The 46,725-nt window shown below is 71.2% G+C and carries 38 protein-coding genes, 1 tRNA gene and 1 pseudogene; 21 read left to right on the top strand and 19 right to left on the bottom strand.

All coding sequences use genetic code 11. From position 1 onward, the window contains the following. On the top strand, positions 1 to 358 hold a 358-nt coding region (locus tag QM611_RS05690), incomplete at its 5' end, for a histidine kinase (RefSeq protein ID WP_415078936.1). Here QM611_RS05690 and bcp read toward each other — a convergent pair. The 3 genes from bcp to aroA are packed head-to-tail and all read right to left on the bottom strand — an operon-like array spanning position 355 to position 3,254. Continuing rightward, entirely contained in the window at positions 355 to 819 is a 465-nt protein-coding gene (bcp, locus tag QM611_RS05685; protein ID WP_415078935.1) for a thioredoxin-dependent thiol peroxidase, read from the bottom strand. The genes QM611_RS05690 and bcp overlap by 4 nt on opposite strands. A gap of 39 nt (positions 820 to 858) precedes the next feature. After that, positions 859 to 1,896: a ribosome small subunit-dependent GTPase A gene (gene rsgA, locus QM611_RS05680; RefSeq protein ID WP_415078934.1), complete on the bottom strand. Its 1,038-nt coding sequence runs from the start codon at positions 1,894 to 1,896 to the stop codon at positions 859 to 861. Positions 1,897 to 1,925: 29 nt separating this feature from the next. Further along, complete coding sequence (aroA, locus tag QM611_RS05675) at positions 1,926 to 3,254, bottom strand: 3-phosphoshikimate 1-carboxyvinyltransferase (RefSeq protein WP_415078933.1); 1,329 nt, start codon at positions 3,252 to 3,254, stop codon at positions 1,926 to 1,928. 117 nt (positions 3,255 to 3,371) lie between these two features. Here aroA and QM611_RS05670 point away from each other — a divergent pair, with 117 nt between their 5' ends. Further along, positions 3,372 to 3,995: a sigma-70 family RNA polymerase sigma factor gene (locus QM611_RS05670; RefSeq protein WP_415078932.1), complete on the top strand. Its 624-nt coding sequence runs from the start codon at positions 3,372 to 3,374 to the stop codon at positions 3,993 to 3,995. Further along, entirely contained in the window at positions 3,992 to 4,237 is a 246-nt protein-coding gene (locus QM611_RS05665) for a zf-HC2 domain-containing protein (RefSeq protein WP_415078931.1), read from the top strand. The genes QM611_RS05670 and QM611_RS05665 overlap by 4 nt, the downstream gene beginning before the upstream one ends. Positions 4,238 to 4,340: 103 nt before the next feature. Here the strand turns inward: QM611_RS05665 and QM611_RS05660 are convergent, their stop codons facing one another. From QM611_RS05660 to QM611_RS05640, 5 genes are all read right to left on the bottom strand, one after another. Next, complete coding sequence (locus tag QM611_RS05660; RefSeq protein ID WP_415078930.1) at positions 4,341 to 5,363, bottom strand: 1-aminocyclopropane-1-carboxylate deaminase; 1,023 nt, start codon at positions 5,361 to 5,363, stop codon at positions 4,341 to 4,343. 81 nt (positions 5,364 to 5,444) lie between these two features. Then, positions 5,445 to 6,734, bottom strand: a complete 1,290-nt coding sequence (locus tag QM611_RS05655) for a DUF4921 family protein (RefSeq protein WP_415078929.1) — start codon at positions 6,732 to 6,734, stop codon at positions 5,445 to 5,447. A 21-nt stretch (positions 6,735 to 6,755) separates the two neighbouring features. Further along, positions 6,756 to 7,757 (bottom strand): Gfo/Idh/MocA family protein, encoded by a 1,002-nt coding sequence (locus QM611_RS05650; protein WP_415078928.1) that lies wholly within the window; start codon positions 7,755 to 7,757, stop codon positions 6,756 to 6,758. A gap of 65 nt (positions 7,758 to 7,822) precedes the next feature. Beyond that, positions 7,823 to 8,764 (bottom strand): quinone oxidoreductase family protein, encoded by a 942-nt coding sequence (locus tag QM611_RS05645; protein WP_415078927.1) that lies wholly within the window; start codon positions 8,762 to 8,764, stop codon positions 7,823 to 7,825. A gap of 193 nt (positions 8,765 to 8,957) precedes the next feature. Beyond that, entirely contained in the window at positions 8,958 to 13,232 is a 4,275-nt protein-coding gene (locus QM611_RS05640; protein WP_415078926.1) for a DUF3418 domain-containing protein, read from the bottom strand. Between the two features lie 130 nt (positions 13,233 to 13,362). Between QM611_RS05640 and QM611_RS05635 the strand changes: the two genes are divergently transcribed. Further along, positions 13,363 to 14,199 (top strand): aldo/keto reductase, encoded by an 837-nt coding sequence (locus QM611_RS05635; protein ID WP_415078925.1) that lies wholly within the window; start codon positions 13,363 to 13,365, stop codon positions 14,197 to 14,199. Positions 14,200 to 14,216: 17 nt separating this feature from the next. Here QM611_RS05635 and QM611_RS05630 read toward each other — a convergent pair whose 3' ends face one another. Then, positions 14,217 to 14,777 carry an ATP-binding protein gene (locus tag QM611_RS05630; protein ID WP_415078924.1) on the bottom strand — a complete coding sequence of 187 codons (561 nt, stop codon included), beginning with the start codon at positions 14,775 to 14,777 and terminating at the stop codon, positions 14,217 to 14,219. Positions 14,778 to 15,080: 303 nt separating this feature from the next. Between QM611_RS05630 and QM611_RS05625 the strand changes: the two genes are divergently transcribed. Next, positions 15,081 to 16,946, top strand: coding sequence for a thioredoxin domain-containing protein (locus QM611_RS05625; protein WP_415078923.1), 1,866 nt, complete (start codon positions 15,081 to 15,083; stop codon positions 16,944 to 16,946). 148 nt (positions 16,947 to 17,094) lie between these two features. On the opposite strand, the gene QM611_RS05620 is transcribed toward QM611_RS05625, so the two are convergent. From QM611_RS05620 to QM611_RS05610, 3 genes are read right to left on the bottom strand one after another with little or no spacing between them, the layout of a single operon-like run. Continuing rightward, a complete protein-coding gene (locus QM611_RS05620; RefSeq protein ID WP_415078922.1) occupies positions 17,095 to 18,288 on the bottom strand; it encodes a cation:proton antiporter in 1,194 nt (397 codons plus the stop codon). 14 nt (positions 18,289 to 18,302) lie between these two features. After that, positions 18,303 to 18,797, bottom strand: a complete 495-nt coding sequence (locus QM611_RS05615) for a cation:proton antiporter regulatory subunit (protein ID WP_415078921.1) — start codon at positions 18,795 to 18,797, stop codon at positions 18,303 to 18,305. A 40-nt stretch (positions 18,798 to 18,837) separates the two neighbouring features. After that, entirely contained in the window at positions 18,838 to 20,424 is a 1,587-nt protein-coding gene (locus QM611_RS05610; protein WP_415078920.1) for a dolichyl-phosphate-mannose--protein mannosyltransferase, read from the bottom strand. Positions 20,425 to 20,447: 23 nt separating this feature from the next. On the opposite strand from QM611_RS05610, the gene rsmI reads away from it, so the two are divergent. The 3 genes from rsmI to QM611_RS05595 all read left to right on the top strand — a co-directional run bounded on the left by rsmI (position 20,448) and on the right by QM611_RS05595 (position 23,864). Further along, complete coding sequence (gene rsmI / locus QM611_RS05605; protein ID WP_415078919.1) at positions 20,448 to 21,266, top strand: 16S rRNA (cytidine(1402)-2'-O)-methyltransferase; 819 nt, start codon at positions 20,448 to 20,450, stop codon at positions 21,264 to 21,266. Positions 21,267 to 21,387: 121 nt separating this feature from the next. Then, positions 21,388 to 22,980, top strand: coding sequence for a methionine--tRNA ligase (gene metG, locus QM611_RS05600; protein ID WP_415078918.1), 1,593 nt, complete (start codon positions 21,388 to 21,390; stop codon positions 22,978 to 22,980). Beyond that, positions 22,977 to 23,864: a TatD family hydrolase gene (locus QM611_RS05595; protein WP_415078917.1), complete on the top strand. Its 888-nt coding sequence runs from the start codon at positions 22,977 to 22,979 to the stop codon at positions 23,862 to 23,864. The genes metG and QM611_RS05595 overlap by 4 nt, the downstream gene beginning before the upstream one ends. On the opposite strand, the pseudogene QM611_RS05590 reads toward QM611_RS05595, so the two are convergent. After that, positions 23,849 to 25,004, bottom strand: a pseudogene (locus QM611_RS05590) (MFS transporter). The gene QM611_RS05595 and the pseudogene QM611_RS05590 overlap by 16 nt on opposite strands. Before the next feature lie 314 nt (positions 25,005 to 25,318). Here QM611_RS05590 and rsmA point away from each other — a divergent pair. Next, positions 25,319 to 26,176 carry a 16S rRNA (adenine(1518)-N(6)/adenine(1519)-N(6))-dimethyltransferase RsmA gene (gene rsmA / locus QM611_RS05585; protein WP_415078916.1) on the top strand — a complete coding sequence of 286 codons (858 nt, stop codon included), beginning with the start codon at positions 25,319 to 25,321 and terminating at the stop codon, positions 26,174 to 26,176. On the opposite strand, the gene QM611_RS05580 is transcribed toward rsmA, so the two are convergent. Further along, the gene (locus tag QM611_RS05580) at positions 26,169 to 27,386 is read right to left on the bottom strand and encodes a carboxypeptidase-like regulatory domain-containing protein (RefSeq protein ID WP_415078915.1); all 1,218 of its coding nucleotides are present in this window, start codon (positions 27,384 to 27,386) and stop codon (positions 26,169 to 26,171) included. The two genes, rsmA and QM611_RS05580, sit on opposite strands and share 8 nt — an antisense overlap. An 83-nt stretch (positions 27,387 to 27,469) precedes the next feature. Here QM611_RS05580 and QM611_RS05575 point away from each other — a divergent pair, with 83 nt between their 5' ends. Genes QM611_RS05575 through QM611_RS05560 form a run of 4 tightly spaced genes read left to right on the top strand, consistent with a single transcriptional unit; the run spans position 27,470 to position 32,701 of the window. Further along, positions 27,470 to 28,540 carry an aldo/keto reductase gene (locus QM611_RS05575; protein ID WP_415078914.1) on the top strand — a complete coding sequence of 357 codons (1,071 nt, stop codon included), beginning with the start codon at positions 27,470 to 27,472 and terminating at the stop codon, positions 28,538 to 28,540. A gap of 32 nt (positions 28,541 to 28,572) precedes the next feature. Continuing rightward, on the top strand, positions 28,573 to 29,505 hold the full coding sequence (locus QM611_RS05570) for a 4-(cytidine 5'-diphospho)-2-C-methyl-D-erythritol kinase (protein WP_415078913.1): 933 nt from the start codon (positions 28,573 to 28,575) through the stop codon (positions 29,503 to 29,505). A 15-nt stretch (positions 29,506 to 29,520) separates the two neighbouring features. Beyond that, positions 29,521 to 30,822, top strand: coding sequence for a GNAT family N-acetyltransferase (locus tag QM611_RS05565; protein ID WP_415078912.1), 1,302 nt, complete (start codon positions 29,521 to 29,523; stop codon positions 30,820 to 30,822). A gap of 34 nt (positions 30,823 to 30,856) precedes the next feature. Next, the gene (locus tag QM611_RS05560; RefSeq protein WP_415078911.1) at positions 30,857 to 32,701 is read left to right on the top strand and encodes an ABC-F family ATP-binding cassette domain-containing protein; all 1,845 of its coding nucleotides are present in this window, start codon (positions 30,857 to 30,859) and stop codon (positions 32,699 to 32,701) included. Here QM611_RS05560 and QM611_RS05555 read toward each other — a convergent pair. Further along, positions 32,698 to 34,311: a helix-turn-helix domain-containing protein gene (locus QM611_RS05555; RefSeq protein ID WP_415078910.1), complete on the bottom strand. Its 1,614-nt coding sequence runs from the start codon at positions 34,309 to 34,311 to the stop codon at positions 32,698 to 32,700. The two genes, QM611_RS05560 and QM611_RS05555, sit on opposite strands and share 4 nt — an antisense overlap. Before the next feature lie 132 nt (positions 34,312 to 34,443). Between QM611_RS05555 and QM611_RS05550 the strand changes: the two genes are divergently transcribed. Together QM611_RS05550 and QM611_RS05545 are read left to right on the top strand one after the other, a co-directional pair. Continuing rightward, complete coding sequence (locus QM611_RS05550) at positions 34,444 to 35,532, top strand: ABC transporter substrate-binding protein (RefSeq protein WP_415078909.1); 1,089 nt, start codon at positions 34,444 to 34,446, stop codon at positions 35,530 to 35,532. 182 nt (positions 35,533 to 35,714) lie between these two features. Continuing rightward, positions 35,715 to 36,518: a hypothetical protein gene (locus tag QM611_RS05545; RefSeq protein WP_415078908.1), complete on the top strand. Its 804-nt coding sequence runs from the start codon at positions 35,715 to 35,717 to the stop codon at positions 36,516 to 36,518. 227 nt (positions 36,519 to 36,745) lie between these two features. Here the strand turns inward: QM611_RS05545 and QM611_RS05540 are convergent, their stop codons facing one another. Next, complete coding sequence (locus tag QM611_RS05540) at positions 36,746 to 37,246, bottom strand: MarR family winged helix-turn-helix transcriptional regulator (RefSeq protein ID WP_415078907.1); 501 nt, start codon at positions 37,244 to 37,246, stop codon at positions 36,746 to 36,748. Between the two features lie 91 nt (positions 37,247 to 37,337). On the opposite strand from QM611_RS05540, the gene QM611_RS05535 reads away from it, so the two are divergent. From QM611_RS05535 to QM611_RS05510, 6 genes are all read left to right on the top strand, one after another. Next, positions 37,338 to 37,409: transfer RNA gene (locus QM611_RS05535), tRNA-Gln, on the top strand. A 1-nt stretch (position 37,410) separates the two neighbouring features. Next, on the top strand, positions 37,411 to 38,877 hold the full coding sequence (gene glmU / locus QM611_RS05530; protein ID WP_415078906.1) for a bifunctional UDP-N-acetylglucosamine diphosphorylase/glucosamine-1-phosphate N-acetyltransferase GlmU: 1,467 nt from the start codon (positions 37,411 to 37,413) through the stop codon (positions 38,875 to 38,877). Further along, a complete protein-coding gene (locus tag QM611_RS05525; RefSeq protein WP_415078905.1) occupies positions 38,849 to 39,886 on the top strand; it encodes a ribose-phosphate diphosphokinase in 1,038 nt (345 codons plus the stop codon). Before glmU ends, QM611_RS05525 begins: the two co-directional genes overlap by 29 nt. Positions 39,887 to 39,996: 110 nt before the next feature. After that, entirely contained in the window at positions 39,997 to 40,443 is a 447-nt protein-coding gene (locus QM611_RS05520) for a hypothetical protein (RefSeq protein ID WP_415078904.1), read from the top strand. A 9-nt stretch (positions 40,444 to 40,452) separates the two neighbouring features. Then, entirely contained in the window at positions 40,453 to 41,460 is a 1,008-nt protein-coding gene (locus QM611_RS05515) for an FAD:protein FMN transferase (RefSeq protein WP_415078903.1), read from the top strand. Continuing rightward, complete coding sequence (locus QM611_RS05510; RefSeq protein WP_415078902.1) at positions 41,457 to 43,103, top strand: FAD-dependent oxidoreductase; 1,647 nt, start codon at positions 41,457 to 41,459, stop codon at positions 43,101 to 43,103. Before QM611_RS05515 ends, QM611_RS05510 begins: the two co-directional genes overlap by 4 nt. A 271-nt stretch (positions 43,104 to 43,374) precedes the next feature. On the opposite strand, the gene QM611_RS05505 is transcribed toward QM611_RS05510, so the two are convergent. The 3 genes from QM611_RS05505 to gndA form a co-directional block, all read right to left on the bottom strand. Continuing rightward, positions 43,375 to 44,898 carry a sensor histidine kinase gene (locus tag QM611_RS05505; RefSeq protein WP_415078901.1) on the bottom strand — a complete coding sequence of 508 codons (1,524 nt, stop codon included), beginning with the start codon at positions 44,896 to 44,898 and terminating at the stop codon, positions 43,375 to 43,377. Next, entirely contained in the window at positions 44,895 to 45,623 is a 729-nt protein-coding gene (locus QM611_RS05500; protein WP_415078900.1) for a response regulator transcription factor, read from the bottom strand. Before QM611_RS05500 ends, QM611_RS05505 begins: the two co-directional genes overlap by 4 nt. Positions 45,624 to 45,709: 86 nt before the next feature. Further along, on the bottom strand, positions 45,710 to 46,725 hold a 1,016-nt coding region (gene gndA / locus QM611_RS05495; protein ID WP_415078899.1), incomplete at its 5' end, for an NADP-dependent phosphogluconate dehydrogenase.

Below are 46,725 nucleotides of genomic sequence, written 5' to 3'. Positions count from 1 at the left end.
CGCGGCGGCGCTCGTCGCGATCGAGGGCGCGGCGCTGGCGGTGCTGGCCGGATGGCAGGCGGTCGCCCTCGCCGGAGGCGACGCCGAGTCGGCGGCCAGCTCGACCGCGCTCATCGTGCTGACGGCGCTCGGCGCGATCGTGGTGCTCGCGTTCGCCGTCGGAATCGCGCGCGGCCGCTCGTGGGGGCGCTCGGGCGGAATCGTTGCCCAGCTCCTCGTGCTGGCGGTCGCGCTCGGCGCGGCGACGGGCCAGTACGCCCATCCCGGCGTCGGCGCGGCGCTCGCCGTGCCAGCGGCTGTGTGCCTCGCGCTGCTGTTCGGCGCCTCGCGTCGCGCCGCGCGCGAGGGCGAGCCTTAGATCCCCAGCAGCGCGCGCAGCCGCGCGACGTGGCCGGTGGCCTTGACGTTGTACAGCGCGTGCGTGACCACGCCGTTCTCGTCGATCACGACCGTCGAGCGCAGCACGCCCTGGATCGTCTTGCCGTAGTTGACCTTCTCGCCCCACGCGCCGTACGCGTCGTGCACGCCGTGGTCGGGATCGCTCACGAGCGTGAAGGCCAGCCCGTCGCGCTCGGCGAACTCCTTGAGCTTGGCCGGCTCGTCGCGGGAGATGCCGATGACCGTGTAGCCCGAGCCCTGCAGCGACGCGAGGCTGTCGCGGAAGTCGCACGCCTGCGTGGTGCAGCCGGGCGTCATGGCGGCCGGGTAGAAGTACAGGATCGCTTTGCGGCCGCGCAGGTCGCGCAGCGAGACGGGGGAGCCGTCCTGGTCGTCGAGAGTGAAGTCGGGGGCGGTGTCGCCGGCCTGGAGCTGAGTCACCGTCCCAGCCTACGCCCGCCGCTCGCGGCGACGCGGCCCTCAACCGGCGAAGGTCGTGAGCAGGCGCTGCAGCGAGTCCAGCCGCGCGGCCCCGGTGTCGCCGAGGCGCCCTTCGGCCACCGCCTCGACGAGCGCGCAGTCGGGGGCGTCGGGGAGGTGCGTGCAGCCGCGCGGGCACTCCTCGGCGATCTCGGCGAGGTCGGTGAAGGCACGCAGGATGTTGGCCGGGTCGATGTGCCCGAGCCCGAACGAGCGCACGCCCGGGGTGTCGATGACCCACCCGCGGCCGGCGGCCGACGCGTACCGCAGCGACACGGTCGAGCTCGAGGTGTGCCGGCCGCGGCCGGTGACGACGTTGACGTGGCCGGTGGCGCGGTCGGCGCCGGGCACGAGCGCGTTCACGAGCGTCGACTTGCCGACGCCGGAGTGCCCGACGAACACGGTCGAGTGCCCCACGAGCGCCGCCCCGATGCGCTCCAGCGGCATCTCGCCGCGCGCGCTCGTGAACACCTCCAGGCCCAGCCCGTCGAAGTGGCTGAGGAAGTCGGCCGGGTCGGCGAGGTCGGTCTTGGTCACCACGAGCAGGGGACGGATGCCGGCATCCAGCGCCGCGACCAGGTACCGGTCGACCAGCCGCTCGCGCGGCTCGGGGTCGGCGGCGGCGACGACGACGAGCATCTGGTCGGCGTTGGCGACGACGACGCGCTCCACCTGGTCGGTGTCGTCGGCGCTGCGCCGCAGCAGCGACGTGCGCTCCTGGATGCCGACGATGCGGGCGAGCGTGCCCTCGGCGCCCGAGGCATCGCCCACCACGCGCGCGCGGTCGCCCGTGACGATCGGCGTCTTGCGCAGCTCGCGGGCGCGGACCGCGAGTGCCTCGTGCTCGTTCGCGCCGTCCTCGTCGACGAGCACGGTGTAGCGGCCGCGGTCGACGCCGAGCACGCGCGCGACGACGGCGTCGCCGTGCGCGGGGCGGCGCTTGGTGCGGGGGCGGTTCGCCTTCGGGTTGGGGCGGACGCGCACGTCGGCCTCGTCGAACTCTGGCTCGTCGTCGTCGGTGTCGTCGAGCCAGCTCACGGGTGCACCACGCTCACCGCGCCGCCCGGTTAGGCCGCGGCATCCGACGCGCCGTCGAGCATGCGCTCCCACAGCTCCACGAACTGCGGCAGGGTCTTCGCCGTCGTGCCGATGTCGTCGACCTCGACGCCGGGCACGGCCAGCCCCAGCAGCGCGCCGGTGGTCGCCATGCGGTGGTCGTGGTGCGCTCGCCACAGACCCCCGTGCAGAGGGCGGGGCACGATGCGGATGCCGTCGGGCAGCTCTTGCGCCTCGCCGCCGAGGCGCTGCAGCTCGGTCGCCAGCGCCGCGAGCCGGTCGGTCTCGTGCCCGCGGATGTGCTCGATGCCGTGGAACGCCGATGGCGAGTCGGCGAGCGCGGCCAGGCCGACGAGCGTGGGGGTGAGCTCGCCCGCAGCCGACAGGTCGAGGTCGACGCCGGTGATCCCCTGGCCGCCGGCGACGGTGAGCGCGCCGCCGCGGCGGCTGACTCGGCCGCCCATGAGCGAGAGGATGTCGCCGAGCAGTCCGCCGGGCTGTGTCGAGTGCACCGGCCAGTCGGTGACGGTGACCGAGCCGCCCGCGATCATCGCCGCCGCCAGGAACGGCGCCGCGTTGGAGAGGTCGGGCTCGACCGCGACATCCTTCGCCCTGATCGGGCCGGCGGCGACGACCCACTCGTTGTGCGCGGGCCGCTCCACGTGCACGCCGCGGCGGCTGAGCGCCTCGATGGTCATGTCGATGTGCGGCATGCTCGGCAGGCGGTCGCCAGTGTGCACGAGGTGCAGGCCGACGTCGAACCGGGGCGCTGCCAGCAGCAGGCCGGAGACGAACTGGCTTGACGCGGACGCGTCGATGTGCGCCTCGCCGCCGCGGATGTGGCCGTGCCCGCGGACGGTGAACGGCAGCGACCAGTGGCCTCCGTCGTCGATGTCGACGCCGAGGTCGCGCAGGGCCCTGATCATCTCGCCCATCGGCCGGTGCAGTGCGCTTTCGTGCGCCGTGAGCACGACCTCGCCGGTGGAAAGGCCCGCCAGCGGGGCGATGAACCGCATCACGGTGCCCGCCTGGCCGCAGTCGACCACGGCCTCGCCGGCGAAGCGCGCGGGGGGCGTGACGACGAGGTCGTCGCCGAACGCGCCGGACCCCGGCTCTGATTCGATGACCACCCCGAGCGACCGCAGTGCGGCCGACATCCGGTCGGAGTCGTTCGAGTACAGCGGGGACCGCAGGCGGCCCGGCCCGTCGGCGAGCGCGGCGAGCACGAGCTCGCGGCCGGTGAGCGACTTCGAGCCGGGCACGGTCAACGTCGCTTGGAGCGGCCCCTCGGCTGTCGGCGCCGGCCAAACGGAGGCGGGGGAATACCCGTCGGCAGTCATCGGTTTCTAGCCTACTGAACCGCGCCTCGTGCGCCGCGAACATCGGAGGGACGGATGCCTGTGCTGCTGGAGACGCCGTCGCGTGCCTCCGTCGGCCCGGACATAGACTGGGTCGCGATGACTGACGAGGCGCCCGGCCTCCCGCAGGGCAACAACGGCGAGAACGCTCGCGCGCGAGCGGAGTTCGAGCAGCAAGCGCTCCCGTTCATGGACCAGCTGTACGGCGCGGCCATGCGTATGACGCGCAATCCCGCCGACGCGGCCGACCTCGTGCAGGAGACGTTCGTCAAAGCGTTCGCCTCCTGGGCCACGTTCACCCAGGGCACGAACCTGAAGGCGTGGCTGTACCGCATCCTGACGAACACGTACATCAACGCGTATCGCAAGAAGCAGCGCGAGCCCTACCAGAGCGCCATCGACGACCTCGAGGACTGGCAGCTGGGCGGCGCGGAGTCGACGACGGCGACGAGCACCCGCTCCGCCGAGGCGGAGGCGATCGACCACATGCCGGCGTCGGTCGTGAAAGACGCGCTGCAGGCCATCCCGGAGGACTTCCGGCTGGCGGTGTACCTCGCCGATGTCGAGGGCTTCGCCTACCAGGAGATCGCCGACATCATGAAGACACCGATCGGCACGGTCATGAGCCGTCTGCACCGCGGCAGGCGGATGCTTCGCGAGCTGCTTGCGGAGTACGCGCAGGAGCGCGGGATCGTGCCTGCCGCACCGAGGGGCAAGAAATGAGCGATTGCGGCTGCGACCAGGCCAGGAAAGACCTGGAGGAGTACCTCCGGCGAGAGATGTGCAGCACCGAGCACACCGACATCCGCGAGCATCTCGAGAACTGCGCCGCCTGCCGTGAGGAGGCGCTGGTGGCCACGACACTCACCGAGGTCGTCGCCCGCGCCTGCCGCGAGTCGGCCCCCGCCGAGCTGCGCGAGCAGGTGCTCACCCGGCTGCGGGCCGCGCAGGCGACCCACCATTGACCGCGAGCGCGCGTCGGCCGGTCGTCGCGCGCTGAGTTGCCGCGTTTGACCGCGCCGGGGCGCAGTTCGCGGCAACCGAATGGGTTCGGGGCCGTCGTGAGGGTCAGTGGTAGCGGCCGCTGTACGCGTTGATCGCGGGCTGGCCGCCCAGGTGGGCGTACAGCACGTTCGAGTCGCGCGGGATGCCGCCTGACGACACCAGGTCGATGAGCCCGGCCATCGACTTGCCCTCGTAGACCGGGTCGAGGATGACGCCCTCGAGCCGCCCGGTGAGGCGCATCGCCTCGTCGGTGGACTCGACCGGGATGCCGTACTCGTCGCCGGCCCAGCCTTCGAGCACCGTGATCTCGTCGTCGCGCAGGTCGCGTCCGACGCCGATCAGCTCCGCCGTGCGGCGCGCGATGCGGGCGACCTGGTCGCGCGTCTCGTCGATCGTGGCCGACGCGTCGATGCCGAGCACGCGCCGGGGGCGGTCGCCGAAGTTCTCGAGCAGGTCGGCGAAGCCGGCGATCATGCCGGCGTGGGTCGACCCGGTCACGGTGCAGACGACGATCGTGTCGAAGAACACGCCGAGCTGCGCCTCCTGAGCCCGCACCTCGTGGGCCCAGTTCGCGAAGCCGAGCCCGCCCAGCGGGTGGTCGCTCGCGCCGGCGGGGATGGCGTACGGCGTGCCGCCGGCCAGCTCGACCTCGGCGATTGCCTCGCGCCACGAATCCTTGAAGCCGATGCCGAAGCCCGCGGGGGACAGGCGCACGTCGGCGCCCATGAGCCGCGACAAGAGGATGTTGCCGACGCGGTCGTTCACGGCATCCGGCCAGTTCACCCAGTGCTCCTGCACGAGCACGGCCTTCATCCCGAGGTGGGCGGCGACCGCTGCGACTTGGCGGGTGTGGTTGGACTGCACGCCGCCGATCGACACGAGCGTGTCGGCGCCCTGCGCGAGCGCGTCGGGAACGAGGTACTCGAGCTTTCGCACCTTGTTGCCGCCGAAGGCCAGGCCGCTGGAGACGTCTTCGCGCTTGGCCCACACGCGGGCGCCGCCGAGGTGGGCGCTCAGCCGGTCGAGTGGGTGGATCGGGCTCGGCCCGAACGTCAGCGAGTGGCGGGGGAAGTCGGCGATGGCCATGGATGCTCCTGTCTCGGGCGTGCTTGTCTAGCGTGGCATGCCGGCGACCTCGTGGCTGGCCGCCGCTGACCTGACCCGTGCTCAGTCGGCGTAGTGCAGGCGGGTGTCGGCTGGCGGGCACTCGTCGCCGAGACGGATGCCGTCGCCGATGCGGCCGGCCTCGCGCAGGTCGCGCAGCGCCGTCACGGCGCGCTCGCGCAGCATCCACGGGTCGATCGTGTTGACGAAGATCTTGGTGCCGCCCTCGAAGCCGGCCGGGGTCGACACACGCCACTTGAGCACGATGCGCCACGGCATCGGCGCGATGACGCCCGCCGGGCGGTAGTGCCACTCCTCGTTGGTGGGCACGCGCGCCCCGGTCGCGGCGTGCAGCGCGTGCAGCAGGTCGGAGACGCCGCGCCGCTCCTCGGGCGCGTGCGCCTGGGGGAGGTGCGCGCGCGAGCGCGAGTACACCTCGAACGACGGGAAGCGGTGGCCCACGCCGGCGACCGCGACGGCGTGGTCGTTCGCGGCCACGACGAGGCCCTCGCGGCGGGCGGCATCGATGATCTCGCGCTGGTACAGGGCGCGGTCGCTGGCCAGCATCCCGATCTCGCGCGACACCTGCGGGCCGAACTCGTCGATCGCGACGAGCTGCTTGTGCAGGTGCTCGAACGTCGCGCCGGCGGGCCGCAGCCAGTTCTGGAACACCGAGGTGTACTTCGCGTGCGGCTGTGCGGCGGCGATCTGGGTGAGCGCGTCGATGGTGAACGACACGTAGGCAGCGTGCTCGTCGGGCGTCAGCTCGCCCGACGAGACCAGCTCGTCGTCCCACTCGGCGTCGTCGCGCACGTGCCGCCGGGCCACGACGACGTCGTGCGAGCCGCCGACGAGGTCGAGCGCGCCCGCCTCGACGTCTGTGGGGATGCCGGATGCCGCGTCCCGCGTCGCGAGAAGCCGCTCCACCTGCGCGCGGCCCGTCGGCGCGGAGAGGTACTCGTCGGCCCAGCGGACGACATCCGACGGCTGGCGGAACCCGTAGTTCTCGCGCCAATACTCGGCAGAGACGATCTCGAAGAGGTTGCCGAAGCGGCGGAACTCCGCGACGGTGTCGAAGAGCGCGTCAGGCGGCACGCGCCGCAGCAACTCGAGCCCGCCGTCGTCGCCGCGCACCAGCCGCGCCTTCTCGGGCGTGGTCTCGCGGTAGCGGTCGGCGCAGAACGCGCACAGGCGCGTGCGCTCGTCGGGAGCGATGCGCGTGCGCTCGTCGCGCGGCGCCTCGATCGGGCGGTGCGCGCGACCGGGCACCGTCCACACCTCGGTGCCCGTCAGCGGGGCGCGCTGTTTGACGGTGCCGTCCGGCAGGCGGACGAGAGGCGACAACGATGGCACGCTGCCCAGCCTAGGCGGGAGTCACAGCGGCGGCTCGCCGGGGTAGCGCAGCCCGATCTGGCGGCGCACCTCGTCGAGGGTCGCCATGATCGCGACGGTCTCGTCGATGGGCAGGATGTCTCCGGCGAGATTGCCGGTGGCGACCAGCCGTTCCGCCGCCAGCGCCTCGAACTGCATGCCGCGGCCCGGGGTGTCGGCGCGGAACTCCTCGAGCACCGTGCCGTCGGTGGCGACGAGCCGGAACGTCGTCGGCGCGTACCAGACCTGGTCGATGTCGATGCGCCCGGCCGTGCCGATGACGTGCGCCGTGTTCGGCCCGGCGCTGCGCATGCTCGACAGCGTCGTCGACACGGCGCCCGAGGCGTGCGTGAAGAGCGTCGCCACCTCGGTGTCGGCCCCCGTCTCGCCAAACCGCGCCTTCGCGGCGACCGAGGTGGGCGGGCCGAGCACGTCGAACACGAACGACACCGGGTAGACCGCGAGGTCGAGCAGCGCGCCGCCGCCGAGCTCGAGCGCGTTCACGCGGTGCGCGGGGTCGAGGGGGAGGGACTGGGTGTGGTCGGCGAACACCGCGCGCACCTCGCCGACCGCGCCGTCGGCGAGCAGCTGGCGGATGCGCTGCATGTGCGGCAGGTAGCGCGTCCACATCGCCTCGGTCGCCAACAGCCCGCGCGCGGCGGCGGTGTCGCGCACGAGCGCCGCCTCGGCCGCGTTGACGGTGAACGCCTTCTCCACGAGCACGTGCTTGCCGGCCTCCAGCGCCCGCACGGCGTCGGCGGCGTGCAGGGGGTGCGGCGTCGCGATGTAGAGGATGTCGACATCCGGGTCGTCGACGAGCGCCTCGTACGACGCGTGCGCGTGCGGGACGTCGAACTCGGCCGCGAAGCGCTCGGCGCTGTCCGCCGACCGCGAGCCGACCGCGACGATGTCGCGCCCGATCGTGCGCAGGTCGCTCGCGAACGCCTGCGCGATGTAGCCGGTGGCGAGGATGCCCCATCGCAGGGCGGGGTGCTGGTCGGTCACAGCCGGAGCCTACCGGCTGCGCGGCCGCTGCGCCCCGCGAGCGAAGCGAGACGAGACGCGGTTCGTCACGGCTCCAGGACGAGCTTGCCCGGCGCGCCGTCTTGGCTCGCGCGCTGGGCGTCCGCGGCATCCTCCAGCCGATAGCTGCCGCCGAACTCGACGCTGAACCGGCCCACCGCCATGAGGGCCAGGGCGACCGGCACTGCCTCGACCCGCCACGCCACCTGCTGCGGCGTCAAAGCGGACGCGCCGCCGCCCGAGAACGCGCGGATGCCCCAGCCGGGCGCGTCCTTGCCGCGCACGATCGTCGCGATGCGCGAACGGTCGGGGAGGAGGTCGAGGGATGCCTCGATCGCCTCGTCGGCGCCGGCGGCATCCAGGATCACGCTCACGCCGTCGGGGGCGGCCGCGCGCACGCGGCCGACCAACCCGGGCCCGTACTCGATCGGCTCGGCGCCGAGCTCGCGCACGCGGCCGGCGCGCCCCGCGCTCGTGGTCGCGAGCACGCGGGCGCCCCACAGCGCGGCGAACTGGATCGCGGCCTGCCCGACCGAGCCCGAGCCGCCGTGCACGAGGAGGGTGTCGCCGCCGCGAACGCCGAGGGAGCGGAGGGACTGGTACGCGGTGCCGGCCGGGATGCCGAGGGCCGCTCCTTGCGCTGCCGTCACCCCCGAGAGGCGGACGAACACGTTCGATGCCGCGACGGCGACGGCCGTCGCGTACGAGCCGGCCGCGTCGCGAAACGCCACGGGGTCGCCGGGGCGGAGGCCGTCGACCCCGTCGCCGACGGAGACGACGACGCCCGCGCCGTCGAACCCGACGCGCCGCGGCCTGTCGAGCGGGGCGGACGCGCGGATGCCGGAGCGCAGCTTCCAGTCGATCGGGTTGACGCCCGCGGCCTCGACGCGGATCGCGACCTCGCCTTCGCCGGGGACCGGATCGGGGATCTCAGCCAGGGTCAGGACTTCGGGTCCGCCGAACTCGGTGTGGACGATCGCGTGTGCCATGTCGATGGCAACCTCGGCGCGGTCGGCCGCTATTCCCGCACGCTCGTTGAGCTTGTTGAAGGCGCTCCCGGTCCCTGAGCTTGTCGAAGGGCGTCTCTGGTCCCTGAGCTTGTCGAAGGGCCGGGTGGCTTGCGAGGGTCGGGGGCCCTTCGACAAGCTCAGGGGCCGGCGACGACCGGGCCCTTCGACAAGCTCAGGAGCCGGGGGAGAGGGCCTTCGCGATGCGCTGCGGCGACACGGGCTCTGCCGTGCCGAGGCGTTGCGCGAAGAGGCTGATCCGGTACTCCTCGAGCAGCCACCGCGCGCGCACGACGGCGTCGGAGGCATCCACCTCGGGCGGCACGGCGCCGCCCGCCTCGGCGTACAGCGCCGCGGCCCGCTCGAACTCGGTCAGCCACGCCCGGTCGCGCCCCGGGTTGTCGGTGAGGCCCTGCAAGCGCACCAGCATCCCCTCGAGATACCGCGGGAAGTGCGCGAGCCGCGCGACTCCCGCGCGGGAGACGAAGCCGGCGAACACGAGCCCGGCCAACTGGCTGCGGATGTCGCCGAGCGGGCCGAGCAGCGCCATGCTGGTCTGCTGCTTGAGGGCCCTCTCGACATCCCGCGCGCGCGTGAGGATTCTCGCCACGAGCGACACGCACGCGAACAGTTCGTCCACCGAGGCCGCGGCGAACGCGTCGCGCACCGCCTCGTATTCGGCCCTCGTGCGCACCATGCCGGACGGCGCGCAGCGGCGGATGACGGCGTCGGCCACCGCGACGCGGCAGTCTTCGACAAGCGCCTTCGCGTTCTGGTAGGGCGAGGTCGCGAGCGCGAGCTTCTCCGCCGACGTGAGGTGGTCGAGCACGTACGCCGCCGGCGACGGGGTGGACAGCAGGACGAGCCGGCGGACTCCGCCGACGGTGGTGGATGCCGCCGCCTCCGGCGTCGCCTCGATGCGCAGGCGCACCGACGCCCCGTCGTCGACGATGGCGGGGTAGCCGCGCACGACGCCACCCGCCACGCGCGTGTCGACGACGTCGGGGAGCACGTCGAAGTCCCACTCGGCAAGGCCGGCGCGCTCGGCGAACTGTGTCCCCGGTCGCCCCGCGAGCGAAGCATCCCCCGGTCGCCCCGCAAGCGAAGCGCCCCCCGGTCGCCCGGCGAGCGAAGCGCCCCCCGGTCGTTGAGCGTGCGAAGCGAGACGAAACGCGCCGTCGCCGTCGTGTCGCGGTTGGTCGCCGCGTTTCGTCTCGGTCGCTTCGCTCACTCGCGGGGCGACCGGGGAGCCGCTCAGCGAACGGCTCACGGCATCCCGCGCGCGCCCGGCAAGCCGGGCCTGCAAGGCGGCGAGGTCGTGGTCCGACCCCGCGACGCGGCCTCGGCCGTCGACCGCGCGGAACGACACGCGCAAGTGCGCGGGCACCCGCTCCAGGTCGAAGTCGGCCGCCGACACCGGCTGGTTCGCGACGCGCTGGATGCGCGAGGCGAGCGCGTCGCGCAGCCCGACGGGCGGCAACCCGTCGTGCGACTCGGGGCCCTGCCCGTCGAGCTCTGCCGCGAGCTTCGCCGCCCAGTCGGCTGCGGGCACCACGTGCCGCCGGATCGCCTTCGGCAGCGAGCGGATCAAGCCCGCGATCAGCTCGTCGCGCAGCCCCGGCACTTGCCAGTCGAACCCGTCGGGGCGCACTTGCGCCAGCAGCGCCAGCGGCACGACCACCGTGACGCCGTCGTCGGGCGCTCCGGGCTCGAAGCGGTACGCCAGAGACAGCACCTGGTCGCCCTGCTGCCAGCGCATCGGGAAGTCGCGCTCCGCCGCCCGCGTCGCGTCGTCGACGAGGTCTGCTTCGGCCAGGTCGAGAAGCCGCGGTGTGCGCTGCGAGGCGTCCCGCCACCACGCCTCGAAAGACCGCACGTCGAACACGTCCGGAGGAATGCGCGCGTCGTAGAACGCGAAGACCGCCTCGTCGCCGGCGAGGATGTCGCGGCGGCGCTCGCGCTCCTCGATGCGCTCCAGCGCGCGTCGCAGCTCGACGTTTCGGCGCGCGAACGCGGTCAGCCGCTTGTCGAGGTGCTGCGCGTTCCACTCGCCGTCCACGAGCGCGTGGCGCACGAACAGCTCGCGCGCCAGCGGGCGGTCGGTGCGGGCCAACTGCACACGCCGGCGCGGAACGATCTCGACGCCGAACAAGGTGACCTTCTCCGCGGCGACGGCGGCACCGGCATCCTTCGACCAGTGCGGGTCGCTCACCTGGCGCTTCGCGAGGTCTCCCGCGAGCGGCTCGGCCCACGCCGGGTCGATCGCGGCGACGGTGCGCGCGAAGAGGCGGGATGTCTCGACGAGCTCGGCGGCCATCACGGCCTGCGGCCGCTTCTTGCGCAGCCCCGAGCCGGGGAAGATCGCGAAGCGCGCGCCCCGCGCCCCGAGGTAGTCGGGGGAGCGCTTCGCGTCCGGTCCCTGAGCTTGTCGAAGGGCCAGCACCCCGATGTGCGACAGCAGTCCCGCGAGGATCGCTTTGTGCACGGCGTCCGGATCGGTCGTTCCTTCCGGTCGCCCCGCGAGCGAGCGAAGCGAGCGAGACGAAACGCGGTGATCGGACTCGTCGCCTGTCGCTTCGGTCGCCGCGTTTCGTCTCGCCTGCGGCTCGCGGGGCGGCCGGTTCCCGAGAAGCGACTGCAGCTGTCGGTGCACGTCGAACCATTCCCGCACGCGCACATAGTTCACGAACTCGCTGCGGCACATCCGCCGGAAGGCGCTCGAGCCCAGCTCGCGCTGCTGCTCGCGGAGGTGGTTCCACAGGTTCAGGATGCTGAGGAAATCGCTGGTCGGGTCGCGGAATCGCGCGTGCGACCGGTCGGCCGCCTCGCGCTGCTCTTCCGGCCGCTCGCGCACGTCCTGGATCGACAGGCCGGCGACGATCGCGGTGACGTCACGCAGCACGCCCGTGCGGCGTGCCTCGACGAGCATGCGGGCGAAGCGCGGGTCGATCGGCAGTCGGGCAAGCTCGCGGCCCAGCGCAGTCAGCGTCCAGCCGGCCCCGCTTCCGGCCCCGGAGCTTGTCGAAGGGCCGCGGCCCTGAGCCTGTCGAAGGGAAGGGCGCACCGCCCCCAACTCGATGAGCAGGTCGAACGCCGCGCGCACACCGCGCGAGTCGGGGGGAGTGAGGAACGGGAACGACAGGATGTCGCCGAAGCCCAGCGACAGCATCTGCAGAATGACCGACGCGAGGCTCGTGCGCAGGATCTCGGGCTCGGTGTACTCGGGTCGCCGCTCGAAGTCGTCCTCCGCGTAGAGCCGGATCGCGATCCCGGGCGAGGTGCGCCCGGCGCGGCCCGAGCGCTGCTGCGCCGACGCTTGCGAGATGGCCTCGATGGGCAGGCGCTGCACTTTGCTGCGGTTGCTGTACCGCGAGATGCGCGCGGTGCCGACGTCGACGACGTAGCGGATGCCGGGGACGGTCAGGCTGGTCTCGGCGACGTTCGTCGCGAGGATCACGCGTCGCCGCACCCCCGCGAGCCTGCCTTTCCCGGCCCTTGTCTCGGTCCCTGAGCTTGTCGTCTCGGTCCCTGAGCTTGTCGTCTTGGTCCCTGAGCTTGTCGAAGGGCGCTCGAACACCCGGTGCTGCTCGGCGGCCGACAGCCGCCCGTAGAGCGGCAGCACCTCGGTCGGCCGAACGTCCTTCGCATACATGCCGCGAACGGCATCCATCGCGTCTCTGATCTCCGCCTCGCCGGGGAGGAACACCAGCACGTCGCCATCCGGTTCGGTGTCGAGCTCGCGCAGCGCGGCGAGAATGCCATCCACCTCGTCGGCGTCTGCAGAACTCCTCCGACTCGTCGCGATGCGGTCTGCAGCGCGGGCACCGCGCGACGAATCGTCGCGATTCGAAGGAGTTTCGCGAACCGGAGGCCGGTAGCGGATCTCGACGGGGTAGGTGCGGCCAGAAACTTCGACGATCGGCGCGTCGTCGAAGTGCCGCGAGAACGACTCCGGGTCGATCGTCGCGCTCGTGATGACCACCTTGAGGTCGGGGCGCTTCGGCAGCAGCCGCTTGAGGTAGCCGAGGAGGAAGTCGACGTTCAACGACCGCTCGTGCGCCTCGTCGACGATGACGGTGTCGTAGCGGCGCAGCATCCGGTCCCGGTGGATCTCGTTGAGCAGGATGCCATCGGTCATCAGCGCGACGCGCGTGTCGGGCGACACCTTGTCGGTGAAGCGCACCTTGTACCCGACGGTCGTGCCGAGCGGCACGCGCAGCTCTTCGGCGATGCGCTCGGCGATCGTGCGCGCGGCGATGCGGCGCGGCTGGGTGTGCGCGATGCGCTCGCGGCCGAGTTCGAGGCAGATCTTCGGCAGCTGCGTCGTCTTTCCCGAGCCGGTCGCGCCGGCCACGATCACGACCTGGTTCTCGCCGATCGCGCGCGCGATCTCGTCCCGCGCGGCGCTGACGGGCAGCTCCGGCGGGTAGGAGATCACGGGCTCGGACACAGCCCTCCATCGTAGGCCGCGCCCCGCCGCGCGCGAACGTCGGAGAATCGCGCGAATGTCGGAGCATTTCGCGCCGATCCTCCGACACCCGGCCGATCCTCCGACATCCGAGTGCTCGTAGGCTGGGGGAATGACGGTCTCGCAGATCACGCTCAACGACGGCAACACCATCCCCCAGCTCGGCTACGGCGTGTTCAAGGTGCCGCCGGCCGACACCGAGCGCGCCGTGTCGGAGGCGCTCGAGGTCGGCTACCGGCACATCGACACCGCCGCGATCTACGGCAACGAGGAGGGCGTGGGCGCGGCGATCGCCGCCAGCGGCATCCCGCGCGACGAGCTGTTCGTCACGACCAAGCTGTGGAACGACCGGCACGACGGCGACGAGCCTGACGCGGCGATCGACGAGAGCCTGTCGAAGCTCGGCCTCGACCGGGTCGACCTGTACCTCGTGCACTGGCCGACCCCGATGCGCGACAACTACGTGCACGCGTGGGAGAAGCTCATCGGCATCCGCGAGCGGGGGCGTGCGACGAGCATCGGCGTGTCGAACTTCCTCGTGCCGCACCTGGAGCGCATCGTCGCGGCCACCGGCGTCGTGCCCGTCGTCGACCAGATCGAGCTGCACCCGGCTTACCAGCAGCGCGAGGTGGCGGACTGGGCGGCGGCGCACGACGTGCGCGTCGAGGCGTGGGGCCCGCTCGGCCAGGGCAAGTACGACCTGTTCGGCGCGGAGCCGGTCGCCTCCGCGGCGGCGGCGCACGCCGTCACCCCCGCCCAGGCGGTGCTGCGCTGGCACATCCAGCACGGTTTCATCGTGTTCCCGAAGTCGGTGCGCCGCGCGCGGCTCGAGGAGAACATCGACGTGTTCGGCTTCGAGCTGACCGATGCCGAGATGCGCGGCATCGACGCGCTCGACCCCGGCGACGGCTCGGGCCGCGTCTCGGCGCACCCCGACGACGTGGACTGAGTCGCGCGCGGGCGGTCTTACGGCCCGAGAAGCGCGGCAGGGATGACAGCGATACCGTCCGCGCGGCGGTACGCCTCGGTGCCAGTAGTGACAATGACCGCGTCGAGGAGTTGGTCTCCGACACGCTCCCGCAACCACGTGAGGTGTCTCGTGTCATCGGGATGCACCGCAGTCGAGAGCTTGACCTCGACTGCGACGATGCCGCCGTCCGGGCCGATCACGATGAAGTCGACTTCGCGTTCGCCGCGTTGTGTGCGCAGGTGATGCACATCGGCTTCGGCGGCCTGTGCGTAAACACGCAGGTTCAACGCGATGAGGCTCTCGAACAGCGCGCCGAGGAAGGTGCCGTCGCGGGGGATGGCTGGCTCGGGCTGCTCGCCGCCGAGCAACTTTCGCGAGGTGATCTGGAGGAGCCGTGCTGCCAGGGCCGGGTCGACGAGATGGTGCTTATCGGACGACGCGAGCTCCTTGAACTTGTTGTTGGAGGGCAGCCATGCGGGCACTGGGTCGAGAATCCAGAGCCGGGTGAGCAGATCACGCCAAGGCAGCGTCGTCGTCAGAGAGGGCTTGTTTCCCACGCCCGGCGGAGCAGCATTGCGGATGGCATGCGGATGGGGACGATCCGCCCCGCCCCGGAATGGGTATCGACTCCGGCCGGTGATGCGGAACCTGTGAGCAGGAAGCGTCCCGGTGACGGATTGGCATCGACGGCTCGCCGGATGACATCCCAGCTCACGACAGAATCGGGAGTGATCGGCACCTGGCGACTGGCTGCTCTCGGTGCCCTCGTAGGCTGACGGTCAGGTCCCTCGGCAGAATCAGGGACCGAGGGCCACCAGGCCCCAGAACGATACACATGCCACTCGTCAGGAGTCAGCGAAATGGCTAACCGTCTCGCCACCGCGACGAGTCCCTACCTGCTTCAGCACGCGGACAACCCGGTGGACTGGTTCCCGTGGGGGGACGAGGCGTTCGCCCAGGCGCGGCAGCGCGACGTGCCGGTGATGGTCTCGATCGGCTACTCGACGTGCCACTGGTGCCATGTCATGGCGCGGGAGTCGTTCGCCGACCCCGAGACGGCCGCGGAGCTCAACGCCGGCTTCGTGAGCGTCAAGGTCGACCGTGAGGAGCACCCGGAAGTGGATGCCGCGTACCTCGCCGCGGCGGGGGCGTTCACCAAGAACCTGGGCTGGCCGCTCACGGTGTTCACGACCCCGGACGGACACCCCTTCTTCGCCGGCACGTACTGGCCGCTCCGGCCGCAGTCGGGCATGCCCGCGTTCCGGCAGGTGCTCGCGGCCGTGCGGGATGCCTGGACCACCCGCCGCGAGGGAGTCGAGCAGACCGGCGCGGCGCTCGTCGGCGCGCTCGCCTCCGCGGCGTCCCCCTCCCCTGAGCCTGTCGCGTCCCCTGAGCCTGTCGCGTCCCCTGAGCCTGTCGCGTCCCCTGAGCCCGTCGAAGGGCTGCCCACCCGCGACGACCTCGTGGCCGCCGCGGCACGGCTCGTCGCGCTCGAAGACCCCGTGCACGGCGGCTTCGGCCGCTCGGGCCCCAAGTTCCCCACGGTTCCCGCGCTGCGGTTCTTGCAGTCGCTGCACGGCGACGCGCCCGACGCCGCCGCGGTCGCGGCGCGGGCGTTTCGCGCGATGGCGGCGTCCGAGCTGCGCGACCCGGTCGACGGCGGGTTCTTCCGCTACGCGACGCGGCCCGACTGGACGGTCCCGCACTTCGAGCGCATGCTGACCGACAACGCCGGCCTCCTCGACGTCGCGCTCGACGAGGGCGACGACGAGACCGCTCGCGGCGTCGTCGGCTTCCTGCGCGATGTGCTGCAGCGCCCGGGCGGCGGGTTCGGCGCCGCGCAAGACTGCGAGTCGGTCATCGACGGCGCCAGAGACGAGGGCGGCTACTACGCGCGGGATGCCGCGGCGCGCGCGGAGCTCGTGCCCCCCGCCGTCGACGGCAAGGTCGTCACCGGCTGGAACGGCCTCGCGATCGGAGCGCTCGCTCGGGCTGCCCTCCGGCTGCCCGACGCGACGCACGCCCTCGACTCCGCCCGCCGGGCCGCCGACGCGGTGCTCGACACCCACGTCACGCGCGACGGCGGGCTCGTGCGCGCCGCGCTCGACGGCATCCCGTCCCGCGCGCCGGCCGCGCTCGACGACTACGCACTGCTGGCCGACGGGCTGCTCGCGTTGGCGGCGGCAACGGGCGAGGCGGCGTACGCGGTGCGCGCGCGGGCGCTCGTCGACCGCGCGCTGGCGGGCATCGAGCCCGACGCGACGCTGGCCGCGCAGGGCGTTCGTGCTCCGGCAGACGGAGACGACGGCACGCTGCCGTCGGGCCCGTCGGCGCTCGCCGCCGCGTGCCGTGCGCTGTGGACGCTCGGCGTCGGGGAGCGGTATCGGGATGCCGCGGCCGAGCGCGTGTGCGCGGCATGCGCTCGCGCCCTTGCCGAGCCGATCGGGTTCGGCGCGCTGCTGCGCACGGCCCACGACCTCCTCCGCGCCCCGCGCCAGCTCGTCGTGGTGGCAGACGACCCGGATGCCGCGCTGGCGCGCGCCGCGCGCGGCATCCCCGCCGACGTCGTCGCCGTCGTCACGCCCGCGCAGGCGGACGCGTTCGCGCGCGCCGGCTTCACGCTGTTCGAGGGCAAGGCGCTCGCCGGCGGCGTGCCGACCGCGTACGACTGCCGTGGCTTCGCGTGTCGGCTCCCGGTCACGGATCCAAACGAACTCGGCCCCTGAGCGAGCCGGTTCCGGTTTCGCCAGATCAGGCTATTTCGCGCAGTCAGGACGCTTGGCCACCAGATCGTCCTGACGACGCGAGATCAGGAGATTTGGAGAAGGCAGAAACGACCGGATGGCCCACGCTTCGCAGCGGTGCGCGTGCTGCTCAGCGGCCGCGGGCGTCCACTGCCTTGGCCTTCGCCGCCGCGGCGCGCATGAGGCCCTTGAACCGGCGGCTGTCGGGCACGCGCGCCAGCAGCGTTCCGCCGATGATCGTCGCCAGCACGTAGACGGCGGCCAGCGGCGCCAGGTGCGGCGCGGTGCCGGCCGCGATGCCGGCGATGACGATGGAGAACTCGCCGCGCACCGTGAGGGTGATCCCGGCGCGCCAGCGGCCCGGAAGGCCGATTCCGGAGCGCTTCGCGGCGAAGTAGCCGGTGGCGATCTTGGTCGTCATCGTGATCGCGGCGAGGATCAGCCCGGGCACGAGCATCTCGAGCAGCTGAGACGCGTCGGTGGCGAGCCCGAAGAACACGAAGAACACCGCCGCGAACAGGTCGCGCAGGGGGCTCAGCACCTCTTGCGCGCTGTGCGCGACCCGGCCCGACAGCGCGATGCCGACGAGGAACGCGCCGACCGCCGCCGACACGTTCACTTCGGCGGCGAGCCCCGCGATGAGCATCGTGAGCCCGAGCACGCCGAGCACGAGCGGCTCGGGGTGGTCGGGGGTGAACAGCCGGGAGACGATGTGCCCGAACCGCAGCGCGATGAACAGGATGAGCACGACCACTCCGACGGCGATGGCCACCGTGACGGCGCCGCGCAGCAGGCTCACGCCGATGACGAGCGCCGACAGGACCGGCAGGTAGAACGCCATCGCCAGATCCTCGATGACGAGGATGGACAAGATGACGGGGGTCTCGCGGTTGCCGACGCGCCCGAGGTCGCGCAGCAGCTTGGCCGTCACGCCTGACGAGGTGACCCAGCAGATGCCGGCGACCGCGAACGCCGCCACGGGCCCCCAGCCCATGATGAGGGCGAACGCCGCGCCCGGGAGCGCGTTCAGGAGCGCGTCGAGAATGCCCGCCACTTTCGAGCGGGTGAGTCCGCGCAGCAGCTCGTCGGCGGAGTACTCGAGGCCGAGGAGGACAAGCAGCAGGATGACGCCGATCTCCGACCCGATCTCGAAGAACTCGGTGCTCGCGTCGAGGGGAAGGACGCCGCCGCGGCCGAACACGAGTCCGGCGACGAGGTAGAACGGGATGGGCGAGATGCCGAACCGCATGGCGAGCCGGCCGAGCAGGCTCATGCCGAGCAGCAGAGCGCCGACCTCGATGACGATGAGAGTGGTGTCGTGCATCGGCGCGGGCCCGGTTACGCGGGTCCGTGATCGATGAGCCGCATCGCCGCGTCGAGGCCGTTGCGCGTGCCCACTGCGACAATGATGTCGCCGGCCACGAGGGGCTCCGCGGGCGTCGGCGACGGGATCACCTTCCGGTCGCGCAGCAGGGCGACGATCGACACGTGCGTGCGGGTGCGCATCTTGGTGTCGCCGAGGGTCTTGCCCGCGAACGGGGAGTCGCCGCCGAGCTTGATCTTCTCGGTGTAGAGGCCGTCGGTCTCGTCGCTGAGCTTGGTGAGGCGGGTGATCGCCACCGACGCGCCGAACATGTCGGCGAGCGCCTCGGCCTCGTCCTCGGTGATCGGAATCGAGTAGCGGCACGCGTCGGGGTCGTCCGCGTCGTAGATCGCGAGCACGCGCTCGCCGTCGCGGAACGAGACGACGCCCAAGCGGTTGCCGCTCTCGGTCACCAGGTCGTTGCGCACGCCGATGCCGGGCAGGTCGACCTTCTCGATTCGTATCGTCACGAGTGTCGAGATTACGCCAGTTTCGCCGTTCCGGCGCGACTCACACCCAACTCGGCATCCAGTTGTGCAGCCGGTAGAACTCGTACGGCACTTCCCAGCCCGCCCAGACCGGGTAGAAGAACGCCGAAAGGAGGGTGGCGACGGTGAGGAAGACCAGCGCGACCCAGCGTCCCGACTGCTTTCGCTCGGGCGGCGAGCCGGGTGCTCCCGCGATCTCGCGCAGTGCGAGAGCCAGCGCCAGCAGCATGAACGGCAGGACGACCACTGTGTAGAACTGGAAGATCGTCCGCTCCGGGTACAGCAGCCACGGCACGTACGTCGCGGCGATTCCGGTGAGCACGAAGCCGTGCCGCCAGTCGCGGGTCACCGCGAAGCGGTACGCGATCCACAGCACGGCGGCGACCGCCGAGTACCACAGGATCGGATTCGGCACCGAGCTGATCGACTCGGGGCATCCGCCGGGGCTCGCGCACCCCGCGACGCCCTCATCGGTGAGATGCCAGTACATCCAGGTCGGCCGGGTCAGCAGCGGCCACGCCCACGCCGGCGTCGCGTACGCGTGCTCGCTGGTCAGCCCGATATGGAAGTCGTACATCGCGACGTGGTACTTCCACAGCGCGACCAGCGGATTCGGGTCGGCGTCGCGCGAGTAGCCGCCCGAGGTCACGAGCCATCCCGTCCACGACGCGAGGTAGACGGCGACGGCGACGGGAACCAGCAGCAAGAACGACACCGGCGCCTGCCGCAGCGCGGCATCCGCCGGCCAGAACGAGACCCCCGCCTGCCGCCGGGCGAGCGCGTCGCTGACGACGAGGTAGACGCCGAGCCCCGCCAGCACGTACACGCCCGACCACTTCACCGCGCACGCGGCGCCCGCGGCGGCGCCGGCGGCGAGCACCCACGGGCGGTTCCACAGCACGGGGCCCCACGCGACGGGCTCCTCCGCCCCGCGCGCCGCCACCGCGTCGAGGATTCGCTCCCGCATTCGCCTGCGGTCCAGCAGCACGAACCAGAACGCGAGCAGCACGAACAGCATGAGCGTGTTGTCGAGCAGCGCGACGCGGCTCATGACGATGCCGAGCCCGTCGATCGCGAGGAAGAACGCGGCGACCACGCCCACGGTGGTCGACCCGGTCAACCGCTTGCCGATCGCGAACAGCAGCGCCACGGCGGCGACTCCGGCAAGCGCCGTGGTCAAGCGCCATCCCCACCCCGATCCGGGGCCGAGCAGCATCATGCCGAGCGCGATGATCCACTTGCCCAGCGGCGGGTGCACGACGAAGCTCGGGTCCGTCGAGTAGATGTCCACGTCGCCCTCGAGGAAGCGCGCGTCCGCCCCTTCGGGCCACGAAGACTCGTAGCCGAGATTCATGAGCGTCCACGCGTCTTTGACGTAGTAGGTCTCGTCGAAGACCAGCGCGTGCGGGTGCGCGAGATCGCCCAGCCGCAGCACGGCTGCCAGCAGGACCACCAGCGCCGGAGCGAGCCAGTCGTACACGCGCCGCGCGCGCGGGTCGTGCAGCCACAGCAGCCGCAGCTCCCACCAGCGCGGCGGCGCGGGCGGCAGCAGCGGCTCGGGCCTGTCGGCCACGAGCGGCCCGGTGCTCGGCTCAGCCTCGGCGGTCACGGGCTCAAGCCTAAGCTGGGCGGGTGATCATCCTCGCGGCAACGCCGATCGGCAACCTCGGCGACGCGTCGCGGCGGCTCGTGGAGGCTCTCGAGACGACGAAGGCGGTCGCCGCGGAAGACACGCGCACAGCGCAGCGGCTGCTGTCCGCGCTGGGCGTCGCCAACCGGCCGAGGCTGATCGCGCTGCACGACCACAACGAGAAGCAGCGCGCGGCCGAGCTCGTCGAGCTGGCGCGCGACGACGACCTGCTCGTGCTGTCGGATGCCGGGATGCCCACCGTGTCCGACCCCGGCTACGGGCTGGTCGCGGCCGCTGTCGCCGCCGGCGTCGCCGTGACGGCGCTGCCCGGGCCGAGCGCGGTGCCGACGGCGCTCGCGGTGTCGGGGCTTCCCACCGATCGCTTCACGTTCGAGGGGTTCGTGCCCCGCAAGCCGGGCGAGCGCCGCGCCGCGCTGCGGGCGCTTGGCCGCGAGCCGCGCACGATGGTGTTCTTCGAGGCGCCCACCCGGGTCGCTGCGACCCTCGCCGACATGGCCGACGCGTTCGGCGCTGACCGGCGCGCCTCGGTCAGCCGCGAGCTGACCAAGCTGCACGAGGAGACGGCGCGCGGCACGCTGGCGGAGCTGGCGGCGTGGGCGGATGCCGGAGTGCGCGGCGAGGTCGTGGTGGTCGTCGCCGGCGCGCCGTCGGTCGAGGTCGCGGTGGACGACGCCGTCGGGCAGGTGCTCGAGCTCGTGCGGTCGGGCGGGCGTCTGAAGGACGCCGCCGCCGAGGTGTCGGCGCTCACCGGCCACTCCACGCGCGAGCTGTACCAGGCTGCCCTCGCCGTCAAGCGCTGAGGACCCCGCGCCGCGTTTCGCCTCGGGCGCGCTGCGCGCGTCCTCGCTCAACGACCGGGGGTCGGCGGGGGTCGGGCGTCACACGGCGAGCGGCGGCATCCCGTCGAAATAGAATCGTCGGGTGACATCCGGCCGCAGCTTCTACATCACGACGCCGATCTACTACCCGAGCGACGTGCCCCACATCGGCCACGGCTACACGACGGTCGCCGCCGACACGCTGGCCCGCTGGCATCGCCAGGCCGGCGACGACACCTGGATGCTCACCGGCACCGACGAGCACGGCCAGAAGATGCTGCGGGCCGCCGCGGCGAACGGCGTCACGCCGCAAGAGTGGGTCGACAAGCTCGTCACCGAGTCGTGGTTCCCGCTGTTGGAGACGCTGGATGTCGCCAACGACGACTTCATCCGCACCACCCAGCCCCGCCACGAGGAGCGCGTGCAGCAGTTCGTGCAGGCGATCTACGACCGCGGCTACATCTACGCCGGCGAGTACGAGGCCCTGTACTGCGTCGGCTGTGAGGAGTTCAAGCCCGAGTCCGAGATCGTCGACGGCACGGGGCCGTTCGAGGGCTTGAAGGTGTGCGCCATCCACTCCAAGCCGCTCGAGCTGCTGCACGAGAAGAACTACTTCTTCAAGCTCAGCGAGTTCCAAGACGCCCTGCTCGACCTGTACGAGACGACCGACTTCGTGCGCCCCGAGTCGGCGCGCAACGAGGTCGTCGCGTTCGTCCGGCAGGGGCTCAAAGACCTCTCGATCTCGCGCTCGGCGTTCGACTGGGGCATCCAGGTGCCGTGGGACCAGACGCACGTCATCTACGTGTGGGTCGACGCGCTGCTCAACTACGTCACCGCGATCGGGTACGGCCCTTCGGCAGGCTCAGGCGGCGGGGGCGGCGAGTTCGAGCGGTGGTGGCCGGCGCACCACATCGTCGGCAAAGACATCCTGCGCTTCCACGCCGTGATCTGGCCCGCGATGCTCATGGCGGCGGGGCTCGAGGTGCCGCGCGGCGTGTTCGCGCACGGCTGGCTGCTGGTCGGCGGTGAGAAGATGTCGAAGTCGAAGCTGACCGGCATCGCGCCCACCGAGATCACCGACGTGTTCGGCTCGGACGCCTACCGCTTCTACTTCTTGTCGGCGATCGCGTTCGGGCAGGACGGGTCGTTCTCGTGGGAGGACCTTTCCGCGCGCTACCAGGCCGAGCTGGCCAACGGCTTCGGCAACCTGGCGTCGCGCACGACCGCGATGGTCGAGCGGTACTTCGAGGGCATCGTGCCGCCGCCTGCCGCGTACGAGGACCGCGATCTCGCGATCCAGCGGACGGTGGCGGATGCCGCGGCCGCGGCCGACGCGGCGATCGAGAAGTTCCGCATCGACGAGGCGATCGCGGCGGTCTGGACGATCGTCGACGCGCTAAACCTGTACATCACCGAGAACGAGCCATGGGCGCTCGCGAAAGACCCCGCGCAGCGCGCGCGCCTGGGCACCGTGCTCTACACGGCCGCCGAGGGGCTGCGCGCCCTCGCGGTGCTGCTGTCGCCGGTGATGCCGATCGCCACCGAGAAGCTGTGGGTCGCGCTCGGCGCGGCCGAGTCGCTCGGGCGGCTCGTCGACCAGCCGATCCGCGAGGCCGGCGCGTGGGGCGCGCTGCGGCCGGGCACGTCGGTGAACGGCCTCGCGCCGCTGTTCCCCCGCGTCGAGCAGCCGGCGTGATTGATCCGTCGCAGTACGTGCGCAAGCGCGAGAAGGGCGAGCGGGATGTCTCCTACCCGCCGCCGCCCGAGCCGCTGGCGGTGCCGGTGTACGACAACCACGCCCACCTGGAGATCGCCGACGGCCCGTCGCGCGACGATGGCGGGCTGAGCCTGGACGAGCAGCTGCGCCGCGCGGCGGAGGTCGGCGTCGTCGGCGTCGTGCAGGCGGGCGGCGATATCGAGTCGAGCGTGTGGTCGGCGGATGCCGCGGCGTCGCATCCTCGCGTGCTTGCGGCGGTCGCCATCCACCCGAACGAGGCGCCCGCCTACGCGGCCGCCGACCGCCTCGACGAGGCGATCGCCGTCATCGACGAGCTGGCGGCCCAGCCGCGCGTGCGCGCGATCGGCGAGACCGGCCTCGACTTCTTTCGCACGGGGGAGGAGGGGCACGCCGCGCAGTTCTCCAGCTTCGAGGCGCACATCGCGCTGGCCAAGAAGCACGGCCTGGCGATGCAGATCCACGATCGCGACGCGCACGACGCGGTGCTCGAGACGTTGCTGCGCGTCGGCGCGCCCGACCGCACGGTGTTCCACTGCTTCTCCGGCGGCGCCGACATGGCGCGCGTGTGCGCCGAGCGCGGCTACTATCTGAGCTTCGCGGGGAACGTGACGTTCAAGAACGCCCAGAATCTGCGCGACGCGCTGGCCGTGACGCCGCGCGAGCGCACCCTGGTCGAGACCGACGCGCCGTTCTTGACGCCGGTGCCATATCGCGGCCGGCCGAACGCGCCCTATCTCGTGCCGGTGACGATGCGCTTCATCGCGGACGAGCTGGGCGCCGACCTCGACGAGCTGTGCGCCCAGGTGGCGGCGAACACGCTCGCCGTCTACGGCCCGTTCTGAGCCGGGGGAGCGGCGGGGCGCTCCGCCGCGATGTGCGTGAGCTGGCGCCACACGAGAGCGAGCGTGATCGCCGCGCCCGCGAACGCGAACCACCAGGGGGGCGGTGAGCCCCCAGATCTGGGCGATGACGCCGCCGAGGGCCTGGCCGACCACCATGCCGCCGAAGACGCCGACCATGTTCACCGACGAGATGCGCCCCTGCAGCTCGTGCGGCACGAGGCGCTGCCGCACGGTGTTGGAGATCGTGGTCCACACGAACGCGTACAGGCCGAAGCCGAACACAATGAGCATCGCGACCCAGCCGGCCGTGGTGAGGGCGAACCCGAGGTGCATGAGCGCTTCGCATGACAGGCACACGCGCATGAGGGTGGCGAACGAGAGGTGGCGCTCGAGCCATCCGAAGCTCATGCTCGAGACGATCCCGCCGACGGCCGCCGCGGTCGTGAGCGCGCCGAAGCCGATCGGTCCCATGCCGAGGTGCTCAGTGGCGTAGAGCACGAGGACGCCCCACGGAGCCCCCCACATGACGCTGAACGCGAGGATCGTCAGCACGAGCGTGCGCACCGGCGGGTTGCGCCACAGCCAGCGCACGCCGTCGGCGATGTCGCTGCGCACGGGGCGGCGCCCTTCGGGCAGATCCGGCACGGGCGTGTGCGCGATGCGCGCGATGAGGAGGATCGCGGCCGCGACGCAGATCGCGTGGACCAGGAAAGGCCACGCGTGGCCCGCGGCGAACAGGAACGCGCCGATGGGGGGACCGGCGAACTCGTTCGCGACGATGAACCCTATTTGCAGGCGCGCGTTGCCGGTGCTGAGGTCGTCGGTGCGCACGAGCATCGGCAGCAGGGTGCTGCTCGTGGTGTCGACGAAGACCTCGGCCGTGCCGAAGAGGAACGCGCAGGCGAGCACGACCCAGACATTCGCGATGCCCGTAACGAGGAAGACGCACAGCGCGAGCACGACGATCGCGCGCATCGCGTTGGCGAGCATCACGAGCCGGCGCCGGTCGAATCGGTCGGCGATCGCCCCGGCGTGCAGGCCGAACAGCAGCCACGGCAGGAACTGCAGCATGGCGCCGGAGGCCACGAGCACCGGCGACGAGGTCATTGACGCGAGCAGCCACCGGAAGTCGGTGCCCATGCGGCGCGGTGCGATGAGCTCGCCGAGGGAGGGCACCAGGCCATCCTATGATTTGGCGTCGCGCCCCGCCCCGGCTTCGTGCCCCGCCCGCCCTCACGCTCTGATCTCCCCCGCGATCAAAGCGTGAGCACGGCCCGACCGGGCCCCGCGGTGCCGGGGGAGCAGGTTCCGGCTCCCTCACGCTCTGATCTCCAGCGTGATCAGAGCGTGAGGGAGCGCGGAGGTGAATACGCCACGGCAAAAGCGCCCCGGCAAAAGCGCTCCGGCAAAGGCGCCCCGGCAAAGCGCGCACCGCGCTCGGTACTGTGGAGACCATGCCCGTGACCCTGCTCGGCGCCGCCGAGATCCGCGCGCTCGCCGGCGAACTCGACGTGACACCGACCAAAAAGCTCGGGCAGAACTTCGTCGTCGACGCCAACACCGTGCGTCGCATCGTCCAGACCGCGGGCGTGCGACCGGGCGAGCACGTGGTCGAGGTCGGCCCGGGGCTCGGATCGCTGACCCTCGCGCTGTTGGAGACGGGCGCGTACGTCACCGCCGTCGAGATCGACCATCGCCTCGCCGCTCGCCTCGCCGAGACGGCGACCGCGCACGGCGTTCCCCACGGCGCGCTCACGGTGGTCGACGCCGACGCCCTCCGGATCACCGAGCTTCCCGGCGACCCCACCGTGCTCGTGGCCAACCTGCCGTACAACGTGTCGGTGCCCGTGCTGCTGCACTTCCTCGAGACGTTCCCGGCGATCGAGCGCGGTGTGGTGATGGTCCAGGCCGAGGTGGGCGAGCGGCTCGCCGCCCCGCCCGGATCGAAGGTGTACGGCGCGCCGAGCGCGAAGGCCGCGTGGTACGGGCCGTGGCGGCTCGCCGGGCACGTGTCGCGGCACGTTTTCTGGCCCGTGCCCAACGTCGACAGCGTGCTCGTCGCGTTCGAGCGCGACTCCCTCCCGCGCGGAGACGACGACGAGCGCCGCCGCACGTTCGCGCTCGTGGACGCGGCGTTCCAGCAGCGGCGCAAGATGCTGCGGCAGGCGCTGTCGGGTGTGCTCGGCGGTGGCTCGGCGGCATCCGCGGCGGAGATTCTGGAGCGGGCGGATGTCGCGCCGACGGCGCGCGGCGAGCAGCTCGCGGTCGACGACTTCCTCCGCGTCGCGCGCACCGACGCCGGGGCTACTTGATTCTGACCTTGATCTTCTTCGTGGCCGGCTTCGCGAAGACGCTGCCCTTGTACACGATCCGATAGGTCTTCGTGCCCGGCTTCTGGTGCGCGATCTTCAGCGTCGCCTTACCTTGGCGCACTGTTGCGGTGGCAAGCGTCTTGCCCTTGCGCACGATGTGGACCTTGCCGTCGATCCGGCTGCGCAGCACGCCCTTCGCCGAGACGGTCACGGAGAATTTCGCTTTCCTCTTGCCCGGCGTGACGGCAGCCTTCAGCGTCGTGGCCTGGGCGCAGCTTTTGGGCGTCGTGATGGCCACGCCCGTCTCTGATTCTCCCGAGGCCAGCTCGAACGCGGCCGAGTAGTAGTTCTTCGTGAAGCATCGGTCGATCCCGAGCCGGTAGGTCCCCGACGGCAATCCCGTCACCTCGAATACGGTCGGATGGCGCCCCAGCTCGACATCTCGCAACCACCGCCACGTGCCGCGAGACATCCGGTAGACGCGGAGGAATGACGATGTCGGGTCCTTCGGGTCGCCGACGATCGTGCCGGAGACCGTCGCCGGCAGGGACAGGCTCAACCCGACTCCGGAAAGGTGCCAGCCGGGCTCCAACGTGAATCCTTCCGAATAGGACACGACGTACGGGTCGTCGGGGACGAGCCGGATGCGGTAGTCGTCGTCGGCCGGCAGATTGCGGATCTCGAACGCGCTCTCGCCCGCAGCGAGTTGCTGGGCGCCCTCGGTCACCCAGTCCTCCGCGTCTTGAAGGTCGTACCGCTGCGCTTCCACGGTCACCGGCACGGACGGGATCGACCCGTCAGGGCTCGTCACCTCCCCCGACACGGCGGCGCCGGCGGTCAGTGCGACGTCGAAGGTGAGGGGACTGGGCGGGTCGGTCCAGAACGCGTCCGACAACGTGCGCGCGGCGTAGTCGCCGCCGGAAGCCTCGACCACGATCCGGTACAGGCCGAATCCGAGTCCTGAGAACTCGTAGTCGGTCTCACCGGCGCCGAGCGTGACATCCTGCGCGTCGAGCCACCAGTCCTCCGCGTCCTCCTGCAACTGGATGTGCAACGTGCTCACCCCGACCAGTGGCGCGCCGCCTGGCCCCGTGATCGTGCCGGAAATGGTGGCTGTGCCGGCGGCGTGGGCGGGCGCCGCGGTGAGCAGCCCCAGCACGAGCGCGGCCAGTGCCATCAGCGCGACCAGTGCGCGTGGGCGAGCACGCATAGCACGTCCTCCTCAGTGTGACGAGCCGATAGGGGGCATCCTACGCCGCCGGCCCCGCAAGCCGCCACGCTAGGGTCGAGAGCGTGACAGACCCCGCATCGCGCTTTCGCTCGGACGTTTCCGACATTCATCGCCCGTACACCGCGGCCGACGCCCGCTACGCGTCGACGCAGTACCGGCAGGTCGGCTCGTCCGGGCTCTACCTGCCGCCGATCTCGCTCGGCCTGTGGTGGAACTTCGGCGACAACATCCCGCTCGACAACCAGCGCGCGCTGCTGCGCCACGCGTTCGACCACGGCATCACCCACTTCGACCTCGCGAACAACTACGGCCCGCCCTACGGCTCGGCCGAGAAGAACTTCGGCCGCATCTTCGCCGAGGACTTCCGGCCGTACCGAGACGAGCTCGTCATCTCGTCGAAGGCGGGCTGGGACATGTGGCCCGGGCCGTACGGCGACCTCGGGAGCCGCAAGTACATCCTGGCCAGCGCCGACCAGTCCCTGGACCGCATGGGCCTGGAGTACGTCGACATCTTCTACTCCCACCGCGTCGACCCGGTGACCCCGATCGAGGAGACCATCGGCGCGCTTGACACCCTCGTGCGGCAGGGCAAGGCGCTGTACGTGGGCATCTCGTCGTACAGCGCCGAGCGCACCGCCGCGGCGAAGGCGGTCGCCCGCAGCCTCGGCACACCGCTGGTCATCCACCAGCCGGCTTACTCGATCCTCAACCGCTGGATCGAGGATGGGCTCACCGGCGTGCTGCGCCAGGAGGGCATGGGAGCGATCGCGTTCACTCCGCTCGCGCAGGGCCTGCTGACGAGCAAGTACCTCGGCGACGGCACCGCGCAGCGCGCCCAGCAGCGCTCGTCGCTGCCGGAGGGCCGCCTCCCCGAGCGGGGCCTTGCCGCCCTTCGCGGGCTCGACGCGATCGCGCGCGGACGCGGGCAGACGCTCGCACAGCTCGCGATCCAGTGGGTGTTGCGCGACCCGGTCGTCACCTCGGCGCTCATCGGCGCGTCCAGCCCCGCGCAGCTCGACGAGAACCTCGCCGCGCTGAACGGCCCGGCGCTCACGCAGGAGGAGCTGCAGGAGGTCGACGGCCTCGCCGACGCGATCGACGTCGACCTGTGGGCGGGGTCGAGCACGTTGTGACCGCCGTGCTGGAGACGACGGAGGGCTGACGGATGGCGCTTTCCGTGCTCGACGGCCCGGTGCACGTGCGCGCCCCGGGCAAGCTCAACCTCTTCTTCGAGGTCGGCGCGCGGCAAGACGACGGCTACCACGATGTCGCCTCCGTCTACCAGGCGGTGTCGCTGTACGAGGAGGTCTGGGCAACCCCGGCGGCTGACTTCTCGGTGTCGGTGAGCGGAACGGTGGATGTCTCGACGGTGCCCGAAGACGACCGCAACCTCGCGCTGCGCGCCGCGCGCGCGGTCGCGAAGCGGCTGAAGACAGGCGAAGGCGTGCACCTCGACATCGTGAAGCACGTGCCCGTGGCGGGCGGCATGGGCGGCGGGTCGGCGGATGCCGCGGCCGCCCTCGTCGCGTGCGACGCCCTGTGGGACGGAGGTCTCGGCGCCGCCGAGCTGCACCGGCTGGCCACCCGCCTCGGCGCCGACGTGCCGTTCGCGCTGATGGGCGGCGCCGCGGTCGGCACGGGGCGCGGCGACCGGCTCAGCCCCGCCCTCGCGCGGGCCCGATTCGACTGGGTGCTCGCCGTCGACGACGGCGGCCTGTCGACTCCCGCCGTGTACGGCCGGCTCGACGAGCTGCGCGACCAGGACGCTCCCGACATCGCCCCGCAGCCGCGCGGGCCGGAAGTGGAGCCGGTCGTGCTGCAGGCGCTGCGGTGCGGCGACCCCGAGCTGCTCGCGCACGGCGTGCGCAACGACCTGCAGGCCGCCGCGCTCAGCATGCGCCCCGAACTGGGGGACCTGCTCGCGGCGGGGGAGCGCGCGGGCGCTCTGGCCGGACTCGTGTCGGGTTCGGGGCCGACGACGGCCTTTCTCGCCGGCGACCCCGAGCACGCCCTCGAACTGCAGGTCGGTTTGAGCGCGAGCGGCTACGCCGCGCTGCACGTCCACGGACCTGTGCGCGGCGCGCACGTGGTCGGCTGACCCGAAGGGACTCCCATGCCGCACGACGCATATCTCACGACCCCGCCGAGCGCCGCGTCGGCGCGGCTGGCCGGCCAGGGGCTGGACACGTGCCTCGTCGACACCGCCGACGGCTTCGAGCCGTGGCTGCAGGTCGTCACTCGCGCGTTCCTCGGCTCCGAGCGCTCGCCCGAAGAGGTGGCGTCGGCGCGCGAGCGCACTCCTTACCGGCGGAAGACGGGCGTCTACGACGCCGCTGCCGCGATGCCGGACTGGCCGGTCGCGACCATCGCCTCGTGGGTCGCGGAGCTGACCGTCCCCGGCGGCGGCGCCGTCCCGGCATCCGCCATCTCGTCCGTCACCGTCTCGCCCACGCACCGCCGTCGCGGCATCGCCCGCGTGCTGCTGGAAGAGGAGCTGCGGCTGGCTGCGGCATCCGGCCTCCCGCTCTCCGTGCTCACCGTGAGCGAGTCGACCATCTACGGTCGCTACGGGTTCGGGGCCGCGGCCGCGGCCGCCTCGCTCGTCCTCGACGTGAAACGCGCCGCGTGGGCCGGCCCCACGCCCGGCGGCCGGGTCGACTTCGTGTCGCGGGAGCGGTGGCGCGACGTGGTCGCCGCCGTGCACGAGCGGGCGCGGGGGAGGGATGCCGGAGAGCTCGACATGCCCGCGGGCCACTTCGACCTGTTCGCCGGCACCCTGCCCGAGTCGAAGGACGCCGGCGCCAAGCGGGCCGTGCAGTACGCCGACGAGGCCGGCGAGGTGCGCGGGGCGGCGCTGTACACCCTCAAGGAGAACGACGACGACTTCACCAAGGCGACCGTGCGCCTGGAGTACTTGGCGGCCGAGACACCCGACGCCTACGCCGCGCTCTGGCGGTTCTTCGTGGAGCTCGACCTCGTGGCCGAGGTGCGCGCGAGCGAGCTGTCGGTGGACGAGCCGCTGCTGTGGATGATCTCCGACCAGCGCGCCGCGCGCGTGACGGTGAGCGACCATCATTACGTGCGCGTCCTCGACGTGACCGCCGCCCTCAGCGCGCGCCGGTATGGAGCCGCCGGCCGGATGCTGCTCGAGGTCGACGATCCGCTCGGCTATGCCGCGGGCACGTGGCTGCTGGAGGTCGACGACGAAGGCGTGGGCACCGTGTCGCCGGCGGCGGGGGCCCCCGACGACGCGGTCCGTGTGCGGCTCGGCGTCACCGAGCTGTCCGCCGCCTACCTTGGCGGTGTGTCGCTCGCGACCCTCGCCGACGCCGGTCGGGTGCAGACGACGGATGCCGCGCTGGCCGCGCGCGTGTTCGGCTGGCACCGCCCGCCGCGCCTGAGTTTCTGGTACTGAGCGCCGGCGCCGGCTCGCTTACGCTGGACGGGACATGGCGCATCTTCTCGGGGCCGAAGCCCTGCACCTCGACTTCCCGACCAAGGTCGTCTTCGACTCGGTCTCGCTCGGCATCGACGAGGGCGACCGCATCGGCGTCGTCGGCCGCAACGGAGACGGCAAGAGCTCGTTGCTCGCGATGCTCGCCGGCCGCCTCGCCCCCGACTCCGGCCGAGTGACGGTGCGGCGCGGGGTGCGCATCGGGGTGCTGGAGCAGAGCGACATCCTGCCCGACGACGAGACGGTGGGCCACGCCGTGGTCGGCGACGGCCCGGAGCACGAGTGGGCGGGATCGGCGCGTGTCCGCGAGATCATCGCCGGGCTGTTGTCCGACGTGCCGTGGGATGCCGCGCTCGGCACGCTCTCCGGCGGCCAGCGCCGCCGCGTCTCGCTGGCGCGGTTGCTGGCGGGCGACCACGACGTGCTGTTCCTCGACGAGCCCACGAACCACCTCGACGTCGAGGCGATCGCGTGGCTTGCCGCGCACCTGAAGCGGCGCTGGCCGGCGAACGCCGGAGGGCTGCTCGTCGTGACGCACGACCGGTGGTTCCTCGACGAAGTGTGCACGACGACGTGGGAGGTGCACGACCGTGTCGTCGAGCCGTTCGAGGGAGGGTACGCCGCGTACATCCTGCAGCGGGTCGAGCGCGACCGGCAGGCCGCTGTCGTCGAGCAGCGCCGGCAGAACCTCGCGCGCAAAGAGCTGGCGTGGCTGCGCCGCGGCGCTCCGGCGCGCACGTCGAAGCCGAAGTTCCGCATCGAGGCCGCGAACGCGCTGATCGAAGACGTCCCCGAGCTGCGCAACAAGACCGAGCTGCAGTCGCTTGCCGTCGCGCGGCTCGGCAAAGACGTCGTCGACGTGCTCGACGCCGGCGTCGCGTACGACGGGCGGGACGTGCTGCGGGATGTCCAGTGGCGCATCGCGCCGGGGGAGCGCACCGCCATCCTCGGGGTGAACGGCGCCGGGAAGTCGACACTCTTGGGGCTCGTGGCGGGCACGATCGACCCCACGACGGGCCGCGTCAAGCGGGGCAAGACTGTGCGGGTCGCGACTCTGACGCAACGTCTCGACGAGCTCGAGGAGCACCTCGACGACCCTGTGCGCGTGGTCATCGCGAGGCTGCGCACGAGCTACACGGTGGGCCCCTCGACAAGCTCAGGGGCCGGCGCCAAGGCGACCGAGCTCACTCCCGGGCAGCTGCTGGAGCGGATGGGATTCGCCTCGGCGCAGCTGTCGACTCCGGTGAAAGACCTCTCCGGCGGCCAGAAGCGGCGGCTCCAGCTCCTGCTCATCCTGCTCGACCAGCCCAACGTGCTCATCCTCGACGAGCCCACCAACGACCTCGACACTGACATGCTCACAGCCCTCGAAGACCTGCTGGACTCGTGGCCGGGAACGCTCTTGGTCGTGAGCCACGACCGCTACTTCCTGGAGCGCGTGACCGACCAGCAGTACGCGATCCTCGACGGCCGGCTCCGGCATCTCCCGCGCGGCGTGGACGAGTACCTGCAACTGCGTTCTGCTTCCCGGTCGTTGAGCGAGGAGCGCAGCGATGAGACGAAACGCGGCGAGCGAGTTTCGTCTCCCTCCGGTCGCTCAACCATCGGGGGAGCGCTGTCCGGCGCGCAGCAGCGTGCGGCGCAGAAGGAGCTGAGCGCGATCGAGCGACGGCTGGAGAGGCTCGGCGCGAACATCAAGGATGTCCACGAGCGGATGGCCGACCACGATCACACCGACTACGTGGGGCTCCAAGCGCATACCGACCGCTTGCGAGAGTTCGAGGCAGAGACCGTGCGGCTCGAAGAGCGTTGGCTGGAGTTATCCGAACTGCTCGGCTAGCACCAGCTTCGGACGGTTCCCCTGCGGATGGGACGGACCGAGTCTCGCTGGCTGCCCGCAGGCGAGATCGCGGCTTCGTGACGCTGGTATTCCCGCGGCGACATCCCGTGAGCGGCAGAGAACGCCTTCGTGAACGCCGACGTGCTCTTATAGCCAATCTGGCGCGCCACGTCGCCGGGCGTTCTCTCGGTCCACAAGAGTGCGCGAGCGACGTCCATGCGCAGTCGCGATCGCCATTGGGTAAAGGGCATTCCGGTCTGCAGGGAGAACTCCCGGCTCAGCTCCAGAGCGTCGACATGGAGGATGGTCGCCCACTCCGCCAGAGATCGCGCGTTGCGAGGGTCGTGCCATAACGCGGCGCCGATCTTTGCCACAGAGGATGCATGAGCGTGCAGCGCGGCACCGTCCTGGTCGCGGCCAAACTGCGCCCGGAACAGCATGTCGACGAAGGTTCCGGGGCCAACGGCGGGCCTGAGCAAGGTCTCCTCTGACAGGGCGATGTGAAGGAGGTAGTCCTCCGCACAGGCCGGGTAAGCGAACGTCGTGAGGTGCTCGGGCGCCACGTGCGCATGGCCGCGCCGAGTGCCGACGGGCAGCAATACGGAGCCGTCGCCGAGCGCGGCCTGGAACGGCACCCCCGCGGGAACCCAGATGAGGTCTCCGCGTTGGAGCTGTCGTTCATGGGCCCCGATGCGAAGTGTCACACGTCCTCGGTACGCCCAATGAAGCACGTGGCGGTTCTCAATCTGGACCGGCCGCAGCTCCGAAGGGATTGTGGGCGCGGGCTGGCTCTGTGCGATGCGCGCCGCGACGTCATCGACGGTGTCGTTGCCCGCGCTGTCGCGCGACGCGGCATCGACCGCGACGCGCCGCGCGAACTCCCGCGGAGCGACACCTGTGTGCCGTCGGAACGCCCGAGTGAAACCGGCCGGCGACGTGTAGCCCACCTGCCGGGCGGTCCATCCGATCCCGTGCCCTTCGATCAGTCGGGCCGCGGCTGCGGCCACGCGTGCTCGAGTGCGCCATTCAGACAGCAGGAGGCCGGTCTCGTTGCGGAAGTGGCGCTGCAACGTCTTCACGCTGATGTGCTCTCGCTCCGCAAACGCTGTTGCGGACATACCGCTGCCGGGCGCTCGCAGGATCGTCATTGCGACTGACCGGGCCGCGGAGGAACGCGGCATCGGCAAGGATGCGGCGTAGTCGCCGACCTCGCGCAAGCGCTTCGTCGGAGACGTCTCGCGCAAGAGCTGCTGCAAAGGCGCGGTGCGCGTGACCTCCCCGGCGGCAAACCGATGCATCAGCCAGTCGTTCCAGCCCACGGGGACGGACACGATTCGCACGTCAGCACGTGCCGCCGGCAGCATCGTCTCGGAGGCGAAGATCGGGACGGCCAGCGTTCCTTGCTCCGTCTGGACGGAATGGACGACACCGGGTGGGACAAGGATCGCTTCCCCGGTTGAGACGCGATGCGCTCGCCCTGCCACCTCGACCATTGCCAGGCCTGCTCGCACCCAGAGCAACAGCACAAGCCGATCGTTCGACAGCGGTCCTGCCGAGACTGGCGGAAGCTCCTCCACCGTGAGCAGCGGGATGCTGCTGACAGTCCGCACGAAGACGCCTCCTGGACAGGACAACGAATAGTCGCTTCATGATAAGCGGTGAAGGTAAGGCGAAGCTAACCTCGATCGAGTGCGTGCGCCTTCCCGGCGCCTGAGTCAACCCCGAACAAGAGAGAACCACTGATGAGGACCGTGCGCCCAGAACGATTCCGACCTGCCATTGCTCTGGGGGCCGCGATCGTCGCGGCACTCCTGCTGTCAGGGTGTGGCGGCGGGCCCGACACAGGATCGGCGACGGCCAGCAGCTCGACAAGCCTGTTGCCCGCGGCTGAGGGCGTGACGCAGTACCCGCTCGCGCTGACGACGGCTTGGGGCGAGACATCGCTCGAGGAGCGTCCCGAGCGGATCGCCGTGGTCAACTCCTACGGCACTGATGTCGAACTCCTCGCCAGCATCGGAGTTTCGCCGGTGCTGGCACCGGACACCTTCGAACGCTCCATCTGGACCCTCGAAGCGCTTCCGCACGAGGTCGAGACCGTGTACACCTACGACGACGCGGAGCCATACCCGTACGAATCCGTCGCCGCGAGCGAACCGGACCTCATCATCGTCACGGCGGAGGACATCGGCGCTGAGGCGTACGAGCGTCTCGCCGAAATCGCGCCGGTCCTGGCCGCCGAGACTTCCGACGACATCGTGGACACCTGGCAAGACCGCCTCGATCAGATCGCAACGGCGCTGGACCTCAGCGCCGCCGCAGAAGACGTGGTCGACGGCCACGACCAGTTCTTCAGCGACGTGCGAGCGGACAACCCGGAGTTCGAGGGATTGACGGCGACCTATCTGGTCGTGTTCGGAGGCGAATGGGGGATCGAGTATTACTCTGGAACCGGATCGACCGTCGAGTCTCTCTTCCTCAGCCTCGGCTTCAGCGCCAACCCCCTCGCCGAACAGTTCGACAACAAGCGGACCACGGTCAGCACTGAACTCATCAGTCAGGTCGATGCTGACGTGCTCATCGTCGCGAACAACACGCAGGATCTGGAGCGCACCGAGTTCGACGAACTGCTCACGACGCAGCCCTTGTTCCAGCAGCTCAATGCCGTCAAGAACAACCATGCTGTGATCTTCGACAACGCGGGCAGCAGCTACGTCTTCGACGGGGAAGAGTCCGAGGGCAATATCGCCTGGGCGCTCGGATACCCCGGACCCCTGTCGACCGAATGGGCGGCCACGCGCATCGTCGCGATGATCGACTCGGTGCTGGAATGACGGCGTAGCGGCCGCAAACGACCCCCGCCGGGGCTCAGGCCGCCCTCGCCTCGACGCGTGCAGCGGACAAATAAGTTACTTCTTGGCTCAAGGCCTGTCTGATCTCATATGAAACTCCCAGCGTGCGCTTAGGCTAGGCAGTCGGGCGTTCTTTGCCCCACGAGTTGGAGGAATCTTCAGGGATGTTCAGTAAATCAACCAAGGTTGTCGGAATCGCGGCCGCTGCCGCGCTCGCACTCGGCCTGGGTATCACCGCGCCGGCCTCGGCGGCCGTCAAGGGGTCGAGCCTCGCGAACGTCGCGGTGTCCGGGTCGTCCAGCACGACGGCTCCGACCAAGTCCACGCGCACCAAGGCGTTCACCGTCACTTTCGACGGGCCTTCGGGCACGTACTATGCCGGCAAGGTCTCGGGCTCGTCTGTCTACCCGCCGACGATCAAGGTGCACAAGAAGAACAAGGGCGTCAAGTCCAGCCGCGTGGTCAAGCCCTACGTGACGTCCTGGCCCGGGGGCACCCCGGTGAGCCCTGCCAGCGGTTTCACCGTGAAGTTCGCGGTGCCCAAGCAGGTCACGCCCGGTGTGTACAAGATCACCTTCCCGGTCTCTCGTGTCGTCTCCGGGTCGGTCACGACCGTCTCCGCCACGAAGTACCTCACGGTCAAGGCGAGCACCAAGAACTCGAGGGCGCTGACCGGAGCCAGCGGCTCAGCCAAGGCGCACAAGACGTTCCCGGCGAAGCTCACGGCCCCCAACTACCAGGCCGGAGCCAAGGTGACCGTCTACTACAAGGCCAAGGGCACGTCGAAGTACAAGAAGGTCAAGACCGGCAAGCTCAAGGCGGGCACCAGCTACTCGACGGCGAAGATCAAGATCGCGGCCAAGTACAACGTCGGCGGCAAGGGCGGCCGGATCAAGTTCAAGGTCGGCTCGGTCAAGTACGCGCCGGGCTACAGCAAGTCGTTCAAGCTCACCGTCTACCGGTACTGAGCGAGCACGGTCTCGCACCGCTCGAGCGGGCTCGCGGCTTCGGCCGCGGGCCCGCTTTGTCGTGCTCAGCGGCATCCCTCTCCTTTCGCGCGCCCGCAGCCCGCACGCGCTACAGAAACCCGCACACGGAAATCGTCGCGCTACAGAAACCCGCAATCGCGCATGCGAATCGCGCGCGCGACCGCAGGAAACGCGCGCGCGAAGCGACGAGCAGCCGAGACGCGCCGTTAGAGGTCGAAGCCCAGGCTGAGTTTGCGCAGCAACGCGGCCAGGCGGTCGCGGTCGGAGCGCGAGAGCGTGCCCAGCAGCAGCGCCTCCGCGTCGACGAGGCGGGTGATGGCGGCGTCCACGCGGATCCGCCCGTCGTGAGTGAGGGTGACCAGGATGCTGCGCCCGTCGTCTGGGTCGGCCTCCCGCCGCACGAGGCGCCTGCCCACGAGGCGGTCGATGCGGTTGGTCATGGTGCCGCTGGAGACGAGCGTCTGCTGCAGCAACTGCTTGGGGCTCAGCTGGTACGGCTCGCCGGCCCGGCGCAGCGCGGAGAGCACATCCCACTCCCACGGCTCCAGCTCGCTGCGCTTGAACGCGTCGCGGCGCGCGCGGTCGAGGTGGCGCGACAGCCGGTCGACGCGCGACAGCACCTCCAGCGGAGAGAAGTCCAGGTCGGGACGCTGCGAGGTCCACGCGTCCACGATCCGGTCGACCTCGTCGTTCTCGCGCGGCGCCATCTCCCCATCATCCCCCAACCCCTCGACTCGGCGGGGCCGAGCGCGGCGCCGTGGCAGACTTGACGGGCGGCCCGGCAGCCCGGGCGTGCGGTCCGCCGTGGTGTAACGGCAGCACGACAGCCTTTGGAGCTGTGAGGTCTAGGTTCGAATCCTGGCGGCGGAGCATGACCGACACTCAACTCGCCATCGTGATCCTCGCCGCGGGGCAAGGCACCCGGATGAAGTCGTCGCTGCCCAAGGTGCTGCACCCGATCGGCGGACGGCCCCTCGTCTCGCACGTGATCGCGACGGCCCGCGCCCTGCACGCCGAGCACGTGCGCGTCGTGGTGCGCCACGAGCGCGATCGCGTCGCGGAGGCCATCGACGACGGCGAAGCCGACTTCGAGATCGTCGACCAGGACGAGATTGCGGGCACCGGGCGCGCCGTCGAGGTCGCGCTCGAGCGCCTTCCCGCCGACTTCGGCGGCGACGTGCTGGTGCTCAGCGGCGACGTGCCGCTGCTGCAGGCCGACACGCTCGCCGAGCTCATCGCCGCGCACCGCGCCTCCGGCGCTGCCGCGACGATTCTCAGCGCCGAGCTGGACGAGCCGACCGGCTACGGACGAGTCATCCGGACCGCTGACGGGTCCGTCGCCCGCATCGTCGAGGAGAGGGATGCCTCGCCCGACGAGGCGGCCGTGCACGAGATCAACGCGGGCGTCTACGTCTTCCGGGCGGCCCCGCTGCGCGACCACCTCCGCCTCGTCGACACCGCCAACGCGCAGGGCGAGCGCTACCTCACCGACGTCATCGGTCTGCTCCGCGCCGCGAACGAGGCCGTCGCCGCCGCTGCCGCCCCCGACCCGCGGGTGGCGCTCGGGGTCAACGACCGTGTGCAGCTGGCAGAGGCCGCCGCCATCCTGAACGCCCGCATTGTTCGCGACTGGCAGCTGGCGGGTGTCACCGTGATCGACCCGACCACGACCTGGATCGACGAGACCGTGGTGCTCGCGCCGGATGTCACGATCCTGCCCGGCACGCAGCTGCTGCGCGCCACGGTCGTCGCCACCGGCGCGGTGATCGGCCCCGACACGACGCTCGTGGACTGCGAAGTGGGGGAGGGCGCCACCGTCAAGCGCACCGACGGCACGCTCGCTGTGATCGGCGCGGGCGCCTCGGTCGGGCCCTTCTCGTACCTGCGCCCGGGCACCTGCCTCGGCGCGAACGGCAAGATCGGCACGTTCGTCGAGACCAAGAACGCCACGATCGGCGAGCGCAGCAAGGTGCCGCACCTCTCCTACGTGGGCGACACCACGATCGGCATGGGCGCCAACCTCGGCGCCGGGGCCATCACGGCCAACTACGACGACCTGGCCAAGCACCGCACCGAGATCGGCGACGAAGTGCACACCGGGTCGCACAACGTGTTCGTCGCGCCCGTTAGGCTGGGTGCCGGAGCGAAAACCGGAGCTGGGGCTGTCATCCGCAAGGATGTGCCAGCCGGGGCGCTCGCTCTGAGCGTCGCCCCTCAACGCAATCTCGAGGGGTGGGTCGAGAAAAACCGACCGGGCACTGCAGCAGCCGAAGCAGCAGCGCATTCCCGGTCTGCACAGAAAGCGGAAGATGGCTCGGAAGAAGAACAAGAAGCCTGATTTCGACCACCCCGACGACATCGCGCCCGCGCTCGTCGTCAAGAACATCAAGCGGCTCGTCATTGCCTCCGGCCGCTCGCACCGCCCTCTCGCGCAAGAGGTCGCCGCTTCGCTGGAGACCGAGCTGGTGCCGACGGAGTACCGCACCTTCGCCTCCGGCGAGATCCTGACGCGGTTCGAGGAGTCGATCCGCGGGTGCGACCTGTTTCTCGTGCAGAGCTTCGGCCCGCCCGTCAACGAGTGGCTGATGGAAACGCTCATCATGCTCGACGCGGCCAAGCGCGCCTCGGCAAAGCGCATCACGGTCGTCGCGCCGTACTACCCGTACTCGCGGCAAGACAAGAAGGGCCGCGGGCGCGAGCCGATCAGCGCGCGGCTCGTCGCCGACCTGCTGCGCACCGCCGGGGCCGACCGGGTCATGAGCGTCGACCTGCACGCCGCGCAGATCCAGGGCTTCTTCGACGGGCCCGTCGACCACCTGTTCGCCAAGCCTGTGCTCGAGGAGTACTTCGAGCGCACCCTGAGCGCCGACGACCGGGCCAAGCTCACGGTCGTCTCGCCCGACACCGGCCGCGTGCGCGTCGCCGACCGCTGGTCGGACAGCCTCGACGCGCCGCTGGCGATCATCCACAAGCGCCGCGACCCGAACGTGGCGAACCAGGTCACCGTCAACGAGATCGTCGGAAATGTGCACGGTCGCGTGTGCCTGCTCGTCGACGACATGATCGACACCGGCGGCACGATCGTCAAGGCCGCGCAGGCGTTGAAGGCGAACGGCGCGGAGCGCGTGATCGTCGCCGCGACGCACGCGATCTTCAGTGACCCGGCCCCCGAGCGACTGCAGGATGGCTCTGTCGACGAGGTCGTGGTCACCGACACGGTGCCACTGGGCCCAGAGAAGCGCTTCGACACCTTGACCGTGTTGCCGATCGCGCCGCTGCTGGCACGCGCCATCCACGAAGTCTTCGAGGACGGCTCGGTGACGAGCATGTTCGACGGGCAGGCGTAGCGTTCACGACGCGGCTCAGTGTCCATACATAGGTTCGGCATAGTGGATGCCGGGAGCGCGCCCGTAGTTTGACGTCAACGCATCCCAGGCCCCGCCCGAGGAGAACCGCCATGATCCGCACCGTTGCCGCATCCCGTCCCGCTCGAGCCGGAGCCGCCCTCGTCGGCGTCGCCGGACTGTTGGCCCTCGCCGGGTGCGCGGGCGTCTCGAACGGGGCCGCGGGCCAGTCCAGCAAGTCCGCGTCGGGCAGCAGCGGCAGCACATACGCCGACGGCTCGTACACCGCCGAGGGCACGTACGCGACGCCCGAGACGGTGGAGACCATCAACGTCACCGTCGCGCTCGAGTCCGACACCATCACCGAGGTCGACGTGACCGGCGACCCGCAGCGGCCCGAGTCCGAGAAGTACCAGGCCGAGTTCATCGGCGGCATCGAGGGCGAAGTGGTCGGCAAGGACATCGATGAGATCGCGGTCAGCCGCGTCGCCGGCTCGTCGCTGACCAGCGGCGGCTTCAACCAGGCGATCGAGCAGATCAAGCAGCAAGCGGCGGCGTAGGCTCGGCTGGTGGGCGAGGCGCGGGCGATGCGGCCGATGAGCGAGCCGCAGGCGGCCCTTCGACAGGCTCAGGGAGCGGGACAGGCTCAGGGAGCGGGACAGGCTCAGGGAGCGGGACAGGCTCAGGGAGCGGGACAGGCTCGGAACACGAGGCCCGGCTCGGTGTGGCGCTTCGACGCCATCGGCACCGTGTGGGAGATCGAGACATCCGCCGTCCTCTCGCCGGTCGCGCGGCTGGCGGTGCAGTCGCTCATCGCGGCGTTCGACGCCGACTGGTCGCGTTTTCGCCCAGACTCGCTCGTCTCGTCGCTCGCGCGCGGAGCGGGCGTGATGCCCGCCCCGCCCGACACGGCGGACATGCTCGACGCGTACGTCGCGCTGTCGGATGCGACCGACGGCGCGGTGAACCCGCTCGTCGGCGAGTCGCTCGAGCGGCTCGGATACGACGCCGACTACACGCTGCGACCCGTCGGCGGCCCCGTCGCAGCGCCGCGCGACTGGCGCGAGCAGCTCGCGTGGACCGAGGAGCGGATGCTGCTCACCAGCCCCGCGCTCATCGACGTCGGCGCTCTCGGCAAGGGCCGGCTTGTGGACCGCGTGCTCGAGGTCGTGGCGCAGTGGACCGAGGGCGACGTGGTGGTGGATGCCGGTGGCGACCTCGTGGCGCGCGGAGCCCCTGTGCGCATCGGGCTCGAGCATCCTTACGACCTCACGCGCGCGATCGGCGTCATCGAGCTGCGCGACGGCGCGCTGTGCGCGTCGGCCGCGAACCGGCGGGCGTGGGGCGACGGACTGCACCACGTGCTCGACGCCCGCACGGGCGAGCCGGTGCGCACGGTCGTGGCGACGTGGGCGGTCGCGTCGACCGCGATGCGCGCCGACGCGATCGCGACCGCGCTCTTCTTCGACGGTGGCGACCGGCTGGCGCACGAGTGGGGGGTCGAGTGGGTGCGGATGCTGTCGGACGGCCGGGTCGAGTACTCGCCGGGTTCTCCGGCAGAGTTGTTCACACGATGACATTTTCGTCCTTGACGGGGCTCTGGAACCGCGTGCTGCAGCTGCTCGGGCGTGCGTCGATGTACCGGCTGACGCTGTGCGCGCTGGCCGCGCTCACCGTGATCGCGCTGGTGCTGTCGGTGTTCGGACTCGTCTCTCCCCAACCGCTCGAGCTGGTCGCCACGCTTGTTGTGCTGATGGCGGCAGGCGTCGCCGTCGACAGTGTGGCGCAACGCGCATTGCGGCTGCCGCACCGCTACGAGTCGTCGTTGATCACGGGCGGCATCCTGCTGTTCGTGTTGCGGCCGACGCTTGAGCCGGCGGGACTGGCCGGCATTGCGCTTGCCGCGGCCGCGGCATCCGTCTCGAAATATGTCCTCGCGTGGCGCGGGCGGCACGTCTTCAACCCGGCCGCGATCGGGGCGACCGCGCTCACGCTGCTGAGCGTGGCCTGGCCCGACCTCGGCGCGTCGGCGTGGTGGGTCGGCTCCTCGGCGCTCGCGGCGCCGGTTGCGATCGCGGGGCTCATCGTGCTGTGGCGCACCGAGAAGCTGCGCATGGTCGCCGTGTTCCTGGTCGTCGCGGTGGGCGTGGCGGTCTTCCGGCTGGCCGCTCAACTGCAGGCGGCGGGGGCCGTGGTCGACAGCGGACAGCTGCTCTCGCTCGCCCTGTGGTCGTCGCCCGTGCTGTTCCTCGGCGCGTTCATGCTGCCCGAGCCGTTGACCCAGCCGCCCCGTCGCTGGCAGCAGCTGGTCGTCGCGGCGTTCGTCGGGGTGCTCGTGGGGTGGCCGATCGATGCCGGGCCCGTCACGCTCGGCCAAGAGCGCGCGCTGCTCGTCGGCAACCTGCTCGCCTTCGCGTTTGCCCTGCGCACCGCGGTGCGTGTCACGCTCGAGAAGCGGTCGGATGCCACGGCGACCGTGCGCCGGCTGACGTTTCGCGCCTCGCGCCCAGTGCGCTTCGTGGCGGGGCAGTATCTGGAGCTCGACGTCCCGCACCCGCATCCCGACGCGCGCGGCACGCGCCGCGAGTTCAGCATCGTGTCGGCGCCGGAAGACCTGCCGGTCATCGAGATCGCGTTTCGCGAGGCCGCGGCTTCGGCCCCTGAGCACCCCGCCCCGGCCCCTGAGCACCCCGCCCCGGCCCCTGAGCTTGTCGAGGGGCCGCCCCACCCCGCCCCGAAGCCCTCCAGCTACAAGCGTGCGCTCGCACAGGTGCAACCCGGCGACCGGCTCGCCGTCACCGGGGTGTGGGGCGACTTCGTGCTGCCGCGCCGCGAGCTCGCTCCGGTGCTGATGGTGGCCGCGGGCATCGGCGTCACGCCGTTCGTCGGTCAGCTGCGGCACATGACGCTGGCGCGCGAGGATCGCGACGTCGTGCTGGTCTACGTCGCCTCGAGCGCGTCCGAGCTTGCGTTCCGCGCCGACATCGAGGCATCCGGCATCCCTGTCGTCGTCTTCACACGCGACCGGCCCGCGGCGCTGCGGTCGAACTGGGTGTGGGCGGAGGGCGTCCGCCTCGACGCCGAAGGGCTCGCCCGCGTCGTGCCCGATATCGACGCGCGTCACGCGTACGCGTCCGGTCCGGCCGGCCTGCTCGCCGACCTCGCGCCCGCCCTCGCGAAGGCGCGCTCGGTGACGACCGACGCCTTCTCCGGCTACTGACCCGCGTGCGCGCGCACGGCGCCCGCGTTGAGTTGCCGCGTTCTGCGGTGGGTTCTGCAGATCGTGGCAATCGAAAGCAGCGAGGGGATGCCGGAGCCCCACGATCTCGTTGAGTTGCCGCGTTCTGCGGTTCGCTCCCGCGGTTCGCGGCAACTCAAAGCGGCGGGGACGCCGCAGCATCCCGCACCGCCTCGTGAGTTGCCGCGTTCCGCGCGGCTCGAGCGCGGATTGCGGCAACTGAACGCGGCGCGGACGCGGCGGAGTCCGCCGGTCAGGCCGGCGCGGAGGCGGCGGCGGGCTCGTCGGCCGACGGCTCGGCCGGGCGCGCGGGCAGCCGCACCGTGAACACGGTGTCGCCCGGCACGCTGTCCACCGAGATCGCGCCGTGGTGCGCCCCCACGATCGCGCGGGCGATCGACAGGCCAAGGCCGCTCCCGCCGGTCTTGCGCGCCCGCGACCGGTCGGCGCGCGAAAAGCGCTCGAACAGCTCGTCCGCCACGGCAGGGTCGATGCCGGGCCCGTCGTCGCGGACGCGCAGCACCGCGTCGGCGCCATCCCGCTCCACCGAGACGCGCACGGTCGTTCCCGCCGGCGTGTGGGTGCGCGCGTTGGCGAGCAGGTTCGCCACGACCTGGTGCAGCCGTGTCGTGTCTCCGGCGACCACGACCGGGTCCGGCCCGATGTCGAGCCGCCACGTGTGGTCGGGTCCGGCGGGCCGCGCGTCGCCCACCGCCTCGATGACGAGCTGCGTGAGATCGACCGCGCCGTAGACGAGCTCTTGGCCCTCGTCGAGGCGGGCGAGCAGCAGCAGGTCTTCGACGAGCGTCGTCATCCGCAGCGACTGCGCCTGGATGCGCTCCAGCGCCGATTCGGTGTCGTCGCCCACGGTCGAGGAGCCCCGAGGGTTTCGCAGGGCGCGAAGTGACAGCTCCGAGTACCCGCGAATGGACGCGAGCGGCGTGCGCAGCTCGTGGCTCGCGTCGGCGACGAAGCGTCGCATCCGCTCCTCGTTGCGCTGCCGAGCATCCAGCGACGAGTCCACGTGGTCGAGCAGAGTGTTCAACGCCGCGCCCACGCGGCCGACCTCGGTGCGCTCGTCCGCCTCGGCCGGCGGCACGCGCTCGGCGATCGACACCGAGCCCTGGTCGAGCGGGAGGGATGCGACCCGCGTCGCCGTGGCTGCGACCGCCCGCAGCGGCCGCAGCCCGAGGCGGATGACGATCGCGATCGCCACCGCGAGCAAGAGCAAGCCCCCCGCGGTCACGACGCCGACGGTCAGCAGCATGGTCGCGATCGTCGCGTTGACCTCGCTCAGCGGCAGCCCCGCGAGGCCGGTGGTGGGCGTGTCGGGCACGGAGACCGGGGTGACGCGGTATGCGCCGAGCCCGGTGAGCGTGACATCGGGGCTCCCTGCGTCGATCGCCTTCTCCAACTCGGCCTCCTGCGTCGAGGTGAGCTCGATGACGACGCCGTCCGCGCCGACCACCGCGCCGCTCGTGGCGCCGTCGTCGGTGCGCAGCATCAGCAGGAAGCCGTACGGCTGGCGCCCGTGCGACAGCGCGTCGTAGGCGTCCCGCTGCTGAGGCGCGAGGCCGGGCGTGAAGATCTGCACCGACCGGGCTGTCGACGCGATCTGGGCGTCGAGGTTCTGCTTGAGCACGCCGCCCAGGATCGTGCTGGTCGCGACGGCGACCACGACCAGCAGCAGCGCGACGATCGCGATCACCGTCGCGATGAGCCGCGTCTGCAGGCTCAGCGGCCGGCGCGATCGCTGCACGGGGGCGGGCTTGGTCACTGCGGCGCCTTGATCATGTACCCGACGCCGCGCACGGTGTGGATGAGAGGCTCGCGGCCGGCGTCGAGTTTTTTGCGGAGGTACGAGATGTACAGCTCGACGATGCTGGACCTGCCGCCGAAGTCGTAGTTCCAGACGCGATCGAGAATCTGCGCCTTCGACACGACGCGGCGCTGATTGCGCATGAGGAAGCGCAGCAGCTCGAACTCCGTCGCCGTCAGCTCGATCTCCTCGCCGCCGCGCTCCACCTCGTGCGAGTCCTCGTTCAGCGACAGGTCGCCCACGCGCAGCGTGGGGTCGGCCGCGCTGGCCAGAGCAGTGCCGGCGCGGCGCATGAGGCCGCGCAGCCGGGCGACGACCTCCTCGAGGCTGAAGGGCTTGGTGACGTAGTCGTCGCCGCCCGCCGTGAGCCCGGCGACCCGGTCGGCGACGGCGTCCTTCGCGGTCAGGAACAGCACCGGCACGTCGTTGCCCGCCTGGCGCAGCCGCTGCAGCACCGCCATGCCGTCGAGGTCGGGCATCATGATGTCGAGCACCATCGCGTCGGGGGAGAACTCGCGCACGCCCTGCAGCGCCTCGTAGCCCGAGGCGGCGGTGCGCACCTCCCAGCCCTCCATGCGCAGGGCCATCGACAGGAGGTCGGTGAGCATGTGCTCGTCGTCCACGACGAGCACGCGCAGGGGGTTGCCATCGGGGCGGAGCAGGGCGGAGCTGGAATCGGTCATGCTCTCATTGTGAATGCAAAGCTATGCGCTTCCTATGGAGCGGGCTATGCGCTCTCTGTGAACCGCAACAGGAGCAGCGCCACGTCTCAGTGCGTGTCGACCGCCGAAACCTCCGAGCGGTCGCCCGACCACTGCGTGTGGAAGGTGCCCTCTTTGTCGACGCGCCGGTAGGTGTGCGCGCCGAAGAAGTCGCGCTGCCCCTGGATGAGCGCCGCCGGCAGACGGTCGGCGCGCAGGCCGTCGTAGTAGGCGAGCGACGACGAGAACGCAGGGGAGGGGATGCCGGCGCTCGCCGACGTCGCGACGATCCGCCGCCACGCGGCTTGCGCGCGGCCGAGCGCCTCGACGAAGTAGGGGGCGGTGAGCAGCACGGGCAGGCCGGGGTCGGCCGCGTACGCGTCGGCGATGCGGTTGAGGAACTGCGCGCGGATGATGCATCCGCCCCGCCAGATCTTGCTCACCGCGCCGAGGTCGATGCTCCAGCCGTACTGCGCGGCGCCGGCGCGGATCTCGTCGAAGCCCTGCGAGTAGGCGACGATCTTCGACGCGAACAGGGCGAGGCGCACATCCTCGATGAACGCGTCGACGTCGTCGGCGAAACCTCCGGCCCCTGAGCTTGTCGAAGGGCCGGGCAGGCCGCCGGAGACCGCCCGTTGCTCGGGGTGAGAGGACAGCGACCGGGCGAACACCGCTTCGGCGATGCCCGACACGGGAACGCCGAGGTCGATCGCGGTCTGCACGGTCCAGCCGCCGGTGCCCTTGGCGCCGGCCTGGTCGACGATGACGTCCACGAGCGCCTTGCCGGTGGCGGCATCGGTCTGCTTCAGCACCTCGGAGGTGATCTCGATGAGATACGACTCGAGCTCGCCGCGGTTCCACTCGGCGAACACCTCGCCGATCTCGGCGGGGGTCTTGCCGGTGCCGCGGCGGATGAGGTCGTACGCCTCGGCGATGAGCTGCATGTCGGCGTACTCGATGCCGTTGTGCACCATCTTGACGAAGTGGCCGGCGCCGTCGTGGCCGACGTGCGTGACGCACGGCTCGCCCTCGGCGACCTCGGCGATGGACTTCAGGATGGGGCCGAGGGTGACCCACGACTCGT

Origin of the sequence: Microbacterium sp., assembly GCF_047606685.1 — a bacterium.
Taxonomy (GTDB): domain Bacteria; phylum Actinomycetota; class Actinomycetes; order Actinomycetales; family Microbacteriaceae; genus Microbacterium.
Note: the sequence above shows the minus strand (reverse complement) of the source record. Positions and strands in the feature narration are given on the sequence as shown.

Coding starts and splice junctions, on each gene's coding strand:
- aroA (WP_415078933.1), bottom strand. CDS start 3,254: ATGACTGCCGACGGGTATTCCCCCGCCTCCGTTTGGCCGGCGCCGACA.
- QM611_RS05670 (WP_415078932.1), top strand. CDS start 3,372: ATGACTGACGAGGCGCCCGGCCTCCCGCAGGGCAACAACGGCGAGAAC.
- QM611_RS05665 (WP_415078931.1), top strand. CDS start 3,992: ATGAGCGATTGCGGCTGCGACCAGGCCAGGAAAGACCTGGAGGAGTAC.
- QM611_RS05660 (WP_415078930.1), bottom strand. CDS start 5,363: ATGGCCATCGCCGACTTCCCCCGCCACTCGCTGACGTTCGGGCCGAGC.
- QM611_RS05645 (WP_415078927.1), bottom strand. CDS start 8,764: ATGGCACACGCGATCGTCCACACCGAGTTCGGCGGACCCGAAGTCCTG.
- QM611_RS05635 (WP_415078925.1), top strand. CDS start 13,363: ATGACGGTCTCGCAGATCACGCTCAACGACGGCAACACCATCCCCCAG.
- QM611_RS05625 (WP_415078923.1), top strand. CDS start 15,081: ATGGCTAACCGTCTCGCCACCGCGACGAGTCCCTACCTGCTTCAGCAC.
- QM611_RS05620 (WP_415078922.1), bottom strand. CDS start 18,288: ATGCACGACACCACTCTCATCGTCATCGAGGTCGGCGCTCTGCTGCTC.
- rsmA (WP_415078916.1), top strand. CDS start 25,319: ATGCCCGTGACCCTGCTCGGCGCCGCCGAGATCCGCGCGCTCGCCGGC.
- QM611_RS05580 (WP_415078915.1), bottom strand. CDS start 27,386: ATGCGTGCTCGCCCACGCGCACTGGTCGCGCTGATGGCACTGGCCGCG.
- QM611_RS05570 (WP_415078913.1), top strand. CDS start 28,573: ATGGCGCTTTCCGTGCTCGACGGCCCGGTGCACGTGCGCGCCCCGGGC.
- QM611_RS05565 (WP_415078912.1), top strand. CDS start 29,521: ATGCCGCACGACGCATATCTCACGACCCCGCCGAGCGCCGCGTCGGCG.
- QM611_RS05560 (WP_415078911.1), top strand. CDS start 30,857: ATGGCGCATCTTCTCGGGGCCGAAGCCCTGCACCTCGACTTCCCGACC.
- QM611_RS05550 (WP_415078909.1), top strand. CDS start 34,444: ATGAGGACCGTGCGCCCAGAACGATTCCGACCTGCCATTGCTCTGGGG.
- QM611_RS05545 (WP_415078908.1), top strand. CDS start 35,715: ATGTTCAGTAAATCAACCAAGGTTGTCGGAATCGCGGCCGCTGCCGCG.
- QM611_RS05540 (WP_415078907.1), bottom strand. CDS start 37,246: ATGGCGCCGCGCGAGAACGACGAGGTCGACCGGATCGTGGACGCGTGG.
- glmU (WP_415078906.1), top strand. CDS start 37,411: ATGACCGACACTCAACTCGCCATCGTGATCCTCGCCGCGGGGCAAGGC.
- QM611_RS05525 (WP_415078905.1), top strand. CDS start 38,849: ATGGCTCGGAAGAAGAACAAGAAGCCTGATTTCGACCACCCCGACGAC.
- QM611_RS05520 (WP_415078904.1), top strand. CDS start 39,997: ATGATCCGCACCGTTGCCGCATCCCGTCCCGCTCGAGCCGGAGCCGCC.
- QM611_RS05510 (WP_415078902.1), top strand. CDS start 41,457: ATGACATTTTCGTCCTTGACGGGGCTCTGGAACCGCGTGCTGCAGCTG.
- QM611_RS05500 (WP_415078900.1), bottom strand. CDS start 45,623: ATGACCGATTCCAGCTCCGCCCTGCTCCGCCCCGATGGCAACCCCCTG.